The sequence below is a fragment of the Mycobacterium sp. NGS27 genome, assembly GCF_059813005.1.
In genome coordinates this window covers 57672-115342 of the sequence record NZ_JCALDT010000009.1, presented here as the reverse complement: position 1 = coordinate 115342, position 57671 = coordinate 57672, and the positions used below count along the sequence as shown (strand labels likewise).

The window sequence follows — 57671 nt, the reverse complement described above, 5'->3', positions numbered from 1 at the left end:
CGGTACGACGGCGAGCGCGGCTTCGCAGATGCCGAGTTCGACGGCCGCCGCCGCACGCCAGATCATTCCGGCGGCGGTGGCTCCGCCGAGGTCGACCCGCTCACCGAAATCCAATGCCAGACCCAGGTATTCGCACAGGGTGGCCGGCGCGAACATGGCCGACTCGGCGACGCCGTGGGTCAGCAGACCGTTGACGCGGCGGGGCTCGACCCCGGCGTCCTCGATGACCATCTTCGCGAGCACCGCGTACTGGTCGAGGGTGAACAGCGGAGCGCGGGTGGGACGGCGCTGCGCGGGCAACTCCCCGATGCCGACTATTGCCGCCTCGCCGCGCAGCCCGGTCACCGCCGGGCTCCCCGCATCGGCAGCTCGACGGTCGCCGTCCCCGGCATCAGGATCGTGTCCCCGCGGCGCCCGGCGATGACGAGGTCGACCAGCCCGGTTCCCGTGTCGGTCAGCCGTTTACCGGTGACCTCGCCGCCGAAGCTGAGCGACTCACCGGGATACGCGACCGCCCGGTTCTGCACCGAGAACGACACCAGCCGCCCGCGCCCGCCCATCCAGTCGCCGAGTGCGCGGGCCAGCAACGCCGCCTGCAGCGGGCCGTGAACCAGGACGTTGTCGTAGCCTTCGGTGTCGCGCGCCCACTCTTTGTCGTAGTGAATCCGGTGGCCGTTGTAGGTGGCGGCGGAAAAGAAGAACATCTGGGTTTCGTCGACGGTGACGGTCAGCGTCGGAGTGTGCTCGCCGACGACGATGTCGTCGTAGAAGACCTGTTTTTCGGCCAATGGAATTCCTAGGGTCGCGCGATCATCGACGTCGAGGCTTCGGCCAGCAGGTCGCGATGCTGGTTGTGGTACACCGTGTGCCAGGTGACGAGCACGAATGCGCCGGAGCGGCCCCGCTTTTCGACGATCGAGGAGATGGTTCGGACCATCTCGATATCGTCGCGGTGATACGCGGGCAGGTGGAACGTGAAGCTCTCCCCGCCGGCCATCCGCTTGGGGGCGCGCGGAAACGCCAAACTGCCGGAGACCGCGCCGGACGACCCATCGGGACGCAGCGAACCCAGCGGCGATACGCCGAGGATCGCGTACTGCAGGAACAGCGGGGGGCAGATGATGTCGCGATATCCATTGGCCCTGGCGTAATCCGGGTCGAAATACAGCGGGTTGTGGTCGCCGACCGCCGCCGCCCAGCGTTGCCAATCGCGCCGGTTCACCTCGCCGGTTGCCGACGCGGCGACGGTGCCGACGCGCGACGCCGATTCCGCGTCGATCAGACTGTCCTCGCTCAACGGCGCTCCCCTTCATCTGTCTCGTGGTGCAGGCTCTGTTCGAGCCAGCCGGCGGCGATGTCGGCTCCGCCGCCGAAAGTCGAAGCGAACCTTGCCCGCTCGCTCCACAGGTGCAGGTCGGTCTCGGTGACGTACCCCATGCCCCCGTGCAGCTGATGGGCATCCAAGGTGATCAGCCGCGCCGCGGTGGCGGCGTGCATGCGTGCGATGGCCGTCTGCCTGCTGGCGGCGCGGCCGCGTCCCAGCCAGAACACGGCCGCGTGCGCGGCCAATCGCGCGGCCGACACGGCGATGTGCATGTTGGCGATCAGATGCTGGGCGGCCTGGAACGACGCGATGGGCCGGCCGAATTGATGACGCAGCTTGGTGTAGTCGACGGTGCGGTCCAGCACCGCCTGGCCGACTCCGACCAGATCCAGCGATCCCAGCGCCACCGCGGTGTTCGCCAGCCGGCGCAGCGCCGGTGTGGTGACCTCGAACGCCACGTCGGCGGCGACGCCGTCGAAGCGCAGCGTGAAGGCGCGGAGGCCACCGGCCATGTCGAGCGGTTTCACGTCGGCACCGCGGATGTCGACGACGAAGGCCAGGGTGCGCCCGCCCGCCGCGGCCGACACCACGACAAGATCGGCGACGTCGGCATCGAGGACGTAGTCCGCGGTTCCGTCGAGCCGCCAGCCGTGTGCGGCCCGATCGGCGCGCAGCGCGGGGGCGACGAGCGCGGCGTCGCGCGCGTTCCAGAGCGCGGTGGTGGCCCGTGCGCTTCCGGACGCGAGCGACGGCAGCCAGCGGGCCTTGTCGTCCGGCGAGCCGAGCTGGTCGATGGCCAGCGCGGCCACAACGCTGCTGTGCACGGTCGTCGGGCACAGCGCGCGGCCGCCCTCGGTGTAGAAGACGGCGAGGTCGTCGAGGGAGCCGCCGGCCCCGCCGTACTCCTCGTCGATGGCCAGGCCGAAGACGCCCGCACCGGCCAGCGCCTTCCACAATGCCGGCGTGCGGCGGTCCGCCCCGGGTTCGTCGAGTGCGCGCACCAGCTCGATGGGGTTCTCGGCGGCAAGCACTGCGCGCAAGGCGGCCGCGAACTCGCGCTGTTCGGCGGTGGGGATCGTCTTCATCCGCGGCGTTCTGAATCAGCGCCCATAGGAGGGCATTCCGTGCCCGCGCTGGGCGATGATGTCGCGCAGCACCTCGTTGGTACCGCCGCCGAAGCGCATCAGCGGGGCGGCCCGGTAGAGCCGCTCGAATTTGCCCGCCAGCGGGGCCTGCTCGCCGCGGTGCGCCAGCAGGCCGTCGGGGCCGAGGAGGTCGAGCGCCAGGTCGGCGATGCGCTGGCGTAGCTCGCTGGTGAACACTTTTTCGACGCTGACCTCGACGGTGGGTATCACGCCCGAATCCAGGATCGACGCCGCCTCGTAGCCCATCAGAACGGCCACCGCGACGTCGGCCTCCGCCTGCGCCAGCCGCCGGCGAAGCGACGGATCGTCGGCGGGCACGGTCCCGTCGCGCCGCGGGCGGCGCGCCAGCTCGTGCAATTCCTCGACGGCGCGCCGGAGGTCTCCGGCGTTGGTCAGCGCCCCGCGTTCGAGATCGAGCGCGCCGGTGATGTAGGTCCAGCCGCGGTTGACGTCGCCGACCAGGTTGGTAACCGGCACCCGCACGTCATGGAATCGCACCTCGTTGGTGCGATAGCCCGACCATGCGTACAGCGGACGGATTTCGACGCCCGGGCTGTCGATCGGCACGATGATGACCGAGATGCCGCGATGCCGGGCGCCACTGGGATCGGTACGCACACAGAGCCATTCGTGCGTGGCGCGCTGGGCGCCGCTGTTCCAGATCTTGGTGCCGGTGATCACCCATTCTTCGCCGTCCCGGGTGGCGCTGGTCCGCAGGCTGGCCAGGTCGGTGCCCGCATCCGGCTCGGAATAGCCGACCGCGCAGATCATTTCGCCCTGCGCGATCAGGGGCAGCCAGTCGGTCTTGTTGCGCTCGGTGCCGTGCCGCATGATCATCGGCGCCACGGATGTCACCGTCAGGTCGGGACCGGGCACGCCCCAATACTCGAATTCGCTCATCAACAGATGCAGGTACGTGGCGCCGAGGCCCAGCCCGCCGTACTCGCGCGGCCAGTTCAGTCCGAACCAGCCCTTGGCCCCGATCTTGCGCCGAAACCGGGCCACCTCGCCGTCGGGGAATTCCAAGTCGTGCTCGGCGAGCTCGGCGCGCAACTCCGGGGTGACGTTGACTGCGAGAAATTCACGAACCTCGGTGAGCCAGGCGCGCTGCCCACTGTCGAGTTCGAAATCCATTCCGGCGCCTGTGCCTTTCCGCATGCTTTCACCGAGCGTCGTCAGCGTAACGCCACGGCGAGATGGTGCCGGCAATTTCGGGCCGCGTCATGCTCGAGCGCCGTTCGGACTGTAAACACGCTGTCAAACTCCCGTTAATACGCGTCGACCCTCTCGCGGTCATCCGGACCGGCTGCGAAGATTGACGGATCGGCCGGTCGACGGGGACCAGGCATCCTGCCGAGCCCCAGGAGAAGTCATGCCCACTGTTGAGATGCGTCTCCGCGAAGATCTGCGCAATTACGCCGTCGAATTGCGGCAGCTGGCGTACACGCTGCCGCTGGGCGTGGGCGAGCACGACCCGCTGCAACTGTCCGACCGGATGCGTGCCGCGGCCGAACAGATGGTCCGCAAGGGCGCCTGAACGGGCCTCAGCCGCCGCGCAGGCGGATCTTGAAGCGCACGAAGCCCAGGTAGACGGCGCTGATGACGAACAGCATCCCGACGTCGAACCACCACGTCGCCGCGGTGTGCTTCCAGTGCGAGTCCTTCGGGGTGAGCGGCCCGGGCACCAGCTTGGTCAGGTCGGCGGTCGAGGCCGACGCCGCGAATCCCCACCGCGCCGGGGTAGCCCAGGACATCTGGTCGAGCCCGACGCGCGCGGTGACCGGAATCATTCCACCGGAGAACACCAGCTGCGACATGACGGCGACCACCAGCAGCGGCATGATCTGCTCGTTGGACTTGGCGACGGCCGACAGCGCCAGCCCCAGCATGGCCGACGCCACGCACGTCAGCGCGACGTCGGCGAACAGCTCCAGAGCCGGCTTGCCCAGCGCCACGGCGCCCTGAGTCGGGGCGCCCTTGCCGAGCACCGCGATGACGCTCACGATCGCCGACTGCACGATCGCGAACACCGTGTACACGCAGACCTTGGCCAACAGGTAGGCCGACGTAGACAATCCGACCGCCTGTTCCCGCAGGAAGATCGCGCGCTCACCGATGAGGTCGCGGATGGTCAGGGCGGTCCCCATGAACACCGCGCCGACGTTGAGCAGCACCAGGATCTGCCCGGGCTCGTTGGGCGCGGCGCCGAGCGGGTTCGGAATCCCGAAGCCGACATCGCCGGGCACCGACATGGACAACGACCCCATGATGAACGGCAGCAGCGCGAGGAACAGGAAGTAGCCGCGGTCCGAAATGATCAGCCGCATCTGGCGTCTGGCGATCGTGGAGAACTGCCGGACCAGGCTGGTGTGCGCGGGATCGCCCAGCTCGGCCGGTTTCTCGGCGGGCGGCGGAGCGGGCGGCGGGCCCGTTCGGGCCAGGTAGCGCGCCCGGGACCCGTCGGGATCGCTGGCGACGGTGCTGAAGATGTCGGCCCAGTTGGTGGTGCCCATTGCGGGACCGATCTGGCCGGGCGGCCCACAGAACGCCGTCTTGCCGCCGGGGGCCAGCAGTAGCACCTGGTCGCAGACGTCCAGGTAGGTCAGCGAGTGGGTGACCACCAGCACCACCCGGCCGGCGTCGGCCAGCTGCCGCAGCATGGTCATCACCTGGCGGTCCAGCGCCGGATCCAGGCCTGAGGTCGGCTCGTCGAGGATCAGCAGCGACGGCCCGGTGAGCAGCTCGAGCGCCACCGACGCGCGCTTGCGCTGGCCGCCGGACAGCTTGTCCACCCGGGTGTGCAGGTGCTGGGTCATCTCGAGTTCTTCGAGCACCCGCGCCACCACCTGGGCGCGGTCATCTTTCGTGGTGTCCGGCGGCAACCGCAGCTCCGCGGCGTACATCAGCGCCTGCTGCACGGTCAACTGTCCGTGCACCACGTCGTCCTGCGGCACCATCCCGATCCGGCTGCGCAAGGAGGCGTACTCGGCATGGATGTTGTGGCCCTCGAACGACACGGTCCCCGTCGTCGGGTGCGTGTACCCGGCGACCAAACGGGCGAAGGTCGACTTGCCCGCGCCGGACGGCCCGATGACGGCCGTCAGCGTGCCGGGCAGGGCGGTCAACGAGATGTTGTCGAGCAGCGTTTTGTTGTTCTCGATCGTCCAGGTCACCCCCCGCACATCGAGGCCGCCGCTGCGCGTCGCGGTCGCGGTCTGGTCGCGGCGGGCCAGGTTGCCGCCGTGGAAGACCAGGTCGATGTTGCCGATGGTGACCACGTCGCCGTCGTGCAGCACGGCCGAATCGACCCGGACGCCGTTGACGAAGGTGCCGTTGATGCTGCGGTTGTCGTGGATCTCGGTGCCGGTGGGCGTCGGAATCAGGGTCGCGTGGTGCCGCGATGCGAGCACTTCGGGGATGACGATGTCGTTGTCGTTGGCGCGCCCGATCTTGATCGCGCCCGGCACATCCGGGCCGGCCTTGCCCGGCCGCAGAATCTTCATCATCGACGTCGCGATGACCGACGCGTCACCGCCGGCGCGTCCCGTCTGGGGCGCCGCCGGCGCCGCGCTGGTCGGCGGCGCCGCGTGCGCCGAGGGCGACCGGTAAATCTGGGGGGCGGGTTGGGGTCCGCTCGGTGGGGGGCTCGGCGGACCGCTGGTCGCGGGCCGCGGCGGCGGCTCGGACGAATAGCTCGGCGTGGCTGCGCCGGCCGGCTGACTCGGCTGCGCCGTGGTGGGCGGATGGACGGGGTGCCGGAACGAGGCGGACGCCGGCTGCTGCGGCTGGCCGGGGTGCTGCGTGGCCCCTGGCAGACTCTGGGGCGCCCGTGCCCGCGGTACGGCGGGGTCGCTGACGATCGGTATCGACGTCGTCAGCGGGGGCCGCCCGGCCGAGCCCTGGTGGCGGCCGACCTCGAAGGTGAGCGCCGGGCCGTCCGGATTGCCGACGTTGACCCGCAGCCCATCCTGGATGTCGACGGCCGGGACGCGGCGGCTGTGGACGTAGAGGCCGTTGAGGCTGCCATTGTCGACGGCGATCCATCGGCCCTGGTCATACCGCACGATCAGGTGGGTGCGGGAGATCAGCGGATGGGCGACTCGCAGGTCGGCGCGAAGGTCACGCCCGATCACCACATCGTTGCCCGGCGCGAAGGTGCGTTCGGATCCCTCGTAGCGCACGGTCAGCGCAGGCGGGGCTGGTGAAGTCATCAGGACCAACTGTAACGGCAGCGGCGCGGCTCATGCGCGGGGTTGTTCGTCGGGCACTGTTGCCCCCAACCGCATCGCCGCGGGAAGCGCCTGCGGTGCAGTTACTTTCGACGCCTTCAACCGGCCACCGCGGCATTGCGCAGGCTGCGCAAGCTGAGGGCCTTGGCGCGAGCGCCGGTGACGTCCTTGACGAAGTCCCCCAGGTATTTGATCGCCCGCCTGCCCTCGGGCAAGATGTCGGCCGCTATCGGGAAGTCGTGGATCTGGCCGTCCCACAGGTGCAGATCGCAGTGGATCCCGCTGGCTTCCAAGCGCTTCGCCATCAGCTCGGCATCGGCGAGCAGCAACTCGTCCGAGCTGGCGTGGATCATCACCGGCGGTAACGAGGACAGATCGGCGTCCACCGGGGAGGCAACCGTGGAGTCGCCCCGGCCTTCCACCACCTGTGCGCTATCGAGGAATTGGGCGAACCGCGAGAAGGCCCGGCGGGTGAACATCGAGCACTTTCGCGCGTTGCGGTGCTTGAGTTTTCGCACCGGATCGGTGTCGGTGAACGGCGAGACGGTCGCGACTCCGGCCGGTTCCACGATTCCCTCCTGGATCGCCAGGAGCGTGGTCATGAACGCCAGGTATCCGCCCGCGGAGTCGCCGCCCACGACTATCTGGTCGCCGTCGAAGCCGTGATCCAGCAGCCAGCGCAGGCCGCTGATGCCGTCGTCGATGGCGTCGGTGATGTGATGCGCGGGCAGCTTGCGGTAAGCGACGGTGAGCACGGCGGCGTCGGCCGCCTGCGACAAGCGGGTCACCATCGAGCGGTGGGTGTTGAGGCCGCAGGTCAAAAACGCGCCACCGTGTAGATACAGGATTGCCCGCTCCCCCGACACGCCGGGAGCGCGAACCCATTCGGCGGCGCAATGGTCCAACCGCACCCGCTCGATCCTCGCTTTTGACCCGAATTGTGGGACCAGACCCGCGACTCCGTCCACGTACTCGAACGGCCAGTGCAGGTTCGGCGTCATGGCCCACGCGCGGACGGTGTTCTTCACGATGAGCCGACTGGCCAGCCCAACGGCAACCGACTGCGGACTATGACGGTGATGGACGCGCCGCGTCATCGCCACACTCGGCAGAATATGTGTCGGTTCGGCCGTGCTCGCCATTGATGTCAACCTCCTAAGTGGGGGGCGGATACCCGCCATCGTTGGTGGTTAACTGCAAATTAACGCGCGAGAAATGTTGTGTAGATCACTGTTTGCTGGCTGCAGAGACGGGTATCACCCGTTCATCTCTCTCGGGGCTTCCGCGCGGGTCTGCGCGGACCGGATCGGCTGTTGTTGAGGTCCCCGAATGGCCTATATATGAGCGATGGCACACGCTAAACCCGCGGAACCGCTGCTGACCGACCGGGTGGCGGTCGTCACGGGCGGCGCTGGGGGCATCGGCGCGGCGACCGCGGAGTTGTTCGCCCAACATGGTGCCGATGTGGTGATCGCCGACGTCGACGCCGACCTCGCCCGCGCGACGGCCGCCTCGATCACCGAATCCGGCGGGTCGGCTTCAGCCGTGGTCACCGACGTCCGAGACCCCGGCCAGGTCGCCCGCTTGGCCCGCACCGTGCTCGACCGGTCTGGCCGGGTCGACGTACTGGTCAACAACGTGGGCCATTGGCTGCGCCATCCCGGAAATTTCGTCGACACCGACCCGCAGCTGTGGGACGAGCTGTACCGGATCAACCTGCACCACGTCTTCCTGCTGACGCATGCGTTTCTGCCGGCTATGGTCGAGCGGCGCACGGGTGCGATCGTGAACGTCTCGTCGGTCGAGGGGCTGCGGGGCTACCCGGAGGACCCGGTGTATGCCGCCTTCAAATCCGCCGTCAACGCGTTCACTCGCAGCCTCGCGGTTCAAGTGGGCAACGACGGCGTGCGGGTCAACGCCATCGCGCCCGACGTCACCGAATCCCTGCAAGTGCCGTATTCGCAATGGCTTTCGGCCGACGAACAGACGCAATGGCCGCAATGGGTCCCTGTCGGGCGGATGGGCCTGCCCGAGGATCAGGCCAGGGTCATCCTGTTCTTGGCTTCGGATCTCTCGGGCTTCGTCACCGGCCACGTCATCCCCACCGACGGCGGTACCGGGGCTGCCGGCGGATGGTTCCGGTCCACGCGCCGGCCGGACCGCCAGTGGACAAATCGGCCCATTGCCCCCTGATCGGGGGTCCACCGGCTCAGGTGGTCGGCGCCGGCCGGAATCGGGCTTGATCGTCGATGATCGTGACCGGGATGCCGTTGAGCACACCGTTGCCGGACGGCTCGTCGACGAACGTCGGCGGGGACAGCACATTGGTGTTCGCACCGGGCGAGTCGTTGGCGACCGAGATGCGGGTGCCCGGCTTTCCGTGCCCCCAGCCATGCGGCATCGACACCACACCGGGCTTGATGGAGTCGGTGATTTCGACCGGCACCTTGATCTCGCCTGCCTCGGATTTCACGGTCACGATCTCGTTGTCGGTGACGCCGCACCGGGCCGCGTCGTCGGGGTGAATCAGCAACGTGCACCGGTCTTTCCCCCTCATCAGCGCGGGCACGTTGTGCAGCCAGCTGTTGTTGGATCGCAGGTGCCGCCGGCTCACGAGGACGAGCGGCTCGGCGGGGCGATCCATGCGCGCGGCGAGCCGCGGCAGGTCGTCGAGCAGATACTGCGGGGCGAGCCGGATCTTCTTGTCGGGCGTGCCAAGCAGGTCGGGCAGTTGCGGCACCATCGGCCCGAAGTCGATGCCGTTCGGGTTGGCCTTGAGCAGGTCCAGGGTGAGCCCACCCGGGTTCTTGCCGTACTGGTCGCCGAAGGGCCCGGTGCGCAATGTGAGGTCGAGCATTCGTTCCGGGCCGCCGCGCTCGTACAGCTTGCGGATCTGTTCCCCGTCGAGCCCTCTGGTGAAGGCCAGATAATCGAAGAAGCCGTCGTCGATCGCGGCGACATCGACGTCTTCGGCGGGGGTTCCGGTGCACAGGCCCGTCAGCCGGATCAGGATCTCCCATTCGTGCGGGCGATCGCCCGGATCGAATACCGGCGCAGAATAATTCGCGATGCTGCGGATGGCGAAGAGCAGGATCAGGTCGTCGTGGTGCGGCTGCTCGAGCGGGGACAGGCCGGGCAGGATCACGTCGGCGTGCCGCGTCGTCTCGTTGAGCCAAAGGTCAACGGAGATCATCGCTTCCAGCATCGGCAGTACTTCGTCGAGCTTGTCCCCGGCGGGGGTGGACAGCACCGGATTTCCCGCGACCGTGATCAGTGCCTTGAGCTGCCCATCACCCGGTGTGGCGATCTCCTCGGCCATGCACGACACCGGGGCCTGGCCGAGCACCTCCTTGGCGCCGCGGACCCGAGTGTGCCAACGACCGAATTCCGGCGCACCGCCCTCGAGTCCGGGCAGCGGTTCGGTGGTGATCGACCATGCCGCCGGTTTGGGGAACATCGCCCCGCCGGGGGTGTCGAAATGCCCGATGAGGATGTTGACGACGTCGACCAGCCAGCTGGCCAGACTGCCGAACTCCTGGTTGCACAGGCCGATTCGGCCGTATACCACCGATTTCTCGGTGCCGGCCAGCTCGCGGGCCAGCCGGCGAATGCGGTCCTCGTCGATGCCCGTGACGGCGCTGACCCGTTCGGGTGGCCAGTCCGCGACGGCGCGCCGCATGGTGTCGACACCGTCGACGTGCGGGCCAGGGTTGACGAGGTCTTCGTCGAACAGGGTGTGTGCGACGGCCAGCAACAGGGCCGCGTCGGTTCCCGGCACGATGGGAAGCCACTCGTCGGCGCGCGCGGCGGTCAGGGTTCGCACCGGGTCGATCACGATCACCTTGCCGCGGTTGCGAATCCCGTCGATCAGGTTCATGACGTTGGGCGCGGCCAACAACGAACCTTGTGACGCGGCCGGGTTGGCGCCCATGATCACCAGCAGGTCGGTGCGTTCGATGTCGGGGACCGGGAAGTTCCACCACCGCCCGTACATCAGATGCGAGGACAGGTTCTTCGGCCATTGGTCGACCGTGCCCGGCGAATACGTGACCGGCATGCCGGACATGCCCATCAGCACGCCCGCGTAGCGGGCCAGCGAGAACGAATGCGCCAGCGGGTTTCCGGTGTAGGCGGTGACCGCCTTGATGCCGTATTTCTCGATCACCGGGGTCAACAGCTCGGTGCAGCGGCGAAACGCCGCGTCCCAGCTGACTTCCCGCCACTTGCCGTCGACCTTGATCATCGGCTGGCGGATGCGGTCCGGATCGTCGTGCAGCGCCGCAAGCGAGGTGCCTTTGGGGCATAGATGTCCGCGGCTCCACACGTCGTCGCGGTTGCCGCGAATGCTGGTGACTTTTCCGTTTTCGGGGCCACCCTCGACGTGAATTGCCAAGCCGCACATGGCTTCACACAACGGACACGTGCGCAGGTGCGTACCGTCTTCGCCCGGTCTCATCCACCCACTGTATTCCGCTACCGCTGGTAGCGGAAGTGTTGAACAGATTCTTGCTCAGCCGGCCAAGGGCCCGCCGCCGCCGGCCTCCGAGACAGATTTGAATTTGGCCAGTCGACTGTACATGCGTGCTGCGCCCGCCCTAACGTCAAAGCACCAGCACGTAACCCGGAAGGAATCGGCTAGTTGAGCACCGACCATCAGCAGCCCGCGGGCATCGAATACCTGCGTGGTGAGCTGCTCGATCGCGTTGACGCGCAGCCCTGGGAAGACTGGTCGCCGGCGTTGCTGCGTGCCCTGATTGCCGTCTTCGACCTGAACGGGGTCACGCCCACGGCCCGGTACGGTTTCCGGCCCCACATCGTCAGGTAACGCGACCGCGAAAGGCCAACTGCCGGCGCGATTCTCGAGAGCGGACGTCGGCAAGGCACTGGCGCTATTAGGCTCCGTCATACCCAGGCGAGGAGTCGTGACGGTGGAGATGTGGGAATTGATCGCCCGCGAGCGGATCCGGGACACCCTGGCGCGCTACAACTGGTCGGGTGACGCCGGACGACTCGACGGCCTGGCGGGCACTTTCTGTACGGACGGCATCCTCGAAATACGTGGTTTCGAACCGCTGCGCGGGCGTCGGGAGATCGCGGCTTTCTTGAGCGGCGTCACCGGAAAGATCGCCGTAGCAGCCGACGTGAACCCCCTTGTGCGGCATAACGTCACGAACGTGTTGTTTGTCGAGGTGGCGCCCGGGCGGGCCCGGGTCGATTCCTATTTCACCGTGGTCACCCACATCGGGCTCGACCACTACGGCCGTTACCGCGACATCCTGGTACCCGAGGATGAAGCCTGGCTGATCAAGCACCGCAAGGTTTCGACAGACTGGGCGGCACCGGACTCGGCGATGGCCCGCGGGAATCCCGGAACGAGGCGATGACGGCGAGCGCCCCGGCGCTCCGCGGCCGCGGGGCGGCGATCTTGGCGATGCACCGGCGGAATGTTTGCCGAAACGGCCCGAACGGCTACAGATAAGAGTCACACCAAAGATTGCGGTCGCCCTGATGGCGTGTCCCCGCGGCAGCTCCGGGGTGACCGCCGGTCACGTGACCAGCGGTCATGGCCGCGCAATAGAGACGAGCAATATGCAACGACTTAGTGGATTAGACGCGTTCTTCTTATATCTGGAATCGCCGACGCAACCTTTGAATGTTTGCTGCGTCCTGGAGATGGACCCGACTACGATGCCGGGGGGCTACACGTTCGAACGCTTCCAGAAGGCGCTGTCGGTGTGGCTGGACGCGGTGCCCGAATTCCGCCTCAAGCTGGCCGACAACCAATTGAACTTCGATCATCCGGTGTGGGTGGACGACGATCGTTTCGACCTGTCTCGCCACCTGCACCGCGTCGCCCTGCCCTCGCCCGGAGGGCCCAAAGAATTAGCGGACATCTGCGGCCACGTCGCCGGGCTTTCGCTTGATCGGGATCGTCCGCTGTGGGAGATGTGGGTGATAGAGGGCCTGCACGGTAGCGACGCGCTGGCCGTCGTCCTCAAGATCCACCACGCGGTGGTCGACGGCGTGGGTGGAGCCAACCTGCTGGCGCAGTTGTGCAGCGCCACGCCCGACGCCGCCCCACCGAAACCGGCCGAGCGCATGGGCGTGGCGAATCCGCTGCTGATCGCCGCCACCGGGCTGATCGGCGCGGCACTGCGGCCCTGGCGTCTGGCCAGAGTCGTGCCGTCGACGGCGCTGACCCTGGCGCAAACCGTGTTGCGTGCGCGCGGCGGTGGGCAGACGATGGCGGCACCGTTCGCCGCACCCCAGACGGCGTTCAACGGCACGTTCACCCGGCGCCGCAACATCGCCCTGACCAGCGTGGACCTCGAGGACGTGAAGACCGTCAAGCGCCGGTTCGGGGTGACGGTCAACGACGTCGTGACGGCGATGTGCGCGGGGGCGCTGCGGCAGTATCTGCAGGACCGCGACGCGCTGTCGGAGCTCCCCCTGGTCGCCAGCGTGCCCGTGTCCGTCCGCGACCAATCGACCCGGGCGGGCCGCAACCAGATGACCTGGATGCTCTGCCGGCTCGAAACCCACATCGAAGACCCCGTTGAACGGTTGGCGAGCATTGCCGCCGGGAACGCGGCGGCCAAGGACCACTCCGCGGCGCTGGGCCCGACCCTGCTGCACGACTGGACGCAAGTGGCCGGCCAGGCCATGTTCGGCGCGGCCAGGAAGCTGCTACCGCGCCTGCCTCTGCCCGACAAGCCGCCACACAGTCTGGTGCTGTCCAACGTCCCCGGCCCACAAGAACAGCTCTACTTCCTGGGGTGCCGGCTCGACGCGATGTATCCGCTCGGCCCGATCATTGCCGGCGCCGCGCTCAACATCACCGTGATGTCGCTCAACGGCCGGCTTGGCGTCGGCATCATCTCCTGCCCCGATCTCGTACCCGACCTGTGGGACCTCGCCGACGCTTTCCCCGCCGCACTCAAAGAGCTGTTGAATTGCGGCGAGCGCGCCCACGATCCGCGCTAGGCGGCCCAGTCAGCGGAACCCGGTCCGCCGTCGCGGCCGCGGCATGGCAGGGTGACATCCGTGGCAGACACTTCTGAATCGACGATGATCACGGCGCAGGATCTGCGTGAAATCAGTACGGAAAAGGGCGCTTTGCGCTACCACGACAGCGGCGGGCCGGCGTCCGCTCCGGTGCTGCTTTTCCTGCACGGATCCGGTCCCGGTGTCACGGGCTGGCGCAACTTCCGCGGCGTGCTGCCCGCCTTCGGCGCCCACTATCGATGCCTGATCCTGGAATTCCCCGGTTTCGGCGTGAGCGACGACTTCGGCGGCCATCCGATGGTCACCGCGTTCGGCACGGTGACGCCCTTCCTCGACGCGCTGGGCGTCGAGAAGGTGCATATCGTCGGCAACTCGATGGGCGGCGGCGTCGGGATCAACTTCGCGACCCATAATCCGGCGCGCGTCGATCGGTTGGTGACCATCGGCGGCATCGGCACCAACATCTTCAGTCCCAGTCCCAGCGAAGGCATTCGGCTGCTGCAGGAGTTCGTCGAGGACCCCACGCGGCAACGCCTGGTCGACTGGCTCAAGTCGATGGTCTACGACCAGGCCCTGGTCACCGAACAGCTGATCGAGGAACGCTGGCAGCTGGCCACCGATCCCGAAACCCTGGCCGCGGCGCGGCGCATGTACGGCAAGGCGGCGTTCGCCGGCATGAACGCCGCGATGAACGCCTCCGACCGGCCACTGCCGTGGGCCACCATGCACAAGCTCACCGCTCCCACCCTGCTGACGTGGGGCCGCGACGACAGGGTGAGTCCGCCGGACATGGCGCTGATCCCGATGCGCACCATCCCCAACGCGGAACTGCACGTCTTCCCCAACTCGGGGCACTGGGCGATGATCGAGGCCAAGGACGCGTTCGAAAGCACCGTGCTGGCGTTCCTATCGCGCAGCTAACCGGCGGCGATCGCGAGCGCGGCGCTCCTCTATCGCTGCGTGGCCCCGGCGTCGACGGGCAGGACGATCGCGGTGATGTAGCGCGCCTCGTCGGAGGCCAGGAACAGCGCCGCGTTGGCCACGTCCTCCGCGTCCACCCACGGCACCGCGAGCATGTTCATCGAGCGCGCGGCTTCGGCGAATTCCTCGCGCGTGGGCGGGCGGTCCAGGTCGGGCCGGAATGCGCTACTGACGAGGTCATTCTGGATCATCGGTGTGTCGACGTTGGTCGGGTTGACGCAGTTGACCCGAACGCCATGCGGTGCAAGCTCATTCGCCAGCGAGCGCATCAAGCCGATCACGCCGTGCTTGGCGGCGGTGTAATGCGCGACGCCGACCAGACCGCGCAGCCCCGCGATCGAACTCGTCAGGATCATCGACCCCGCCCCGCGCGCGATCAGGTGTGGGGCCGTGGCGCGGCAGGTATGCCACACGCCGGTGAGGTTGACGTCGAGCATGGTGCGCCAGGCGTTCTCGTCGAGGTCGACCGCCATGCCGCGCGACGTGATTCCCGCGGTCGCACAGACCACGTTCAGGCCGCCGAACCGCTGGACGCCGCGATCGGTGGCCGCCTGCAGACCGGAAAGGTCACGCACGTCGACGATTTCGGCGTGCACCCGCCCGCCCGCCTCGCTCACCAGCGACGCGGTGGTGTCGAGGTCGGCCGGGGTGCTGGGTGGGATGGTCACCGTGTCGACCGGGCCGCACACGTCGAGCGCGACAATGTCCGCGCCCTCCCGCGCGAACCGCACCGCTTGCGCGCGACCGATCCCGCGGGCCGCACCGGTGATCAGGGCGACCTTGTTGTGGAGCCGTCCGGTCATGTCGTCTTCTGCGTCAGACCGGCGTCGACGACGAGCTGGGTGCCGGTGATGTAGCGGGCCGCATCCGAGGCCAGAAACAGCACGGCATTGGCGATGTCGACGGGCTCGACCCAGGGAACCGGAAGCAGGTTCCGTGCCTGCAGGACCTCGGCCGCGTCGGCAGCTGTCGGGTTGTCCAGGTCCGGTCGCAGGCGCCGAAAAGTGGCCTCGTTCAGCACCATCGGGGTGGCGACCGCGCCGGGATGCACGGTGTTGACCCGGATGCCGCGCGGCCCTAGCTCGTTGGCCAGCGTGCGGGCCAAACCGACCACCGCGTGCTTGCTGGCGGTGTAGTGGGCGGTATTCGCCGTACCACGAATGCCGCTGGTGGAGCTGATGATGACAACGGAGCCACCGTCGGCACCCATGTGCGGCACGCTCGCCCGGATCGTATGCCAGACGCCGGTGAGGTTGATGTCGAGCGTTCGCTGCCAGACCTGTGGGTCGAGTTCCCAGGATGGCGCGCCGGGCAGGTGGACTCCGGCGTTCGCGACCACGATGTCGAGGCGGCCCAACTCGGCTACGCCGGTGTCGATGGCGGCGGTCACCGCCGCGAGGTCGCTGACGTCGGCCAAGCCGGTCACACACCGTCGACCGCGGTCCTCGACTCCCCTTGCGGTGTCGCGCAACTCGTCGGCAGCGGTGTCGGCGTCGAGAGCGATCACGTCGGCGCCTTCGTCGGCGAAGCGCTGACAGTGCACCCGCCCGGTGCCTTTGGCGGCGCCGGTGACCACGACGACCTTGTCGAGTGATCCCGTCATCGTTCGATCAAATCGAAGCCGCGGTAGCCTGCGCCGGCGACCTCGGCGCAGATGTCGTTGTAGGTGGCGAACCCCCCGACGAACAACATGAAGCCCCTTGGTTTTCCGGGCACGTTCGCCCCCATGTACCAGGAGTTCGCCTTGGTGAACAGCGTCGCCTCGGCCCGGCGGGCGCATTCGGCACCCCAGCCGTCCACGCTGTCGACGGTGGCTTCCAGCGCGGCGTAACCGTGTTGGTCGAGGTAGGCGATGGCTTCCGCGATCCAGTTCACCTGAGCCTCCGCGTGCAGCACCATGTTCGCCAGCACCGCGGGCGCTCCCGGGCCCGAGATCAAGAACAGGTTGGGAAAACCGTCGACGCCCAATCCCAGATAGGTGCGCGGTCCGTGCGCCCAGTCCTGGTGCAGCGTCGTGTCGCCGCGTCCCACGATGTCGATGCTGTCCAGCGCCCCGGTCATCGCATCGAAACCGGTTGCCAGCACGATCATGTCGAGGTCGTAGTGCGCCTCGTCTGTGTTGATGCCCGCGGCATCGATCGAGTCGATCGGTGTGTTGCGGACACTGATAAGCGACACGTTGGGCCGGTTGAACGTCTGAAAGTAGTTGCTGTCGGTGCAGATTCGCTTGGTTCCGATCGGATGGTCGGTGGGGATCAGCAGGTCGGCGACGGCCGGATCGTCGATGACGGCCCGGACCTTCTCCTCGTAGAACCTGCGGGCCTCGTCGTTGGCCTCCAGGTCGGTCATCTGGTCGGGGAACGTCTTGGAGAACAGCACACCGCCGAGCTGCCAACGCTTTTCGAACGCCGCGCGACGCTCGTCGGCGCTGAATTGCATCGTCGGCTTCGGGGCGGTGAGGTGCGGTGAACCCCCGCCGCTGCGCCACGACAACGCGCGCCGCTGCGCATAACCGGCCTTGATCTCGTCGAGCTCGTCGGCGGTCAAGGGCTTGTTGCCCGCCGGGACGCTGTAGTTGGGGGTGCGCTGGAAGACGTACAGGTGCGCCGCCTGCTCGGCGATGATCGGAATCGATTGAATGCCCGAGGATCCGGTGCCGACGACTGCGACCCGCTTGCCGGTGAAGTCGACGGGCTCGCGTGGCCAGTGCGCGGTGTGGTGGATCTCGCCCGCAAAAGTATCCAACCCGGGGAAATTCGGCGTTATAGCGGCGGACAGGGGCCCCGTAGCCATCAGACAGAATCGTGCCGAGAGCACAAGCCCGGTGTCGGTGGTGACCGTCCAGCGCAGTGTCGACTCGTCCAGCACGGCGGAGAGCACGCGGGTGTCGAATGCGATGTCGCGGCACAGGTCGAGTTTGTCGGCGACCCACTTCAAGTATTCGAGGATCTCGGATTGGGTCGCGTACTTCTCCGTCCAGCGCCACTCTTGCTGGAGTTCCTCGGAGAACGAGTAGCAGTAGTCGACGCTCTCGACGTCGCAGCGCGCGCCGGGATACCGGTTGTAGTACCAGGTGCCACCCAGCTCGGGCGCCGCCTCCAGCACCCGGACCGAGAGGCCTTGGCTGCGCATTTTGTGCAAGGCGTACAGGCCGGCGAACCCCGCGCCGACCACGACGACATCGAGGGACTGTTGCCCGGCATCGTTCACAAGCAGTCACCGTAGGGCCTGACGCGCGGCGGACCGTTGCCCTTCCCGGTCACCGGACGGTTCGCAGGAGATTTCCCGGCCACCGGCCGGCCGGAGCCTATGTTCACGTCGGATTCTTCAATGCCGGGTGTCCGCTCATCGGGATTTCCTTTGGGACGGCGCGGGACTGCGGTAGACCATTACTAGGCCCACACACGTTAGGGCCATGACACTTAAGGACAACGATATGAGCGACCGGGTACTCGATCAGGTTGTGGCCATGGCCGACCAGTTGCGCGACCAAGCCGCGGAAGCCGAGCGCATCGGCCGGCTCACCGACGACACCGTCAAGATGATGAAGGGCGCCGGCCTGATCCGGCTGCTGCAGACCAAGCAATACCAGGGCTTCGAGGTCCACCCGCGTGAGTTCGCCGAGACGACGATGGCCACCGCGGCACTGGATCCGGCGGCCGGCTGGATCGTCGGCGTCGTCGGCGTGCACCCTTACCAGTTGGCTTACGCCGACCCCAAGGTTGCCGCCGAAATCTGGGCCGACGACGTCGACACCTGGATGGCGTCGCCGTATGCGCCGCAGGGTGTGGCCAAACCCGTCGACGGCGGGTATCTGTTCAACGGCCGCTGGCAGTTCAGTTCGGGCACCGACCACTGCGACTGGATCATCCTGGGCGCCATGCTCGGCGACGAGAAGGGCATCCCGTTGATGCCGCCGCAGATGCTGCACATGATCCTGCCGCGCAAGGACTACGAGATCGTCGACGACTCGTGGAATGTGGTGGGGCTGCGTGGAACCGGCTCCAAGGACGTCATCGTCAAGGACGCGTTCGTGCCCAGCTACCGGACCATGGAAGCGACCAAGGTGATGGACGGCACCGCCCAGCGCGAGGCCGGCATGACCGAGCCGCTGTACCTGATGCCGTGGTCGACGATGTTCCCGCTGGGCATCTCCGCGGCGACCATCGGCATCGCCGAAGGGGCGCTGGCCGCGCATCTGGACTATCAGCGTGAGCGCGTCGGCGCCACCGGGACCGCGATCAAGGACGACCCCTACGTCATGCACGCGATCGGCGAGGCGGCCGCCGACATCAACGCGGCGCGCCAGGAGCTGCTGGCCAATGCCGACCGCATCTACGACATGGTCGCGGCCGGCAAGGAGGTGTCGTTCGCCGACCGGGCGGCCGGGCGCCGAACGCAGGTGCGCGCGGTGTGGCGTGCGGTGTCCGCGGTCGACGAGATCTTCGCCCGCTCGGGCGGTAATGCCGCGCGCATGGACAAACCGCTGCAACGCTATTGGCGTGATGTGCACGTCGGGCAGATGCATGCCATCCATGTCCCCGGCACCACGTATCACGCGTCGGCGCTGAGTTCGATCGGCATCGATCCGCCCGAGGGCCCGCTGCGGGCCCTGATCTGAGCAGGAGACCCATTCGTGAGTGACCTGAAAAGCCTGGGCTACATCACCATTTCGACCAACGACATCGACCGCTGGCGGCAGTTCGCCTTCGGGGTGCTCGGTTTCGCGGAGGGCAAGGGGCCCGATCCGTCGGCGCTGTATCTGCGGATGGACGAGCGGGCGGCCCGGCTCATCGTGGTGCCCGGTGAGACCGACCGGGTGCTGACCGTCGGCTGGGAAGTGCGCGACCACCCGGCGCTGCTGCGCGTGCAGGCAGCCCTCGACGGCGCCGGTGTGGCGTACAAACAGTTGTCCGCCGACGATGCCGAGGCGCGCCGCGTCGAAGAGGTGATCACCTTCGAGGACCCCGCCGGCACCACGCTGGAGGTGTTCCACGGCGCGGTGCTCGACCACAGCCCGGTCGTCACGCCGTTCGGCGCAAGATTCGTCACCGGCGACCAGGGCATGGGCCACGTGGTGGTGCCGGCCACCGACGCAGGCGGCCTGTTCGACTTCTACACCGAGGTCCTCGGGTTTCGCGCCCGTGGTGCGTTCCGGGTGCCGCTGCCCAAAGAGTTCGGCCCGGTGCGGGTCAGGTTCCTGGGCATCAACGAGCGCCACCACAGCCTGGCGATCGTCCCGGCCGCACACCAGCGCGACCCGCGCCTGGTCCACATCATGGTGGAGGTCGACACCCTGGACGCGGTGGGGCAGGCGCTCGACCGGGTCAACGCCGAGGGATTCCAGCTGTCGTCCACCCTCGGGCGCCACACCAACGACAAGATGGTGTCGTTCTACGTCCGTGCACCCGGTGACTGGGATATCGAATTCGGCACCGACGGCATGCGGGTCAACGAAACCTATTACACCGCAGAGGAAATCACCGCCGACAGCTACTGGGGCCACCAGTGGGTCGGCGAAATGCCGGCAGCGATGCGGATGTGACCGAATCGGACGTGACGCCGGTCCCCGCGTCATCGATCACCTCGTGGGATGACGAGGCCGACGTCGTCATCGCCGGGTACGGCATCGCCGGGGCGGCGGCGGCCGTCGAGGCGGCCCGGTCCGGCGCCGACGTCTTGGTGCTGGAGCGCACCGGCTCCTGGGGCGGCGCCGCATCGATGGCCGGCGGCTTCATCTATCTCGGCGGCGGCACACCGATCCAAAATGCCTGTGGCTTCACCGATTCCGTCGACAACATGGCGGCCTTCCTCAATGTCGCGATGGGCCCCGGCGCCGACGAGGACAGGATCGCCGACTACTGCGCCGGCAGCGTCGCCCACTTCGAATGGCTGGTCGGCTGCGGTGTGCCGTTCAAGGCGGAGTTCTTCTCCGAACCCGGCTGGGAGCCGATGGGCGACCAGGGGCTGATGTACAGCGGAGGCGAAAACTCCTTCCCGTTCAACACCATTGCCTCCCCCGCGCCGCGTGGGCACGTGCCGCAGATGCAGAACAAGAAGCAGGGCGAGGCCAGCGCCGGCTACATGCTGATGAAGCCCCTGGTGGAAACCGCCACCGCGGCCGGCGTGCGGGCGCGCTACGACGTGCGGGTGTCGCGGCTGATCACCGAATCCGACGGCCGGGTGGTCGGCATCCGCGCCCGCCGGTACGGCACCGAGATGAGCATCCGGGCGCGCACCGGGGTGGTGCTTGCGACCGGGAGCTTCGCCTACAACGACGCGATGGTCGCGCGCTACGCGCCGCGGATCGCCGGCCGGCCCGCCGCGTCGATCGAGCAGCACGACGGGCAGGCGATCCGGATGGCGCAGGCCCTAGGTGCCGACCTGGCCCACATGGACGCCACCGAGGTCGCGATCTTCATCGACCCACAGCAGCTGGTGCGCGGCATCCTGGTCAACGGCCGCGGTCAGCGCTACGTCGCCGAGGACACCTACCCGGGCCGGATCGGGCAGCTCACCCTCTACCAGCAGGACAACGTCGCCTATCTGATCATCGACGGCGACGCGCAGGAGGAGGCGATGGCCTCGTGGTCGCCGAAGTTCATGCTGCGCCCCGCGACCTGGGTGGCCGATACCGTTGCCGACCTGGAACGGGATATGGGGCTGCCGATCGGCTCGCTGCAGGCGACCGTCGCCGCCTACAACGAGGGCGCCGCGCGCGGCGAGGATCCGCTGCTGCACAAGAAGCCGGAGTGGATCAAGCCGATCGGCTCCCCCATCGGCGCCGTCGACCTGCGGGAGAACACCGGCGGATTCACCCTGGGCGGCCTGGCCACCACCCTGGACGCCGAGGTACTGCACGTCAGCGGCGCGCCCATTCCGGGACTCTTCGCCGCCGGGCGGTGCACCGCAGGCCTGGCCGCGTGGGGTTATGCCAGCGGCGTCTCGCTGGGTGACGGCAGCTTCTACGGCCGCCGCGCCGGCCGCTCCGCGGCCAAGGGCTGACTCGCCGACCCCGCGAGCAGACACAAAAGCACCCGTGCGCCTGGCGTGTCGGGTGCTTTTGTGTCTGCTGGGCAATATCGGTCTGCGCGCCATGTGACAGCGACCACAGCGGTGTGGTACAACAGATGTTCCTAATAGGAATATGCCAGCCAGATAGTTCTAGCCAGGAGGGCCGGATACCAGTGACCGCGGAATCAGCCACACCCACGGCGGTCATCGACCGCATCTCGCTCGTCCTGGATGCCTTCGAGGGCCCCGGCCGGCTGACCCTGGCCCAGATCGTCCGGCGCACCGGGTTGCCGCGCTCGTCGGCGCACCGGATGCTCGAGCGCCTGGTGCAGCTGCGCTGGCTGCGCCGCAGCGGCCGCGACTACGAGTTGGGCATGCGACTGGTCGAGCTGGGCTCGCTGGCGGTGCATCAGGACCGCCTGGTGCGCGCCGCCGGTCCCCTGCTGGGCGAATTGCACCGCGCCACAGGGCTCGTCGTGCACCTCGCGGTTCTGGACGGGCCCGACGTGGTCTACCTCGACAAGGTCGGCGACTCGCCGCTGGCGCCGATACCCACGCGGGTGGGCAGCCGTCAGCCCGCGCACTGCACCGCCGTCGGCAAGGCGATCCTGGCTTACCGTGACGAGGATGCCCCGGTGGATCTGCGGGTGCGCAGAACGAAGTATTCGATCGCCACCGGCTCGCAGCTGGCCGTCGAGTTGTCCCGGGTGCGCGCGCACGGCGTCGCCTTCGAACGCGAGGAATCGCTGCCCGGATTCGGTTGCATCGCAGCGCCGATCGGCAGTCCGGGCGAGGCAGTCGCCGCGGTCTCGGTGTGCGGCCCCATGAAGCGCATGATGTTCGATCAGCGGTTGGCCGCCCCCGTCCGGATGACGGCGATGGGCATCTGGCGCAATGTCGAAGACGGCCCGCGGCGGGTTGCGCCAACCCTGCAACCGTTGCGTCCTCTGCGTCCCGTGCCGCCGCGCGCCTTGCAGTACGCATGAAGCAGTACGCATGAACATCGTTCGTACACGGCGCCTCCCAATGGACGGGACTTACCGGTGTCCAACGCAAGACAGCGCCATACCCTTTGCATATGGCCAACGGTGAGATTTTCGTCATCGACCGTGTCGTCACGCGGCCCGGTTGTGCCAGGGAGTTCGTCGACACCTACCTCAACGAGTACGCGCCGGCCGCACGCGACCGCGGCATGACGCTGCGCAACATCTTGGTCAGCCCGCCGATCTGGTTCGACGATCAAACCAACACCGTGACGGTCACCTGGTCACTGCCCAGCCTGCAGGCCTGGTGGGAGATGACGTGGCAGGGCCGGCCGGACCCGACTCTGGGGCCATGGTGGGAAGGCATCGGCGATCTCGTCGAGACGCGGGGGCGCAGCGTGGCCGCGGCGGCCACAGACGTCGATCGACTTTGCGATGTATAGCGTGACCCGGCTGCTCGACGTCGTCGAGCACGATCGCGACCGGGTCCTGAGCGCCGTGCGCGCTGGTGCCGCAAACACCGGGGCGCAATGCCAACTCATCGAGCCGACGCTGCCGGGTACACGCAACGGCGGCGACGTCCTGGTGCATTTGCGCTTCGGCGCCGAAGGCCAATGGCATTCCGCCGAGTCCGATTTCGCAGCCCTGTTCGAGGATCCCGCGATCACCGCCATCAACGGCGCCTGCTATTCGGGTGCGGCTTCGTGCAGCGGCGCAACCGGCACCGTCTATCGCGCACTGCTGCTGTGTGTGCGTCCCGGCACCGCCGCCGACACCATCGCGCGCTTCGAAGACGAGCTGCGCTTAATGCCGCGGTATGTCAAGACGATCACCGCCTGGCAGCTGAGCCGTGTCGAGCAAGCGATCGGGATTCAGGAGTGGACCCACGTGTTCGAGCAGGAATTCACCGACGTCGAAGGGCTGATGGGCCCGTACCTGATGCATCCGATCCACTGGGCGGTCGTGGACCGCTGGTTCGATCCCGAGTGCCCCGAGGTCATCGTCCGGAACCCGGTGTGCCACAGCTTCTGCGCGATCACCGACCCGGTGCTGAGCTGAATCCGGCTAAACCCCCGCAGGCAGGATGTTCGGATTGGCCGTCGTCGGTGGCCGCAGCGCAGGTAGCTCACTTTTGCCGTCCAGAGTGCGAACTCGCAACCGCTGCGACCACGGATAGTGCAGGCTGAAGGCGACCAATCCGGTGCGCTCAGCCGCAGGAAGATGACACATCGCCAGCACGGTCTCGGCCAGGTATTCCACGGGTTCGGTAGGAAACGAGTCGGGAATCAACTGGGCCGCACCGGGTGTCCGCACCGCCGTCGATGGGCCCACACAATTGACCGCGATGTTGGCGTCGAGCAGTTCCGCCGCGACACCCTGCGTAAAGCGGTGCAACGCGGCCTTCACGGACCCGTAGACCACGTCGCCCGACGTCTTGTTGTAGTCGCGGTACGGCCTCACCGGCGCCACCCCGGTCACCGACCCGATGTTGACGATCCAGCCCGCGCCTTGCTTGCGCATATGGGGCACTGCGGCTTTCGTCAGGACGAAAGGCGTGCGCAGGTAGTGCTCCACGGTACGGTCGAATGTCTCCAGACCCATCTTTTCGATCACCGCGTAGTCGGCGAAGCCCGCGTTGTTGACCAGGATGTCGATACGGCCGGTGCGGTCGAGCACCCGGTCGATCAGACCGGCACGGGCGCCGTCGTCCTCGATGTCGACGTCCAGCCCGAACGCCGAGCCTCCGGCGTCCTCAATCAGGGCGATCGTCTCATCGATCGTTCCGGGCAGTACCGCAGCGAACCCCGCCCGGGTGGATTGCGAGGGTGTGTGGTTTCGCGCCGTCACCGCGACCGTGGCGCCCTCGGCGGCCAGTCGCTGCGCGATCGCCCGGCCGATCCCGCGGCTACTGCCGGTCACCAAAGCCGTTCTACCGGAGAGTAATTCGGTCATCGAAACTCGAAATGCTCTTCGATCGGCGCTCGGTGTTCATGCCAGAGGTCGACCAGCCGGTACGGAGTCGCCACCACGACGCGCCCCGAGCCGGACCGGTAATAGGTGTGCGCATTCGGGGTGTGGCACCACACCGTACCGGCCATGGCCTCGTCGATCGCGGCCACATAGTCGTCGTAGGCCTGTTGTGTGACCTCCATCGTCGTCGCGCCGCGCAGCGCCATCAGTTGCAGACATTCGATGATGTAGTGCGACAGCACTTCCATCGAGAAATTGGCGCCGGCTCCGTGACCGGGACTGTAGTTCGGGGCCGAGTTGATGAACAGGTTGGGAAAGCCGGGCACGGTGCCCCCGCGGTAGGCACGGGGGCTGTCACCCCACTCGTCGGTGAGCTTGCGCCCGCCGCGGCCGCGAATATCGATGGTGGACAAGAAATCAAGGTGATAACCGGTGGCATAGATGATCACGTCGAGATCGATCTGCCTACCGTCTTGCGTGACAATGCCTTTGGCGTTGACGGCGGCCGGCTCGCTGGCTTCCACATCGACATGCTCACGGGTCAGAGCCTGGTAGTAACCACCCGGGTCACGGATGATTCGCTTGCCGTAGGGGGCAAAATCCGGCGTCACCTTCTTCGCCAGCTCAGTTCCCGAACCAAAGGTTGCGTGGATGTAGTCCAGACACATACGCAAAAGCACGTCGTTCGCGGGCGAGATGGATAGATGCGCTTCCGCCCACTCCGGGTCACGTAGGATCACCGGATAGTTGTTGTCCGCCGTGCCCCAATAGGACTTCAGCCTGTGCCACTTGGCGTAATGCGGAAGGTGACGGCCGAGATAGCGGCGGTACTCGGGTACGTCGTCGGTCAGCCGCCTGCGCGGCGCCACCCAGTGCGGCTGGCGCTGAAACACGGTGAGGTGCCCGACTTCGTCCACACAGGCGTCAACGATCTGCACCGCCGTGCAGCCGGCACCGATGATCGCCACCCGCTTGCCCGTGAGGTCTAGCGATGTGTCCCACCGCGCGGAGTGAACGCTGGTGCCCGCGAACGCCTCCCGGCCCGGTAGGTCCGGCCACCGCGGCCTGTTGAGGTAGCCAGCGGCGGTGATGACCACCCGCGAGTGAGTGACGTCATGGTTACCGTCGCGGTCGACCGAGTGGACCTGCCAATGGGCGCGGTCCTCATCCCACCACAGGGCCGTCACCTCGGTGCCGAATCGTATGTGCTCACGCAGTCCGTGCTTGTCGGCCAACGCAACGAGATAGGCCTGGTACTCGGCTCCCTGCGGATAGTAGCTCGTCCATTCGGGATTCACCTCGCGCGACAACGAGTAGTACGCCGAGGGGGTGTCGACCCCGATGCCGGGGTAGGTCGTGGTCAACCATGTTCCCCCGACTTCGTCGTTGCGATCGATGATCTCGTAGTCGACCCCGGCTTCGGCGGCCGCCAGCGCAGCGATGATGCCGGCGATTCCCGCACCGATGATGACCACGTTCGTCGATTCAGGGATCGGTACTCGTTGCGGCAGCGTCGGCCGCGCGAGTCGAAAGCCGCCCTGCTCGAACAGCAGTGGAACGAACTCGTCGTCCACCTCCGAGCCCAACGCCAGCGGAAGCAAGCGCCTGAACAGTTCGGGATCATCCACGGGCGGTGCACTCGCTCGCCGACTTTCGGCCAGGGCGGCAACCAGCGCGCTCACCAATTCCTCCGTCGTGTCGTCGTCGGTGACGCCGGCCCGCTCCGGGGGATCCGGGACGTGGGAAATCTTCGGCCCGAACTTCTCGATCACCGAGGAGTCGCCGGTCAGCTGAGTCAGGACTGCGACCAGCACGCCAGGGTCGGCCTGGCCGAGGTTCGCCCGCAGCTCCTCTAGATCGAGCGTGGCCGAACCGGGCGGCGCCGTCGATTCAGTGGCGGAGGTCATGGCACTGAGTATCGGAGCGTGCGAGCGGGTTGGGCGGGCCGTGTTCCACTGACCGGGCAGTCCGGTGTCTGCATGGCCTCACCCGGAGTTGACTGATGCCATGAGCAACGACATCGCGCTGTCGGACCTGCAGGAGTTCATCGCCGGTTTTTGGTACCACTACGACGAGGCACACTACGACGAACTGGCAGCACGCTACGCCGAGAACGTGCGCTACGTGACCCGAAGCGATTCGGGCACAAGCCCATTCGAGGAACTGATGTCGCCCGAGTTGCACGGCCGCGGCGCCGTCATGGAATGGCTGTCGGAGCATCGCAACCAAAGTCCGTACCCGCTGCGCCACCACGCCACCAACGTGCACCGCACGGGTACCGAGGGTGACATCACCCACGCGCGGTTCTACATCTTCGTCAATCAGACCGCGAACTTCGTACCGTTTGCCGTGTCCAGCGGCGTGGCGAAGGTCGGCGTGCGCCGCGGCGCCGACGGGCTGGAGTTCACCGAGATGGACATTGTTCTCGACACCACCGATTCGGTCCCGCTGTCTGAGCACTCCGCCCGCAGTGCCGCCGTGTCGTAACCGGTGAACGCCCACGAAATGTTCTCCGGCGGCGTCGCGGTCATCACCGGTGCCGGCGCCGGCATCGGTGCCGGCCTGGCGCGACACGCCAGCAGGTTGGGGATGACGTTGGTGCTAGCGGACGTCGACGCCGATGCCGTTGCCGCGCTGCGCGACGAGCTGTGCGCCGCGGGGGGCTCGGCGCTCGACGTGGTGTGCGACGTTCGCGATCACGACGCGATGCAGGCGCTGGCAGAAATGACCTACCGTGACGTCGGCGCGGTGCGGTTACTGGTGAACAACGCTGGCGTCGAACAATTCGGCTATCTCTGGGACACGCCCCTCGCCAACTGGCAGCGCGTGATCGACATCAACATCAGCGGCGTCTTCCACGGTGTGCGGGCCTTCCTGCCCAGAATGATGGCCGCCGCCGAGCAGGCGTGGGTGTGGAACCTGTCGTCGGTGGGCGCGGTGGTGTCGATTCCGTTGCAGGCGCCGTACATCATGAGTAAGCACGCGGTGCTCGCGTTGACCGAATGCCTGCATCTTGAGGTTCAATCCGCCGGGCACGACCATCACATCCACGTCCAGGCCGTGCTGCCGGGCGCGGTGGTGTCCAACATCTTCGAGTCGGCGGGCGGGGTCGACGGCGACGACGCGAGCGGCCGCGCCGCGGCAGAGTCTCAGCGCTCGGCGATGCTCGACATCAAGGCCGATGCCATGGATCCATTCGCGGCCGCCGAAGTGGTGTTCGAGCAGGCCGCCGAAGGGCGGTTCTATCTGCTCACTCAACCCGAATTCGTGGGCAATGCGATGCTCGAACGAGCCAATGTGCTTGCGGCACAGCGGCCACCGACGCTGAGCACCGAACGCCGCTTTCATCCCACCCAAGAACTTCCATCCCGCACAAGAATGAGCGTGCCGCCCCTTGACCCCGACGCCGCTGCCAGGGTGGCGTCCCTAGGCCCCGTCGCGCCGATGCGGCAACGAGGCCTTGCGATGGTGCGCGATTCCCTCGAATCAATGCCACTGCCACCGATGCCCGACATGGCCGAGGTGACCGACCACGCGATCACCGCCCCTGATGGCGAGCTCGCACTGCGCGTCTACCGGCCGACCCGAGACCTCGATGCGCCGGCATTGGTCTATTTCCACGGCGGTGGCATGGTGCTGGGGTCCAACCATTCCTTCGAGCCGCTGGCCCGCAATCTCGCCCAGGCGTCCGGTGCAACCATCGTCGCCGTCGAATACCGCCTCGCCCCCGAAGCCCCACCGCCAGCACAATTCGACGACGCGTTCCACGCGACCGCCTGGGTCGCAGCGAACGCCACCGAATTGCGGCTGGACCCAACCCGAATCGGGGTGATCGGCGACAGCGCGGGTGGCGCGCTGGCCGCGGCCGTCGCCCTGGCTGCCCGTGATCGAGGCGGTCCGCCATTGTTCTGCCAGGTGTTGTTGTACCCGGGCCTGGATCGAGACATGACGGTGCCGTCGCTCGCGACGCTGGACTCGGCGCCCATGCTGAGCCTCGACGACATCCATTACATGCACGAACTCGCGGATGCGGGAACCGGTCCGCCCGATCATCCCTATCTCGTGCCGGCGTATGCCACCGACCTGTCCCACCTCCCAGCGGCGATCGTGGCGACCGCTTCCGTCGATCCGATCCGCGACTGGGGAGAACGGTACGCGGAGCGGTTGCGGGGTGCCGGCGTGCAGACCACCGTCACTCGTTATCCCGGTGTGTATCACGGCTTTCTGATGCGTTCGGAAACTGTGGCGCGGGCCGGCCTCGCGCTGGCCGAGATCGGCGCGCTGCTCAGGGCGAAATTCGCGCATCCGCTCCCCTTTTGACGTTTGGTTTGCAACTTCCTCCCGATCACCGGACATGGGTGACCCGTCGCCGTGCCAATCCGACCAAGATCGACAGCAACCCGATCGAGCGCCACGCCGAAGGAGACCTCGATGCTGACCGACGAGCGGCGGACAGAGTTGTCCGACATCCTGCGCCCCGCCGCACCGCCCCGAGAAATCGCGGACGTCTACACCGACGATCAGCGGGAACGACTCCTTGACGTCGTGCGCACCGAGGGGCCATGGAAGCTGATCATCGCGCAACACTTCGCGTCCGCCGACGAACTGATCGCCACCATGAGCGGCGCCTTCCCCGAGGGGTTCACGCCGTCGCTGGACCTCTTCCTGACCCCGACGTTCCGCGGCTACCTGGCCAATCACGGCGCGGTGCTCTACCCTCAGCTGCACGACTGCTTCTACAACGCGCGATTCCTGGAGCTGGCCAAAGACTATTGGAACGCCGAGTACGCCAAACCACAGCTGATGCTGTTCAACATCAACGGACCGTGCGCCAATCGCGATCCGGGACACCTGGATTCGCCGAGCTTCCGCGGCGTGCGGCACGAGAACGCGCCGACCTGGCTCACCAGCGTCATGGGCAAATCCGGCCTCTTCACGGACTACCTGATCAAGATGGCCCAGGTCATCACCTGGTTTTCGCTGGATGGCAGTAGTGGCTTCACGTACTGGCCCGAAGGGCCGCTCAGGGCTCCCAAGCGAGTCCTGCCGCCGATCTACAACCGCGGCGTCGTCGTGCAGAACGAGATGATGGTGCACCGCGGCGAAGCGAACGGCCCGCTACAGCAACAGATTCCGCCCGGATTGGCGTTCGACACCGTGTTCACCGGCGACCCTGACGACCGCGATGACTGGCTGCTGAAGAACGGTGAGCACGTCATCGCGCGCCACCACACCGACGAGCTGCGCTTCCTGGTGCACTGGTCGGCCGAGGTGTTCGCCGACTTCGACGAGCTGAAGAAGAACATGGAGGGTTCCGACGACCTGACCGTCGAGCGGGCCATCGACATGATGGTCGACGACCTCAAAACCAGAGGGATCAGGCTCGACATTCCCAGTGAACCGCTGCACGACGCGGCCTTCATCGGCGCGCTCAACGCCGCTTACGACCTGGGCGGACCCGCCGTTTACCCCCAGGAGGCGCCGATCAGCGCCTTCGCGCTCGCATGATCGGTATCCGCGAACAGCTCACGCAGTCGGTGCGACGACTGATCGATGTCACGATTCGCAGCGAGGCCGACGACGCCGTCGTGGCGCGTGCTCTGGCTCTGGTCGACCAAACCGTCGATTTGCTCAGCACGCGACTGATGCCTGGGTCGTTTGGTGTGCGCACGAATTCCGAAGGTGCAAATATCGTTTGGGGCAATGTTGCCGTCGGGTTGCGTAACGCGATCGCCCCGCCCCTAATCATCGAGCACGACGAGGTGGGCGGCGTGCGTGCCGACGTTCACCTCGGCGCCGGCTACGAGGGACCGCCCGGTCATGTGCACGGTGGAATGTGTGCCCTGATCCTGGATCATGTGTTAGGTGCGACGGCTCATCGGCCGGGTAAGCCGGCCTACACCGGCACCATCACCGTGCGCTATCTGCGTCCCACCCGATTGGGCGCGCTGCGAGCCGAGGCCCGGGTGGAGCGGATCGACGGTAGCAAGACGTATGCGACCGGCCACCTCAGAAACGCCGACGGCGTCACGGTTGAAGCCGAGGGCGTATTCATCACACCGCGGTACCGATGACCTTTCGTCACTGCGATAGGCGTTGTGCCCGCCTGCTTCTCACCGCGGGGGCCACATCCGTCGCCCTGTTGGCGGCGGCGCCGGTCGCCCATGCCGACACCACCGACCAGAGATTTCTGGCGGCCCTGGAGGAACAGGGCATCATCGACCAATCTTCGGCCGGACACGCGATCGAAGCCGCTCAATACGTCTGCGCCCGGCTCGACGCCGGCGATACGCCCCTGCAGGTGATGCACGAAGTGCTGGCCAGCAGCGGCTTGCCCGAGTTTCACACCGGTTTCTTCGTCGCCCAGAGCATCTACTCGTACTGCCCCCGTCACACGGATGAGATCCCGCGGGGATAGGCGATCCGAAATTATCCTGGTGCGCAATCCGTTTCGTCGACCACAGCCAAATCTCCGCGGCGCACCGCGTCCACGATCGACGCGCTCAGCGCCGAACACACGATGAAGACGCCCCGGCCGCCCGGTGTCGCAATCTTGCGCGCGTCGGCGCGCTCGACACACCGTTGCGTCGCATCGGCGTTCCACTGCACGCTGGTCTGATTCCAGCTGCTCTTGCGGGCCAGCACCCGCGCACCACAATTAGTGCACACCACCGGCACCATCGGCATCTCTTCGAGCCGATTGTCCGCTCGCACCGGCGATCTCAGCGTCATCAGGCCCGGGCCGCGATGTTGGCCTCGACCTCTTTCATCCACGCCTCGTAGGGCCGGGTGGTGTCGAGCTCGAATTCGAAGCGGTCCACCATGTCCGGTTGCACGTCGGCAGCGTCGACGTAGAACTGCTGATACCAGCGCCGCAACTGGTAGACGGGGCCGTCTTCCTCGACCAGCAGCGGGTTGTCGATGCGTGCCTTGTGCCGCCAGATCTCGACGTCTTGCTCGAAACCGAGCTTGACGTAGTCGCCGAGTTTGACCGCCGTCTGCATCGCCTCGTCCGAAGGCATCGTCTCCGACTTCTTCACGATGATGCCGTATTGCAGCACAAAGGAATTCGCATCGATTGGATAGTGGCAATTGATGAGAATCGTCTTGGCGTCGCCGTGCTCGTAGTGATACGTCAGGTCGTCGATCATGAAGGACGGACCGTAGTAGGACGCCACCGACGTGTTGCCCAGCATCTGCGCGCCTTCGGTGCCGCCCATGTCCGGACGGCCCTCGCCGTTCATGTACTGCGTCGCGACGTGCCCCTCGAAGATGTTCTTGAAGTAGGTGGGCAACGCGCCGTGGATGTAGTAGAAGTGCGCCATATCCACCACGTTGTCGATGATTTCGCGGCAGTTGCTTCCCACGACGGTGGTGTACCAGTGCCAGTCGGTCCACTGGTCGCTGGTGGCGCCCTCGATGCGCGGGATCGTCACCTCCGGCGGTGGCGGTTTACCCTCCGGATCGTTCCACACGAACAACATGCCGTCCTGCTCCAGCGTGATCCACGCTCGGGTGCGGGCCAGTTTGGGCGCGCGCCGGCTGTACGGCACCTGCTTGCAGCGCCCGTCGCCGCCCCAGCGCCAGTCGTGGAACGGGCAGGCGATCTCGTTGCCCTTGACCTCGCCCTGGGACAGGTCGCCGCCCATGTGCCGGCAGTATCCGTCCAGCACGCTGATGTTCCCGTCCCCGCTGCGGAAGACGACGAGTTTCTGCCCGAAGGCGTTGATCGCGTGGGGCTTGCCGTCACCGAAATCCCTGGTCAGCCCCAGGCAGTGCCATCCGCGGGCGAACCGCGTCGGCGCGGCCTGCGCTTCGATGAACCGAATTTCGTCAGCCTCGATCTGCGACGTCATGAGCCCGATTTAACTCCCCCGGACCGCGCCGCGGGACCCCCTTGTTCCACTCATCAGGACGGAGCTTCCGGTGGCTTCCCTCCTCGGCCTACCGTTGCGGACGTGACGACGCACAGCGCGACGATTCCCGCCGGACTTTCCGTGGCCGACGCGTGCGTCGACCTGCTCGTCGTCGGCTCGGGCACCGGCATGGCCGCGGCGCTGGCGGCCCACGAATCGGGATTGTCGGTGCTGATCGTGGAGAAGTCGTCGTACGTGGGCGGCTCGACCGCCCGGTCCGGCGGCGCGCTGTGGCTGCCGGCCAGCCCGGTGCTGGCCGAAGCGCACGCCGGAGACACCGCCGAACGCGCCGGCGCCTACCTGGATGCGGTGGTCTGCGGTTCGGCGCCCGCGCAACGGTCGGCGGCGTTCGTGGCGAACGTGTCCGCGACGGTGGACATGCTGCGCCGCGCGACGCCGCTGCGGTTGTTCTGGGCCCGCGACTATTCCGACTACCACCCCGAGGAGCCGGGCGGCAGCCCCGCCGGGCGAACCTGTGAGTGCCGCCCGTTCGACACCTCCCTGCTGGGCGAGTACCGCACGAGGTTGGAGCCCGGCCTGATGGAGGTCACCGTCCCGATGCCGACGACGGGCGCCGATTACCGGTGGATGAATCTGGTGGCCCGCATGCCGCGCAAGGGAATTCCGGTCTACGGCAAGCGCCTGGCGCAGGGCTTGGCCGGCCGTATGGTGGGCCGGCGTTACGCCGCGGGCGGTCAGGGCCTGATGGCCGGGCTGTTCACCGGGGTGCTGCGCGCCGGCATCCCGGTGTGGACCGGCACAACGCTCGCGCGCCTCGCCGGCGATGGCGACCGCGTGACCGGCGCCGTCGTCGAGCACGACGGCCGCGAGGTGACGATCACCGCGCGGCGGGGCGTCGTGCTGGCGACCGGTGGTTTCGACCACCGCATGGACATGCGGTGGAAATTCCAGTCGGAATCGTTGGGCGCCAACCTCAGTCTCGGTGCCGCCGCCAACACCGGCGACGGGATCCGAGCGGGCCAGGAAATCGGCGCCGACATCGACCTGATGGATCAGGCGTGGTGGTTCCCCGCCGTCGCGCCGCTGCCCGGCAAGGCGCCGGCGGTGATGTTGGCCGAGCGGTCACTGCCGGGCTGTCTGATCGTGGATCAGAACGGCCGCCGATTCGCCAACGAAGCGGCGGATTACATGTCCTTCGGTCAGCGGTTGCTCGAGCTGGAGCGGGCCGGCAGCCCGGTCGAGGCGATGTGGATCGTCTTCGACCAGCAGTACCGCAACAGTTATGTCTTTGGTGCCGAACTGTTTCCGCGGATGCGCATCCCGCAGGCGTGGTATGACGCCGGGATCGCGGTGCGGGCCGACACTTTGACCGATCTGGGCGCACGGATCGGCGTTGGCGTCTCGGAGTTTTTTGCGACGATGACACGCTTCAATCAAAATGCCGCTGCCGGTGAGGATCCCGACTTCGGCCGGGGCCGCAGCGCCTACGATCGCTATTACGGTGACCCGACCATCAAGCCCAACCCCAACCTGCGCCCGTTGGTCAACGGCCCGTTCTACGCGGTGAAAATGGTGCTGTCCGATCTGGGCACCTGCGGCGGACTGAACACGGACGAGCGTGCGCGGGTGCTGCGCGAAGACGGCCGCGCGATCGGCGGGCTGTACGCGATCGGCAACACCGCCGCCAACGCGTTCGGGACGACGTATCCGGGCGCGGGAGCGACGATCGCGCAGGGGCTGGTGTACGGCTACATCGCGGGGCGGGATGCGGCGAGCGCGGCGGGTCGCCGCCATCAGCACTAGCCGTCTTCGTCGTCTCCGTCGCGCAGCAGCTTCTCGGGGTGATGAAAGGTGTTGGTGCGGGGTTGTCCGCGTTCGAGCTCGGGTGGTGGCTTCCACTCTGTATCGCCTTGGGCGTTTTTGCGGGTGGTCCAGCCGCCGGGGCGTAGCAGGCGGTGGTGGGGGCCGCAGGCGAAGGTGAGGTCGTTGACGTCGGTGGTGTGGCACTTGGCGTAGTCGGTGGCGTGATGGACTTCGCAGTAGTAGCCGGGCACGGTGCAGCCCGGGGAGCTGCACCCGCGGTCCTTGGCGTACAACACGATTCGCTGCCCAGGTGAGGCCAGGCGCTTGGTGTGATACAGCGCTAGCGCCTTGCCCTTGTCGAAGATCGCCAAATAGTGATGGGCGTGACGGGCCAGGCGGATCACGTCGCTCATCGGCAGGATGGCGCCCCCACCGGTCAACCCGCGCCCCGCGGCGGATTCCAGCTCGGCCAGCGTCGTGGTCACGACGATGGAGGCCGGTAACCCGTTGTGCTGCCCCAACTCTCCGGAGGCCAGCATGGCGCGCAGGGCAGCCAGCAGCCCGTCGTGGTTGCGCTGGGCCGCCGATCGCGCATCACGCTCGATGGCCTCTTGGGTGGGCGCGCCATCGACGCACGGCGTGTCGTCGAGGGGATTGCACATGCCCGGGGCGGCGAGTTTGGCCAAGACGGCTTCGAACGTGGCGCGCGCCTCGGGAGTGAGCCAGCCGCGCAACGCCGACATGCCGTCGGCTTGCTGCTTGCCCAGCGTCAGGCCGCGTTGGCGGGCCCGGTCCTCGTCGGTGAAGGTGCCATCTGGGTTGAGGCAATCGGCCAGGACATCGGCCAGCTTTCCGAGCTGCTCGGGCCGATACCGGGTTCCCTCCATGGCGAGTTTGGCCTCGGCCTGCTCGCGGGTCGCCGTGTCCACCCAGCCGGGCAGGGCGCGGTGAAACTTACGAATCACCGCGACCTGACCTGCGCCCAGCGTGCCTTCGCGTTGGGCGGCCGCGGTGGCGGCCAGCACTGGGTCCAGCGGTTCGCCGGTCAGGCCGTGTCGCGGGCCCAGATCGCGCGCCTCTTTGATGCGGCGGGAGGCTTCGGTGCGGCTGATCAGTGTCGCCTCGGCGAGGGCATGGACCACTGAGCCGCCCAGCTCCACCGACGGTGCTTGGCGGACAGGGGAATTGATCAGCGGATGCTCGACGGCCGGGATGCGTCGGCGCTGCTTTTCGCAGCGCCGCAACACCGCCAGCTGCTGCTGCGGGCTGAGCGCGTCGAGGTTCAGCGCGCAGGCTCGATCCCAGGCGGCATCGAGCGCGTCGAACACCGCATCGACATCCTGCTGATCGCTCGAACCCATACCCCGAAACTAGCCGTAGCCACCGACAAGAAGCGGCGGCCAGGGGCCACTGAAACACAAGTGATGCAAGGGATTTCGTGGCGGGACTAACCGGTCGCCACCGTCAGCACTAATCCACTTCGCGCTTGGCCTGAACTTGCTTTTCGACCTCACGCCAATACCCCGGCGTCGGGCGTGGCTTGCCCAAACCACCCTTCGCGGCCTTCTGCAGGACCGCGTCGGCCTCGTCGATCTCCTTGATCATCTCCAACGCGAATTCGCGTTCGGCGGCGTAGTACTTGGCCGCCCAGCGCAGCGCGAGGACCGAGTACGCCCACGCGGGCTCCGCCTCCGCTCCCTCGGCGTCCTCGACGGCCTTGCGGTGTCTGGATTCGGCGTACGCCACGTGCTCCTGCAGCAATTCCTTGAGCTTAGCCGGGTTACTCAGGTGGCCGAACGTAACCCGCAGCAGCACAGAGTGTTTGAGCACCGGGGGGTCGACGGGCGCGTCGTTGGTCCAGGCGGTGACGGCGTCCATGCCTGCCGGCGTGATCTTGTAGAGCCGGCGGCTGCGGGTACCCTCGTCGCGTTCGACACGCGATGTCACCAATCCCAGCGACTCCAGCTTCTTCAACTCGGTGTAGATCTGGCTGTACGAGGGACTCCAGTAATAGAGGTCGACGCTCCAGTCGATCCACTTCTTGAGGTCGTAGCCCGAGACTTCCTCTTCGTACGACATCATGCCCAGCAGCGCCCAACTGGTGGCGGCGAGGGTCGCGTTGGTCAGCTTTTGGCTGGCAGGGTCCGTTTCGGAGTCCATGTTGCCAGGTTAGCAACACCGCCCCCTAGATTGGAGGACATGGACCGCTGGCTGGGACGCCCGTGAAATTCGCCTTCCCCGTTCCGCACCTGCTGCGCCTCAAGGCGATTACGCAGCCCTGGGAGGCCGCCGTCAGCGGGCCAGAACAGCGCCGCATGATGCAATGCGCCGACCGGTGGGGCTACGACATGATCGCGGTGCCCGAGCATTTCGTCATTCCCACCGATCACGTCGAGTTGTCCGGGCCGCACTATCTACACTCGACGACCGCGCAGGCCTTCATCGCCGGTGCCACCGAGCGGGTGGCCATCAACTCGTGCGTCACCATCTTGCCTCTGCAGCACCCCATCGTGCTGGCCAAAGCGCTGGCCACCGCGGACTGGATGAGCGGGGGCCGGATGATGGTGACGTTCGGAGTCGGGTGGCTGGCCCGCGAGTTCGAACTGCTCTCGGTGCCCTTCGGGGAGCGGGGCCGCATCGCCGACGAATACCTGGCGGCCATCGTCGAATTGTGGACCAGCGACACGCCGCGATTCGAAGGTCGATACGTGTCGTTCGCCGACATCGCCTTCGAGCCGAAACCCGTTCAGAAGCCCCATCTTCCGATCTGGATCGGCGGTGACGCGGACGCCGCGCTGCGCCGGGCGGCCACTTTCGGCTCCGGGTGGTGGCCGTTTCTCACGCCACCCGAACAGATCGCTCAGAAGCTCGACTACATCAAGTCTCAAAGCGCGTACGACGGACGGCAATTCGAGGTGATGCACGGGCTGGGCACCAACCGGGTCGGCGAAGGACACGTCGCGCGCCGCGCGACCGACCGGCCGGGCATGAGCGCCGCACACATCGTTGACCGGTTGAACTGGCTCGCCGAGCAGGGCGTGACCGTGACCGCGGTTCCCGTCCCGGCCGTCGGAGGCGTGGACGAATACCTCGATTACGCGCAGTGGGTGATCGAAGAGATCAAACCCCAGGTGTCCTAGCGGATCTGCAACCCGCGCCTGCGCACCCAATACACCGCGGCGACGCTACCGGCGATCCACACGGTGACGGCGATGGCAAGGTGGACAAAGCTTTTCGTTTCGCGCCCGAATACCGGCCAGATCAGGGCGGGCGCCTGCTTCCACAACACGCGGTGCTCCACGCCGTTCATCGGATCGGCCACGTAGTACAGCGCATAGGGCAGTGTCAGGGCCAGCACCCAACTGAGGGTGCGGCGCAAATCGCCGCGTTGGCGCCAGCGCCGGATCAGCGGCTCGGTGCTGACCGGGTGCAGCACCGAGATGAGATTGCCGACACCTAGCCAGGACACGATGGGCACCGCGACGGTGGGGATCGTAATGCCCAGCCGCCCAGGCGTTTCCAACCACAGCGTCAACGCAACCGCGGCGGCCAGGGTGGGCAGCCCGACGATCGCGAGCAGGGCGAGGTTCTTGATCAGCAGAATCCTCCAGAACGGGACCCCGCCCGATAAACCCCGAATGATCCGGTAATGGTCGGCGCCCAAGAAATTGGTGGTGGTGACATCGGCCAGGACCCACGAGGAGAAGTAGGTGCCCACGAGGATCACCCAATCGTGGTGACGGCCGAGAGTCAGCGGCTGCACCAGCAACCAGCCGGCGGCGAAGATCACGTTGGCCACCACACCCATCAGCCAGGTGCGCGGCGCGGTGAACGACCACCGGATTTCGGCGATGACCGCCGAAATCAAGCCCTTGTCGAAGTCGGCGGCGGCGCGCCGGGCAGCGGCGGGCCGAGGCGCCGACGCACGCACCGCGGCGCGCAGCGCGCGGCCCAGCCGTGGGCGCGGAACAACCGGGGACTCCCCCAGACCGCCGACCATGCAGGGCAGGATAGCGGGGATGAACCGTAAGCGTGTCATCGTCGCCGGGCTCGGGGACGCGGGCGTCCTCGCGGCGATTCGGCTGTCCCGGCATGCCGACGTCGTCGGCATCTCGGCCAAACCCGCGCTGGTGAGCGGCCAGGAGCTCGGCGTCCGGCTCTCGCGCCCGCACGACTGGGCCCGCGATTACTGGATCCCGTTCGACCGGTTCCGCCGCCTCGACGGCGTTCGCACCGTGCAGGCCACGCTGACCGGACTGGACCTGGCCGCCCACACCGTCTTCGGCCGAACCGAGGACGGCGCGGCCCTCACCGAGGCGTACGACGCGCTGATCATCTCGACCGGAGTCAGCAACGGATTTTGGCGCCAGCCGACGTTGCAGTCGGCCGACGACATCGGCGCGGGACTGCGCTCCGCGCACGACCGGCTGGCCGCCGCCGCATCGGTGGTCGTGGTGGGTGGCGGGGCGGCGGCGGTCAGCAGCGCCCTCAACATGGCAACCACGTGGCCGGACAAGCGGATCGACCTGTACTTCCCCGGCGAGTCGGCTCTCGAGGGGCACCATCCACGGATATGGCAGCGCATCCGCGACCGGCTGACTCGGCTGGGCGTCGGCGTGCATCCCGGACACCGCGCGGTGGTGGCCGACGGGTTCGCCGGCGACGAACTCACCAGCGGGCCGGTCCACTGGAGCACCGGGCAACCCCCGGCCGACGCCGACGCGGTGCTGTGGGCGATCGGGCGGGTGCGGCCCAACACCGGCTGGCTGCCGGCGGAATTGCTCGATGAGCGTGGGTTCGTGCGCGTCACCCCGGAGCTGCGCGTCCCCGGCCACCGGGGTGTGTTCGCGGTCGGCGACGTCGCGGCGACCGATCCCTTGCGCAGCTCCGCCCGTAACCGCGGCGACGCCCTGGTGGCGCGCAATGTCCTCGCCGACTTCGCCGGCCGGCCGCTACGGGCCTTCCGGGCGCCGACACGGCGGTGGGGTTCGCTGGTGGGCATCCAACCCAACGGGCTGGAGGTCTTCCTGCCCACCGGCCACGCCTTCCGCTTCCCGTCCTGGTCGGTCGAGCGCGTGGTGATGCCGTGGATCGTGCGCTGGGGCATGTATCGCGGGGTGCGCCGGAACGACCCACTCGGGTGAGCACCCCTCCCGCCGGCGGCGAATTGCGCCGCAGCCTAGGGGTTTTCGATGCGGTGGCGATCGGCCTCGGCTCGATGATCGGCGCAGGGATTTTCGCGGCGCTGGGACCCGCGGCGCGTGCCGCAGGCTCGGGACTGCTGCTGGGCCTCGCGTTGGCCGCGGTGGTCGCCTACTGCAACGCCACCTCGTCGGCGCGGCTCGCGGCGCGCTACCCCGCGTCGGGCGGCACCTATGTCTATGGCCGAAAACGGTTGGGAGACTTTTGGGGATACCTGGCCGGGTGGGGCTTCGTCGTCGGCAAGACCGCGTCATGCGCGGCCATGGCCTTGACCGTCGGCCTCTACGTCTGGCCCGCGCAGGCGCACGCGGTGGCCGTCGCGGCGGTGATCGCACTGACCGCGGTGAACTACGCCGGCGTGCAGAAGTCGGCCTGGCTGACCCGCATCGTCGTCGCCGCGGTGCTCGCCGTGCTGGCGGCGGTGTGCGTCGCCGCGCTCGCCTCCCCGGCCGCCGACGCCGATCGACTCCGCCCGACCGGCACGACGACCGGTGGGGTTGTTCAGGCGGCGGGTCTACTGTTCTTCGCGTTCGCCGGCTATGCGCGCATCGCGACGCTGGGCGAGGAGGTGCGCGACCCGTCCCGCGTCATTCCACGGGCGATACCGCTGGCGCTCACCGTCACCCTGGCCGTTTACGCAGTCGTCGCCGTGGCCTCACTCTCGGCGCTGGGGCCGAACCGTCTCGCACAGAGCGCCGCCCCCCTGGTCGAAACGGCCCGGGCCGCGGGCGCGGCCTGGCTGGTCCCCCTCGTCCAGGTAGGCGCGGTGGTCGCGGCGGTGGGCTCCCTGCTCGCGCTGATTCTGGGCGTCTCGCGCACCACGCTGGCCATGGCCCGGGACCGCCACCTCCCCCACGCGCTGGCCGCCGTGCACCCACGGTTCCGGGTGCCCCACCGCGCGGAATTGCTGATCGGCGTCGTGGTCGCGATCCTGGCCGCTACCACCGACCTTCGCGACGCCATCGGATTTTCGTCGTTCGCCGTGCTGATCTACTACGCCGTCGCCAACGCCTCCGCGTTCACGCTCGGGCCCGATGAGGGCCGCCCGCACCGCGTCATTCCGGTGATCGGGTTGCTCGGCTGCACGGTGCTGGCTTTCGCGATGCCGCTGCCGTCCGTAATTTCCGGTGTGGCGGTTCTGGGCATCGGCGTCGCCGCCTATCTGATTCGCCGCTTCATCACCCACACGATTCCTCGGGGGTCCGCACGGGGAAGACTGAGCTGATGTCCGACCCCGCGACCGAAGCGTTCGACAAGTTGGTGGCGCTGCTGAACTATCCGATGTTCGTCGTCACCACGCAGGCCCACGACACCCCGGCCGGTTGCCTGGTGGGCTTCGCCAGCCAGACCAGCATTCACCCGCCCCGATTCCTGGTTGGGCTGTCCCGGCGCAACCACACCTTCCGCGTCGCCCGTGCCGCCTCCCACCTGGCGGTGCACGTTTTCGGCCACGAGAACCTGGACGTGGTGGAGCTCTTCGGCGGCCAGACCAGCGACAAGGTCGACAAGTTCGACCGGTGTTCCTGGCATCGCGGTCCCGAAGAGATGCCCATCCTCGACGACGCCGCCGCGTGGTTCGTCGGCGAGATCGTCGAACGATTCTCGCTGGGTGACCATGTCGGGCACCTGCTCGCACCGGTGGCCGGCAGCCCACCCCAGGAACTCGAGACCTGGGTGTCCTTCGGCGACGTGCACGAGCTGGAACCCGGCCACGAGGCCTAGCGCGTGAGCGAGTCGCCCCGGATCAGCGCCGTTCCCAGCATCATTGAACTCGCGCCCTTCTACGCCGATCCCCCGGACGGTGTGCGGGCCAACATGATCTTCAGCGCCGACGGCGCCGCCGCGTTCGGTGGTCGCGCGGGTCCGCTGTCGTGTCCCACCGATCAACGGCTATTGAGAATCCTGCGCGGCCTGGCCGACGTCGTGCTGGTCGGCGCAGGCACCGCCCGCGCCGAAAACTACGGCCCGGTGACCCTCAGCGACGCGGCGCGCGCCACGCGGCACCACGAAGGACGAACCGAACCGCCCCCGATCGCGGTGGTGAGCCGCAGCGGTGAACTTCCGGCCCGGCTGTTCAGCAACCCGGACCAGCCGCCGATCCTGGTGACCTGCGCGAGCACCGCCGCACGACAAGACCTCGACGAAGACCGGCGCCACATCGTGGTCGCCGGAGAGGAGTCGGTCGACGTCTCGCGAGCGGTCGCGATACTGCGCGAGCAGGGAATGCATCGCATCCTGTGCGAAGGCGGACCGACGCTGCTCGACGAGTTGGTGGAAGCCGACGCCGTCACCGAAATCTGCGTGACGCTCGCCCCCAAACTGGCTGCGAGCCAGCCGGTGGGCCACCGACTGCGCCCGGCACAACTGCCCGCCCCGCGCACCATGAGCCTCGAGCACGCGCTGTTCTGCGAGGGCTATCTGTATCTGAGATATTGCCGCTGACCCCCGGCCGCGCTCAACATGCAGCAGGCGACGCCTCTTCCTATGATGAAAATGCCCGCTTTGAAACCCGATCGCTGCGCGCGACCGTCCCCGCAATCAGAAGAGGATCACCGCCCCGGTGAGCAGTTCAGCCGACGACCACGATTACCGTAATTTGGCGGTGAATCGACTGCGCCCCAGTGAAATTCACTGGGCACTGAACCACGACTCGGTGCACGGAATCGCCTACGCGTTCAAGAATCCCGTCGCTGTCGCGGACTCCCTCGAGGATCCCGACGACGACCGCAAGACCTACCTGGTGCGGGTCAAGCGCGACGACCTGGCCAACGCGCTGGAAAAAATCAATGAATGGATCTTCGACCATCCCGGCCCGGCCGGGATGCAGGCGTACGGATTCGTCCGGGCGCTGTCCCGGGAGGGGCTCACCGAACGCGCCACCGGCGATGACGACAACCGCTGATCCCGCGCCGGTAGCAAAGCGGCCTAGTCGGTAGCCGGCTCCGAATCCTCTTGGCGTTCAGCGTCTTCCACGGTCAGCGGCAATGCGAGTTCCTCGAGCGGGCGCTGCTCGGCGGCGATGCCGAGCCACAGTTCGACCAGGCCGGCCGCGGCCATCACGACCGCCCCGATGAGGAAGGACCAGACAACCTCGCTGCGCATGCCCGAGTTGATCAGCTGACCGAACAGCAATGGGCCGGTGATACCGCCGATCGCCGTGCCCATCGCGTAGAAGAACGCGATCGCCAGCGCCCTGGTCTCCATCGGGAAGATCTCGCTGACCGTCAGGTACGCCGCGCTGGCACCCGCCGACGCCAGGAAGAACGCGACGATCAGCAGGCCGATGAAGGCCCAGACGCCGCCGGCCTGGGTGACAAAGACCAACGCCAGCGCCACCACCGCCACGCCGGAGCCGATGTAGGTCAGCGTGATCATCGGCTTGCGGCCGACGGTGTCGAACAGGTGCCCGAGCACCAGCGGTCCGGCGAAATTGCTGAGGGCCCACAGCACGAAGAACACCGGCACCATGCCCGACGGCACGTCGTAGAACTGGCTGAGCAGCGTGCCGAGGTTGAACGTGACGCCGTTGTAGAGGAACGCCTGCCCGATGAACAGCGCCAGTCCGAGGATCGCGCGGCGTGGGTACAGCTTGAACGCCACGGCGGCGATCTCCCGGAACGAAATCGCCGTGCGCTGCCGGATCCGCAGCGCCTTGCCCTGCGGTCCGGGCAGCGGTTCGCCCGTCTCGTGCGCGACCGCGGCTTCGATGTCGCCGACGATCTGCTCCGCCTCGTCGTCGCGGCCGTGGATGAACAGCCACCTGGGGCTCTCCGGGACGTTGCGCCGCACCAGCAGCACGAAGATGCCGAGGATGGCGCCGATGCCGAAGGCGAGCCGCCAGCCGATGTCGGGCGGGAAGTGCGACGTGTCCAGCAGGATCAGCGCGCCACCCGCGCCGGCGGCCGAACCCAGCCAATAGGTTCCGTTGATGATCAGGTCGACGCGACCGCGCACTCGCGCGGGAATCAGCTCGTCGATGGCCGAATTGATGGCGGCGTATTCGCCGCCGATGCCGGAGCCGGTGAAGAAACGGGTCAGGAAGAAATACCACGGGGCGAAGGCGAACGCGGTGGCGACCGTGGCCACCAAATAGATGGCCAGGGTGATGATGAAGAGGTTTCGCCGGCCGAACCGATCGGTCAGGTGGCCGAAGAACAGCGCCCCCGAGCACGCCCCGGCGATGTAGATCGCGGCCGCCATGCCGATCTGCGCGGCGTTCAGCGCGATGCCGCTGTTGTGTTCCATGAGCCGGGCCGACACGTTGCCGACCATGGTGACCTCGAGCCCGTCGAGCACCCACACCCCGCCCAGGCCCACGACGACGCGCCAGTGAAACCGCGACCACGGCAGCCGGTCCAGCCGCGCGGGCACCTGCGTCGAGATGGTTTTGGTTTGCGCGCTCGCACTCATGCGGTCTCCGTTCTGGTGTGACAGAGGATTTACCCACCCGAGCCCGTCGTTAGCCCTCGGCCGGGTACCGCACCTGCGCCGCCGCGGGCGTCAGCCACGCTCGGAGCGGGACTCCTCGGGAGTCCAGGCCTGCGGCTGGCCGGGGTGGCCGGGGAAGAGGAAGTCGATGAAGGCCGCGGCCGTCGGCTGGGGCTCGTGGTTGGCCAGCCCCGGGCGCTCGTTGGCCTCGATGAAGGCGTACTCGGCGCCTGTGACGTCGGGCACCAGTAAGTCGATGCCGGTCACCGGGATGCCGATCGCTTCGGCCGCCGTCACCGCGACTCGGCACAGCTCGCTGTTCACGTGCGCGGTCACGTCGTGGATGGTGCCGCCCTGATGCAGGTTGGCGGTGCGCCGAACCCGCAGCCGAGTCCCCTGCGGCAGCACGTCGTCGAGCTGCCAGCCGGCTTCGGCGATCGTCGACTCGGTGAGGTCGTCGAGCGGGATGCGGGACTCACCGCCGGTGGCCGCAGAGCGCCGCCGACTCTCGGCGGCGATCAAATCCCGAACGCTGTGCTCGCCCGTGCCGATGATCTCCGGGGGCATCCGCAGCGCGGCGGCGACGACGCGTCCGTCGATCACCACGAGGCGAAGGTCGTCGCCGGTGACCCGCTGCTCGATCAGCACGTCCGGGTAGTGCTGGCGGGCCCGCGCCAGCGCCGAGCTGAGGTCGTCGGGCCCGTTGTCCGGGACGACCCCGACCGTGATGCCCTTGCCCTGCTCGCCACGCGTCGGTTTGACGACGACCTCGCCGACCTCCTTGAGGAACGCGAAATCGCTCTCATCGAACGTGGCCAGTCGCGCGCGGGGCACGGTGATGCCCGCCTCGGCGACCAGGCGCCGCGTCAGCCGCTTGTCGTCGCAGCGGCACATGGCCACGGCGGAGGTGTACTCGGACAGGGATTCACGGGTGAGCACGCTGCGGCCGCCGTGGGTCAGGCGCATCTCGCCGGTCTCGGCGTCGAGCACCTCGACCCAGATCCCGCGGCGCAGCGCCTCGTCGGCGATGATGCGGGCGTACGGGTTGAGGTCGTCGATGGTCTCGGGCGGCGGACTGAACAGTGGCTCGTTGATCGCGTTCTTGCGCTTGATCGCCAGCACCGGGACGCGACGGAAACCCAGCTTCTCGTACAGGCCGATGGCGGCGGCATTGTCGTGCGCCACCGACAGATCCATGTAGGCCCGGCCCTCGCTGCGGAAGTGTTCGGCCAGCGCCTTGGTGAGGGCGCCACCCACCCCGGGCAGCCCCGCTGCCGGATCCACCGCCAGGGTCCACAGGCTCGATCCCTCTTCCGGGTCGTTGAACAGCAGCTCGTGGTCGACGCCGGTAACGGTGCCGACGACCGCGCCGTCCTCGTCGCGCACCGCCAGCAGGTACTTCACCGCGGGCAGGTGTTGATGGTTGTGCCAGATCACGTCGACCCCGGCCGGGACCATGCCGCAGCGCACGTAGACGCGATTCATGGCGTCGGCATCGATCGGGTCGTTGAGGGTGCGGACCGTGACGCCAAGCGGCGGTGGCGCAAGGTTTTTCGTCGTCGGGGTGAAGCGCAGCCGGTAGGTGTGGCTGGGGTCGATGAACAGCTCGGTGGGCGCCTCGGCGACCACGACGTGGGATTCGCGGGCGTAGATGCAGATGTCGCGGCGCCCGGGACCCTCGCGGCGCAGCGCTTCGACCAGTTCCTGCGAATTGGCGAAGGTCTGCCCGAAAATCAGCCGGCCCCAACCCAATTCGAGCTCGACGTCCTTGGCCATCGCGTCGACCAGCTCGGGTGGCGACGCGTCGTGCAGGCCGAGGGTGATCGCCTCGGTGTGGTCGTGGCCGCCGGACGGATCGGCCATGGTCATGCGACCGGGCCGGTGACACCGTGGCGCTGCAACCACAGCTCGAGCAGGGCGATCTGCCAGAGCTCGTTGCCGCGCAGCGGGGTCAGCTTGCCGTTGGGGTTGGCCAGTAACGCGTCGACCGCGTCGGTGTTGAACAGGCCGCGTTCCTTGGCGGTGGGTGCGTAGAGGGCGTCGCGGACCATGTCGAGGTAGGGCCCTTCGAGGTGGGTCAGCGCCGGGACCGGGAAGTAGCCCTTGGGGCGATCGATGACCTCGGACGGAATCACCCGTCGCGCAGCCTGTTTCAGGACGCCCTTGCCTTCGTGGGCGATCTTCAGTTCCGGCGGGCAGGTCGCTGCCAGCTCGACCAAATCGTGGTCGAGGAACGGCACCCGGCCTTCCAACCCCCACGCCATCGTCATGTTGTCGACCCGCTTCACCGGGTCATCGATCAGCATCACCGTGGTGTCGAGCCGCAGCGCGCGGTCGATACCGGTCTCGGCGCCGGCCTGGGCGAAATGCTCGGTGACGAATCGCAGGCTCGGGTCGTCGGGCGCGACGATGCCCGATCCGACCAGGGCTGAGACCCCGGCGGTGTCGCGGTCGAAGAAGGCGCCGCGATATTGCGCGACGGCACCGTCCAGGGTCGCCGCGGCGGGCTCGCCCATCGGCGGGTACCAGTGGTAGCCGGCGAACACCTCGTCGGCGCCCTGGCCGGACTGCACGACCTTGACGTGCCGCGCCACTTCCTGACTGAGCAGGTAGAAGGCGACGCAGTCGTGGCTGACCATCGGCTCGCTCATCGCGCCGATGGCACCGTCGAGCGCGGGCAGCATCCGGTCGGTCTCGATGCGGATCTGGTGGTGGTCGGTCTCGAAGCGCTTGGCCACGATGTCGGAGTACTGGAACTCGTCGCCCTTGACGCCGCCCGCCGACTCGAAACCGATGGAGAAGGTCGACAACCCGTGCTGGCCGGCCTCGGCGAGCAGACCCACGATCAGGCTGGAGTCCACGCCGCCGGACAGCAGGCAACCGACCGGCACGTCGGCGACCAGGCGGCGCTTGACCGCCAGCCGCAGCGTGGACAGCACGGCGTCTTCCCAGTCGCGCTCCGACCAGCCGGCGCGGTCGGCGTGGCGGGTGAAGTCGGGCGCCCAGTAGGTGGTGACGGTGCGCTTGCCGTCGGGCTCGATGGCGACCAGCGATGCCGGCGGCACCTTGCGGACGCCGCGCAGGATGGTGTTCGGCGCGGGCACCACCGAGTGGAAGCTCATGTAGTGGTGCAGGGCGACCGGATCGATGCGGGTGTCCACGCCGCCGCCGGCCAACAGGGCGGGCAGCGTGGACGCGAACCGGACCCGATGGCCGTCCTCGGTCAGGTACAGCGGCTTGATGCCGAGCCGGTCACGGCCCAGCAGCACCCGCCCGCTGTCGCGTTCGACGATGGCGAAGGCGAACATGCCGAACAGGTGGCTCACGAAATCGTCGCCCCACCGGTGGTAGGCCTTGATCAGAACTTCGGTGTCGCTGTGCGAGAAGAAGCGGTAGCCGTACCCGCTGAGTTCTTGCCGCAACTCCTTGTAGTTGTAGATGCAGCCGTTCCAGGCCAGGGACAGCCCCAGCTCCGAGTCGACCATCGGCTGGGCGCCGGCTTCGGTCAGGTCGATGATTTTGAGGCGACGGTGGCCGAGCGCCACCCGGCCCTGCGACCAGGCGCCGCCTGTATCCGGGCCCCGTGGCGTCAGCACGGCGGCCATCGCTGAGACCGCCGCTACGTCGGGCGCTTGCCCGTCGAGCCGTACCTCCCCGGTGACTCCGCACACGCCTTCGACCCTACCGTTGCCCGAATGGAATCGCCCAGACGGCCGCTGTGACATGCGTCGGCTCGCCGGTTGCCGGCCAACGGGTAATCGGTGATTCCTGGCCGTCACCAGGTCGCGAGCTGATCGCTGCGGGCACCCCGCCTTGCGGTTTTCGCCGGTGAACCTCAGGCGGCGCCGTCGGGCGAACATAAACCGCCGTGGCGCAACAGGTTTCAACCGGAACGGTTCGCCACGACCGCTGGGCCCGCCCCGGCGATGCCCGCCAAGCCCTTTCGACCGGCGCCGGCTCGTTTGTCAGCCGCTCGAACACGTTGCACGCGAACGGGGTTCGCGACGCGACACCGACTCGGTGTTTGACCTCTGCAGGATTGGGTACAGTCGTGGCGATGTGGGGGTCGGTCCTGAGTTTGGGTGTTCTGGCTGCGCTCAATCCGGTGCGCCTGGGCCTGGCCCTTCTGATGATCTCCCGCCCGCGGCCCGCGCCGAATTTGCTCGCCTACTGGATCGGCGGGCTCACCGTATGCATACCCGAACTGGTTGTGCCGCTGGTCCTGCTCAACTTCACGTCGCTGTTCGGCTCGTTTGGGCACGCTTCGGCGACCCCGGCGGCCAGCTCCGCCCTCCCGCGAATTCAAATCGGCCTAGGTGTGCTGGGTTTGACGATCGCCGCGGTGCTGGCCGTGCGGTTTTCGACGCGCCAGCGCGCCGAGGCGCGAGCAATGAGCCGTGGGGACTCGGCGCTCGGGCCGGCCCCGGATACGCCGATCGCCGTTCCACGATTCCTCAGCCGCGCGCGGGATGTTTCTGCCGACGACCGTTCGCCGCTGCGGCGCCTGCTCCACCGCGGCCACTGCGCGTGGGAGGCAGGATCGCTGTGGATCGCGTGGGTGATCGGGTTGGCCTCGGTGCCGGTCGATGGCGTTTTCTTCATCCTCGCGATCATCGTGGCCTCGAGGGCCCCGATCGCGGCACAGGTCAGCGCCTCCATCGCCTTCTTCCTGTTGATGTATTCCGTAGTCGAGATGATCCTGGTGGGTTATGTGGCCGCGCCGGCCCGCACCGAGGCCCTCCTGCGACAGCTGCATGACTGGGTGCGCGCCTACCACCGGCAGATCCTGGTGACTGTGTTCACGGTGGTCGGGATCTCGCAGTTGGCCGAGGGCTTCAACATCCTCTGAATTCGACGGTCGAACGCGCTATGGGCGCCGACGCAGATATCGAAGTCGAAATCACCGCTGCCGCAACGCTAGAGCTTGCCATCGCGCCGCGAGAGATCCAGGTCGAGCAGGCGCTGGAGTTGCTTACCGTACATACCGGTCGATTCGGTGGTCAGCATCTCATTGTGCGTGCAGTCGACTTCGTACACGGCGATGTCGCCCGTAGCGTAGGGCCGCCAACTCTGCCGAAGATGGTTACCGCGATCGCTGTCGTCTCGCATAGCGGAAAAGACCGTCATATCGCCGTCCAGAATGCCGGGTTCGTGAGCCCGATAGAACGCGAGATTGGTGTTCAGGTTCTGAACGAGCAGATTCAGCAGATCTTTGTGCCGGGAGAGCTCAATGGCTTCTTGTTGGCGAATGAGATCTTCGATCTGCTCGTACGTCAACGACTCATTCGGTTCGGGCGTGGTTACGCCGTAGAACTCCAGGATTTCTTTCACGATCTGAGCTTCGTCCAGAGCGTAGTCGCGCAGGGCCATGCTGCTGTCGATGATCGGCTGAGCGTCCAGAAGGAACAGGTTTGCGACGCTTCCGCGTTGTCGAAGCTCGACCGCGAGCTGATGAGCGATCACACCCCCGTAAGACCAGCCGAGGAGGTGGTAAGGCCCGTCGGGATGAATGCTTTGGATCCGGTCGGCATAGGTTTTGGCCATATCCGAAATCGATTGAGGTTGAGGCTCTTCGGGCCGCCGAATCTGCTGAATTCCGATTATCGGGCAGTCCACGTGATTGCCGAGCGCCTGGTACGGCCAACTCACCCCCCCTGCCGGATGGACGCAGAACAGCGGGGTGCCGCTACCGCCCTTCAGATACTGAAGGGGAACCACTTCGTGAGTGGAAGCCGGGTGGGTCTGCAACCGGTGACTCAAAGCTTGCACCGTGGGCGCTTCAAACAGCGCGGGTACCGCAAGATCAACATCCAGGCCGTCGTTGACCGCGGCGATCACGCGCATCGCCGAAATGCTGTCGCCACCGAGATCGAAGAACGATTCGTCGACTCCGACTCGGTCGATGCCGAGGACGTCGGCGAAAATCCCGGCCAGGGTCTCCTCGATGGGGGTGCTCGGGGCGCGATACTGGCCCGCGGTGTGTCCGGGCGCCGGCAGGCTGCGGACGTCGACCTTGCCGTTGGGCGTCAACGGCAGCGCGTCGAGCGTCACCAGCGTCGGGACCATGTAGCCGGGGAGCCGTTCGGTCAGCGCGGCGCGCGCCGCCGCCAGATCGATTGTGCCGGTGACATACCCCACCAGACGCTTCTCACCCGGGCGGTCCGCACGGGCGACCACCACCGCCTGCGCCACTCCGTCAAGCGCGGACAACGCCTCCTGGATCTCAGTCAGTTCGATGCGGTAACCGCGGATCTTGACCTGCTCATCGGCCCGGCCCACATACTGCAGCTGCCCGTCGGCACGCCACCGCACCAAATCCCCGGTGCGATACATCCGGGTGCCCGGCGCTCCGAATGGGCAGGCCACGAAGCGCGAGGAGGTCAAGCCTGCCCTGCTCACATAACCGCACGCCACGCCCCAACCGGCCACATACAACTCGCCGACCACCCCGGCCGGTACCGACCGCAACCACCCGTCCAGCACAAACAACGCCGCACCCGAGACGGGCGACCCGATGGGCGGTGTCCCCGATCCGGCCACCAGTGGCGCAGTCATGGCCGCGTACACGGTGGTCTCTGTCGGACCATAGGCGTTGACCATCACCCGGCCCGGCGCCCACCGGTCAACCAGCTCGGCCGGGCTGGGCTCACCACCAACCAGCAACGCTGTCGACGCCAAGGCCTCGGGCGAGAGCGCCACCACCGCCGACGGCGTCTGGGTCAGCACGTTCACCCGCTGCGCCACCATCAAGGCCTGGAAGTCGTCAGGGGAGGCCGCGACCTCTTCGGGCACCACCACCAGGCGTTCTCCGTGCAGGAGAGCGCCCCAGATCTCCCAGACCGAGAAGTCGAACGCGTAGGAGTGACATTGCGTCCACACCTGTCCGGAAGGCAGGCCCGCGCCGAGCGAGTCGAGCAGTTGGGCCACGTTCTGGTGGGTGATCGCCACTCCCTTGGGCGCACCCGTCGTGCCCGAGGTGTAGATGATGTGCGCGATGTCGTCGGGGGCCGGCACCGGCGGTGCGGCGCTGGGCTGGCTGTCGACAACGGGGTCATCGACGTCGATGACCAGCACGTCATACCCGCCGAATCGGTCGGCCAGCCCCGCGGTGGTGACCGCGGCGATCGGCGCGGCGTCGGCCACCATGAACCCGATCCGCGCCACCGGCAACGCCGGGTCGATCGGCAGGTAGGCGGCCCCGCTCTTGAGCACGCCCAAGATCGCCACGATCGCCTCAGCCGACCTCCGGAACAACACCGCGACGCACTCGCCCGGGCCCGCGCCCCGCGCGACCAGCAGCTGCGCGAGTCGATTGGCGGACTGATCCAGCTCGCGGTAGGTCCACGTGCGCTCACCGCACACCAGCGCCACGGACTCCGGTGAACGCGCCACCTGCGCGGCGAACAGCGCCGGAATCGAGACCGGCTCGGGCGCGGACCGGGTCGACGCCGCCTGGTTACCCAGTTCCTTCAGGCGGGCATTGCCGTCGCTACCCAGCAAATCGATCGCCGAGAGCCGCCGGTGGGGTTCGGAGGCCATCGCCACCAGCACCCACTGCAACCGGTCGATCAGCGTTTCGATATCGGAGTGATCGAATACGCCGGTGTCGAATTCGACGCGAAGGCCGAGTTCGCTCCCGGGCAGGACTTGTACCGTCAACGGGTAGTGGGTGGATTCGTGCCGAGCGATATCGCCGATCGCCAGTTCCTCGTTGGCGGCCAGTGCGGCGGCGTCCACGGGGTAGTTCTCATAGGCGAACAGCGTGTCGAACAGCTGCTCGTGACCGGTGATGCGGTGGATATCGCTGAGCGCGAGGTGCTGGTGCTCGAGCGTGTGGTTGTTGGTGTCCCGCAGTTGCTCCAGCAGCTCGATCGCGGTGGTGGCGGGTGTCAGACGCGCCCGCACCGGCACCGTGTTGATCAGCAGGCCCACCATCGACTCGGCGCCGACGAGGTCGCCCGGCCTACCCGAAACGGTGGTACCGAATGCGACGTCCTGCTGGCCGGTCAGCCAGCACAGCAGCTGGGCATAGGCGGCCTGCAGCACCGTATTGACGGTGGTCTGACATGACCGGGCCAAGTCGCCGACGGCCCCCGTGATCTCGGCGGGCAGCCCGAAGGATGCCGCGCCCCGGGTGCCCGACAACCGGTGCCCCGAGCTGACCAGAGCGGGGGTGTCAAAGCCGTCCAGCGCCTCGCGCCAGGCCGCGTGGGCGGCATCCAGATCACGCTCGGCCAGCCAGGTCACAAACCGGCGGAACGAGCCGGCGGCGCCCAGCGGCTGGCCGTGATAGCTGGCGAAGATCTCGCCCATCAGGATCGGCAACGACCAGCCGTCGACCACGATGTGGTGATTGGTCAGCACAAAGCGGTGCCGGTTGGCGCTGATGCGCACCAACGCGACGCGGAAGGCCGGCTCGCCGTCGAGCTCGCAGACCGCGGCGCGTTCGGCAGCACAGACTTGCTCGATCTGCCGGTCGATCTCGCCCTCCCCCGACCCGGTGAGGTAGATATAGCGCCAGGGCGGCCCGGGATCAGCCGGAATGATCTGCACGTCGAATTGCGGACAGAACCGGGCTACGAGATGCGGGTGCCGCTTGACCACCGTGTGCACCGCATCGCGCAGCCGGTACGGGTCAAGTGCGCCGGTCACCGCGATGTTCAGCTGCACGGCGTACAGGTCGTCCGCGCTGCCGGGCGCGGTGCGGGCGTGGAAGAGCAGCCCCTGCTGCAGCGGGGTCAACGGCAGGATGTCGGCGACCGCGTGTCGCCGTTGCAGGTCGTCGATCTGCTGCTGGCTCAACCGGGCGGGCGCGATATCTGAGGGGGTCAGTCCACCCCCACCGCGCCGCACGTGCGCGCAGATGCCGGCCAGGGCGTCGAACCACAACCGGCTCAACCGGGCGATCTGCCCTTCGTCCAGCGCCGACGGCGCCCATGTCCAATTGGCTTGCAGGCGCAGCCCGGCCTCGGTGTCGATGGTGCCCGCATTGAGGTCCACGGTGTGCATCAGCGGCATCGGTATAGCCGTGGCCGCTTCGGTAACCCACAAGCCGTCCGGGCTGATCCCCCAGCCGTCACCCGATAGGTCCGCCGACCCGCCCATGCGCCCGAAATAGTTGAAACCGATGGACGGGTCGGAGCCCTCGAGGTCGACCTGAGCGTTCAGGTAGCGCAGCAAACCATAGGTGAGCCCGTCGGGGAGGGCACGAAGCTGCTCCTTGGCGTCCTTGATCACCGCCCCGAGCTCCGCGTCGCCCGCGATCACCTGCGTCCAGGACAGGCTGCCGACGGTCAATGCCACGGGGTATTTGGTGGTGAACCAGCCCACCGTGCGCGACAGGTCCACACCGGAGGCCAGCTCCTCGTGGCGCCCGTGGCCTTCGACGTCGATCGCGATCGGGCCGCCGCCGGCGCCCAAAAATTCCGCCGTCGCCAACGCGAACGCGATCAACAAGATCTCGTGTATGCCGGCGTGGAACGCGGCGGGCACCTCGCCGAGGAGCATCCGGGTCGTCTCGGCGTCGTCCAGCGACATCGACAAGCGCCCGGCGGTCTCATAGGTATCGTCGGGCTGCACCGCCGGCAGCGCCGCAGGGGTCGCCGCGACACGCTGCCACATCTGCGCCGTGTCAACGACTTTCGCGGTGTGGGCGTGCTCGTCGAGTAGCTGCGCCCAGCGGGCGAACGACGTGCCGGTCACCGGTAGCGCTATCGGTTGTCCGCCGCGATGCTGTGCCCAGGCGATGTTGAGGTCCTCCAACACGATTCGCCACGACACGCCATCGATTGCCAGGTGGTGAATCATCAACACCAGCTGGCCCGTCGAGGCGGCCCACAATGCGCTGAGCATCAGTCCGGCGACGGGGTTCAGCCGCGCGCGGGCCGCGACGAGCGCCTCGTCGGAGAGCACCTCCACCCGTTGCAGGCACGAAGCGGCGTCCACCGAACCGGCCTCGGGCACCCGCATCGACCAGGCCCGGGCACCATCGTCTTCGACGCGCAACCGCAGCACGGCGTGCCGATCCAGCAGCGCCTGCACCACCACCACCACGTCCGCCTCGGTCGCCCCTGCCGGAGCCTGCACCACCACCGTCTGATTGAACTGATCAACCGGACCAGCGACCTCGGCCAGCCAACGCATGATCGGCGTAGCCACCACCGGCCCGACGCCCTCATCAACCAAGCCCTCGGCCTGGGCCACCCCGGCGACGCGCGCCAACCGGGCCACCGTCTGCTCGACGAAAATGTCACGCGGCTTGCACACCAGCCCCGCCGCCCGCGCCCGCGCCACCACCTGCATCGACAAGATGCTGTCGCCACCGAGCTCGAAGAACGAATCATCAACCCCGACCCGCGCCAGCCCCAGCACCTCCGCATAAATGCCGGCCAGGACCTCCTCGACCGCGCCACCCGGCGCCCGATAATGCTCCTGATCGGCATAATCCGGCGCTGGCAACGCCCGAGCATCGAGCTTGCCGTTGACGGTCAATGGCAGCGCGTCGATCACCACCACCGCGGCCGGGACCATGTAGCCCGGTAGCCGGTCTGCCACCGCGGCGCGCGCGCTGGCCGGGTCGACCGTCCCGGTGACATAGCCGACCAGGCGCTTGTCGCCGGGGCGGTCCTCGCGCGCGATCACCGCCGCCTGGTCCACACCGTCCACACCCATCAACGCCGTCTGGATCTCGCCCAATTCGATGCGATACCCGCGGATCTTGACCTGCTCATCGGCACGACCCAGATAATCCAACTGCCCGTCGGCGCGCCACCGCACCAGATCCCCGGTCCGATACATCCGCACGCCAACACCACCGAACGGACACGCCACAAACCGCGACGCGGACAACCCGGGCCGGCGCAGATAACCCACCGCGACGCCATCGCCGGCGACATACAACTCACCCACCACACCGGCGGGCACCCGACGCAACCACCCATCGAGGACGAACAACGCCGCCCCCGGCACCGGCGACCCGATCGACGGCGCACCCGACCCCGCGACCAACGGAGCGCTGATCGCCGCATACACGGTGGCTTCGGTGGGACCGTAGGCGTTGATCATCACCCGGCCGGGCGCCCACCGATCCACGACCTCGGCGGAACACGCTTCACCGGCGACGACCAACGCCATCGAGTCCAGCCCCTGCGGCGACAACATCGCCACCGCGGACGGGGTCTGACTCAGCACGTCGACGTGCTCGGCCCGCAGCATGTCATGGAGGTCCTCCGGTGAGCGGGCCACCGTCTCGGGCACCACCACCAGGCGCCCACCATGCAACAACGCGCCGAAGATCTCCGAGACCGAGACGTCGAACACGTAGGAGTGCCACTGCGCCCATACCGCCCCGGACGGCAGGCCGGCATCCAACGGCTCCATCAGCTGGGCGACGTTGCGGTGGGTGACCGCGACTCCCTTGGGCACGCCGGTGGTCCCGGACGTAAAGATGAGGTACGCGATCTCGTCGGCCTCCGGCGCGGGCAGCGCCGTGCTGGGTCGGCCCTCGATGGTCGGGTCGCTCACATCGATGACCAGCACGCCATGGCCTTGTAGCTGTCCCGCGTGCTCGTCGGTGGTGATCGCGGCCGCCGGCGCGGCGTCGCCGAGCATGAACGCGATGCGCGCCGTCGGCAGCGTGGGATCGATCGGCAGATACGCCGCCCCGGTTTTGAGCACCGCCAAGATGGCCACGATCGCCTCGGCCGACCGGGAGAACAGCAGCGCCACACACCGACCCGGGCCGACACCGTTGCCGGCCAGCAGGTGCGCCAACCGGTTAGCGGCTTCGTCGAGTTCCCGGTAGGTCCACGACCGCTGACCGCAGCTGAGCGCCACAGCCTCCGGGGTGCGGGCCACCTGCGCGCCGAACAACGCCGGAATCGACACCGGCGCAGCCACCCGCCGGGTCAGCACCGCCCGGTTGCCCATGTCGTCGAGCCGCGCGTGCTCCGCGTCGTCGAGCAACTCGGCCGCCGACAGCCGCCGCGCCGGGTCGGCGGTCACGGCCATCAACACGCGGCGGAACCGCACGATCAGGGTGTGGATGCTGTCCGCGTCGAACACGTCGGTGCGGTATTCCACCGCGCCGTCGATCCCGGCGGGCGCCCCGTCCTCGCCGAAGCGCTCGGCCAACGAGAAGGTCAGATCCATGCGGGCGGCCCGGGTGTCCACCGGCAACGGCGTCACCTGCAGATCACCGAAGGCCAAATCGTCGGCGGCACTGCCGGATCCGGGCAGGTTCTGCCAAGCCAGCATGACCTGGACCAGCGGGTGATGGGCGAGGCTTCGGGTCGGGTTGAGCCGGTCCACCAACACCTCGAAGGGCACGTCCTGGTGCTCGTATGCGGCGAGGCTGCGCCGTCGCACCTGCCCGAGCAGCTCGGCGAAGCTGGGATCACCGGCCACGTCGACACGCAGCACCAACGTGTTGACGAAGAAGCCCACCAGTTCGTCGAGCGCGGCGTCGCGGCGTCCAGCGATCGGGAAACCGACCGCCACATCGGGGCTGGCGCTGATTTGGGAAAGCAACGCGGCAAGGGCGGCCTGAACGACCATGAAACTCGTGGCGTTGTGTTCCCTCGCCACGCGGGTGACCTGCCGCTGCAACTCGGCCGGCCACTCCACCGCCACCCGGGCGCCCCGCTGATCGGCAACCTGCGGATACGGCCGATCGGTAGGCAGCTGCAAGCGCTCCGGCATCCCGGCCAGCGCATCCTCCCAATAGGCCAGCTGGGCGGCGATGCGGCTGTGGCTGTCTTCCAGATCGCCGAGGATTTCGCGCTGCCACAGTGTGTAGTCGACATATTGCACCGGCAAGGCGGGCCAGTCGGGGGCCCGCCCCGCGCGCCGGCTGGCATAGGCCACGCCCAGATCACGTACCAGCGGCCGCAACGACCAGCCGTCGGCGGCGATGTGGTGCACCACCGCGACCAGCACGTGCTCATCGTCGCTGACGGCGAAAAGCCTTGCGCGCAATGGGATTTCGGAGGCCAGATCGAAGGTGTACTGCGCCACGGCGCCGATCGCCACGCCCAACTGCTCCTGCGACCATGCGCCGGCCTCGACGACCTGCCAGCCGATGTCCGCTTGCTCGGCGGATGCCACGACCTGCTGCGGTATCCCGTCGGGCGCCGAGAACAGTGTGCGCAGGCTTTCGTGGCGGGCAACCACATCGGACAGCGCCGCACCAAACGCCTCGGCATCCAGCCGTCCGCGCAGCCGCAAGGCCATCGCCATGTTGTAAACCGGTGACGGGCCCTGCAATTGGTCCAGGAACCACAACCGGTTCTGCGCAAACGACAACGGCACCACCGGGGGCCGCTCACCGGGCACCAGGGGCCGCAGGCCGCCGCTTTCGGTCCCGATGCGAGGGGCCAACTGGGCCACCGTGGGCGCCTCGAACAAGGCCCGCACCGGGAGATTCGCCTCGAGGCTGGTGTTGATCGCCGCGATCAGGCGCATGGCCGACAGCGAATCCCCACCCAGGTCGAAGAAGGAGTCGTCGACCCCGACGCGTTCAATACCGAGCACTTCGGCGTAAGCACCGGCAAGGATTTCTTCGGTCGGGTTGGCCGGGGCGCGATATCGATCCGTGTCCTGGTACTCCGGAGCCGGCAGGGCGCGAGTGTCGAGCTTGCCGTTGGGTGTCAACGGCAGCGCCTCGAGCGCCACCACCGCCGCGGGCACCATGTAGCCCGGGAGCCGTTCGG

47 protein-coding genes and 1 pseudogene (2 of these 48 cut by a window edge) are annotated in these 57671 nt (G+C 67.6%); 26 read left to right on the top strand and 22 right to left on the bottom strand.

Going from position 1 to position 57671, the window contains the following annotated elements; genetic code table 11:
- The 5 genes in view from AC5Y30_RS22205 to AC5Y30_RS22185 are tightly spaced (at most 15 nt apart) and all read right to left on the bottom strand, a layout consistent with a single transcriptional unit that may run on beyond the window.
- Window positions 1-345, bottom strand: the 5' portion of a protein-coding gene (locus AC5Y30_RS22205) for a thiolase family protein (RefSeq protein ID WP_499921028.1). 858 nt of this gene lie to the left of the window's left edge; only the first 345 of its 1203 coding nucleotides appear in the window; its start codon is at window positions 343-345; its stop codon lies off the left edge, out of view.
- On the bottom strand, window positions 342-788 hold the full coding sequence (locus AC5Y30_RS22200) for a MaoC/PaaZ C-terminal domain-containing protein (protein ID WP_499921026.1): 447 nt from the start codon (window positions 786-788) through the stop codon (window positions 342-344). Before AC5Y30_RS22200 ends, AC5Y30_RS22205 begins: the two co-directional genes overlap by 4 nt.
- 8 nt (window positions 789-796) lie before the next feature.
- On the bottom strand, window positions 797-1297 hold the full coding sequence (locus AC5Y30_RS22195; protein ID WP_499921024.1) for a MaoC family dehydratase: 501 nt from the start codon (window positions 1295-1297) through the stop codon (window positions 797-799).
- Window positions 1294-2409: an acyl-CoA dehydrogenase family protein gene (locus AC5Y30_RS22190; protein WP_499921022.1), complete on the bottom strand. Its 1116-nt coding sequence runs from the start codon at window positions 2407-2409 to the stop codon at window positions 1294-1296. Before AC5Y30_RS22190 ends, AC5Y30_RS22195 begins: the two co-directional genes overlap by 4 nt.
- Before the next feature lie 15 nt (window positions 2410-2424).
- Complete coding sequence (locus tag AC5Y30_RS22185) at window positions 2425-3603, bottom strand: acyl-CoA dehydrogenase family protein (protein ID WP_499921128.1); 1179 nt, start codon at window positions 3601-3603, stop codon at window positions 2425-2427.
- A gap of 238 nt (window positions 3604-3841) precedes the next feature.
- Here AC5Y30_RS22185 and AC5Y30_RS22180 point away from each other — a divergent pair, with 238 nt between their 5' ends.
- Window positions 3842-4006, top strand: a complete 165-nt coding sequence (locus AC5Y30_RS22180; protein WP_499921020.1) for a hypothetical protein — start codon at window positions 3842-3844, stop codon at window positions 4004-4006.
- A gap of 7 nt (window positions 4007-4013) precedes the next feature.
- Here AC5Y30_RS22180 and AC5Y30_RS22175 read toward each other — a convergent pair whose 3' ends face one another.
- A complete protein-coding gene (locus tag AC5Y30_RS22175; RefSeq protein WP_499921018.1) occupies window positions 4014-6680 on the bottom strand; it encodes an ATP-binding cassette domain-containing protein in 2667 nt (888 codons plus the stop codon).
- A gap of 116 nt (window positions 6681-6796) precedes the next feature.
- Window positions 6797-7840 carry an alpha/beta hydrolase gene (locus AC5Y30_RS22170; RefSeq protein ID WP_499921016.1) on the bottom strand — a complete coding sequence of 348 codons (1044 nt, stop codon included), beginning with the start codon at window positions 7838-7840 and terminating at the stop codon, window positions 6797-6799.
- Window positions 7841-8045: 205 nt separating this feature from the next.
- Here AC5Y30_RS22170 and AC5Y30_RS22165 point away from each other — a divergent pair, with 205 nt between their 5' ends.
- Window positions 8046-8891, top strand: a complete 846-nt coding sequence (locus tag AC5Y30_RS22165) for an SDR family NAD(P)-dependent oxidoreductase (RefSeq protein ID WP_499921014.1) — start codon at window positions 8046-8048, stop codon at window positions 8889-8891.
- A 16-nt stretch (window positions 8892-8907) separates the two neighbouring features.
- Here the strand turns inward: AC5Y30_RS22165 and AC5Y30_RS22160 are convergent, their stop codons facing one another.
- Window positions 8908-11154, bottom strand: a complete 2247-nt coding sequence (locus tag AC5Y30_RS22160; protein WP_499921012.1) for a molybdopterin-dependent oxidoreductase — start codon at window positions 11152-11154, stop codon at window positions 8908-8910.
- Between the two features lie 183 nt (window positions 11155-11337).
- Here AC5Y30_RS22160 and AC5Y30_RS22155 point away from each other — a divergent pair, with 183 nt between their 5' ends.
- The 4 genes from AC5Y30_RS22155 (at window position 11338) to AC5Y30_RS22140 (ending at window position 14624) form a co-directional block, all read left to right on the top strand.
- Entirely contained in the window at window positions 11338-11523 is a 186-nt protein-coding gene (locus tag AC5Y30_RS22155; RefSeq protein WP_499921010.1) for a hypothetical protein, read from the top strand.
- A 103-nt stretch (window positions 11524-11626) separates the two neighbouring features.
- Complete coding sequence (locus AC5Y30_RS22150; RefSeq protein WP_499921127.1) at window positions 11627-12082, top strand: nuclear transport factor 2 family protein; 456 nt, start codon at window positions 11627-11629, stop codon at window positions 12080-12082.
- Between the two features lie 205 nt (window positions 12083-12287).
- On the top strand, window positions 12288-13682 hold the full coding sequence (locus tag AC5Y30_RS22145) for a WS/DGAT/MGAT family O-acyltransferase (RefSeq protein ID WP_499921008.1): 1395 nt from the start codon (window positions 12288-12290) through the stop codon (window positions 13680-13682).
- A gap of 60 nt (window positions 13683-13742) precedes the next feature.
- The gene (locus AC5Y30_RS22140) at window positions 13743-14624 is read left to right on the top strand and encodes an alpha/beta fold hydrolase (RefSeq protein WP_499921006.1); all 882 of its coding nucleotides are present in this window, start codon (window positions 13743-13745) and stop codon (window positions 14622-14624) included.
- 29 nt (window positions 14625-14653) lie between these two features.
- On the opposite strand, the gene AC5Y30_RS22135 is transcribed toward AC5Y30_RS22140, so the two are convergent.
- Genes AC5Y30_RS22135 through AC5Y30_RS22125 form a run of 3 tightly spaced genes read right to left on the bottom strand, consistent with a single transcriptional unit; the run spans window position 14654 to window position 17894 of the window.
- Window positions 14654-15487: a mycofactocin-coupled SDR family oxidoreductase gene (locus AC5Y30_RS22135; RefSeq protein ID WP_499921004.1), complete on the bottom strand. Its 834-nt coding sequence runs from the start codon at window positions 15485-15487 to the stop codon at window positions 14654-14656.
- Window positions 15484-16287 carry a mycofactocin-coupled SDR family oxidoreductase gene (locus AC5Y30_RS22130; protein ID WP_499921002.1) on the bottom strand — a complete coding sequence of 268 codons (804 nt, stop codon included), beginning with the start codon at window positions 16285-16287 and terminating at the stop codon, window positions 15484-15486. Before AC5Y30_RS22130 ends, AC5Y30_RS22135 begins: the two co-directional genes overlap by 4 nt.
- Complete coding sequence (locus AC5Y30_RS22125; protein WP_499921000.1) at window positions 16284-17894, bottom strand: flavin-containing monooxygenase; 1611 nt, start codon at window positions 17892-17894, stop codon at window positions 16284-16286. The genes AC5Y30_RS22130 and AC5Y30_RS22125 overlap by 4 nt, the downstream gene beginning before the upstream one ends.
- A gap of 226 nt (window positions 17895-18120) precedes the next feature.
- Between AC5Y30_RS22125 and AC5Y30_RS22120 the strand changes: the two genes are divergently transcribed.
- The 6 genes from AC5Y30_RS22120 (at window position 18121) to AC5Y30_RS22095 (ending at window position 23740) form a co-directional block, all read left to right on the top strand.
- A complete protein-coding gene (locus tag AC5Y30_RS22120) occupies window positions 18121-19305 on the top strand; it encodes an acyl-CoA dehydrogenase family protein (protein ID WP_499920998.1) in 1185 nt (394 codons plus the stop codon).
- 15 nt (window positions 19306-19320) lie between these two features.
- Window positions 19321-20229 carry a biphenyl-2,3-diol 1,2-dioxygenase gene (gene bphC, locus AC5Y30_RS22115; protein WP_499920996.1) on the top strand — a complete coding sequence of 303 codons (909 nt, stop codon included), beginning with the start codon at window positions 19321-19323 and terminating at the stop codon, window positions 20227-20229.
- Window positions 20226-21689: an FAD-dependent oxidoreductase gene (locus AC5Y30_RS22110; protein WP_499920994.1), complete on the top strand. Its 1464-nt coding sequence runs from the start codon at window positions 20226-20228 to the stop codon at window positions 21687-21689. Before bphC ends, AC5Y30_RS22110 begins: the two co-directional genes overlap by 4 nt.
- A gap of 176 nt (window positions 21690-21865) precedes the next feature.
- On the top strand, window positions 21866-22684 hold the full coding sequence (locus AC5Y30_RS22105; RefSeq protein WP_499921126.1) for an IclR family transcriptional regulator: 819 nt from the start codon (window positions 21866-21868) through the stop codon (window positions 22682-22684).
- 92 nt (window positions 22685-22776) lie between these two features.
- Window positions 22777-23124 (top strand): hypothetical protein, encoded by a 348-nt coding sequence (locus AC5Y30_RS22100; protein WP_499920992.1) that lies wholly within the window; start codon window positions 22777-22779, stop codon window positions 23122-23124.
- Entirely contained in the window at window positions 23117-23740 is a 624-nt protein-coding gene (locus AC5Y30_RS22095; protein WP_499920990.1) for a Dabb family protein, read from the top strand. Before AC5Y30_RS22100 ends, AC5Y30_RS22095 begins: the two co-directional genes overlap by 8 nt.
- A gap of 6 nt (window positions 23741-23746) precedes the next feature.
- Here AC5Y30_RS22095 and AC5Y30_RS22090 read toward each other — a convergent pair whose 3' ends face one another.
- Together AC5Y30_RS22090 and AC5Y30_RS22085 are read right to left on the bottom strand one after the other, a co-directional pair.
- Window positions 23747-24634 carry an SDR family NAD(P)-dependent oxidoreductase gene (locus AC5Y30_RS22090; RefSeq protein WP_499920988.1) on the bottom strand — a complete coding sequence of 296 codons (888 nt, stop codon included), beginning with the start codon at window positions 24632-24634 and terminating at the stop codon, window positions 23747-23749.
- Complete coding sequence (locus AC5Y30_RS22085; RefSeq protein WP_499920987.1) at window positions 24631-26559, bottom strand: flavin-containing monooxygenase; 1929 nt, start codon at window positions 26557-26559, stop codon at window positions 24631-24633. Before AC5Y30_RS22085 ends, AC5Y30_RS22090 begins: the two co-directional genes overlap by 4 nt.
- A gap of 100 nt (window positions 26560-26659) precedes the next feature.
- On the opposite strand from AC5Y30_RS22085, the gene AC5Y30_RS22080 reads away from it, so the two are divergent.
- The 6 genes and pseudogenes from AC5Y30_RS22080 (at window position 26660) to AC5Y30_RS22055 (ending at window position 31070) form a co-directional block, all read left to right on the top strand.
- Window positions 26660-27139: a nuclear transport factor 2 family protein gene (locus tag AC5Y30_RS22080; protein ID WP_499920986.1), complete on the top strand. Its 480-nt coding sequence runs from the start codon at window positions 26660-26662 to the stop codon at window positions 27137-27139.
- A gap of 18 nt (window positions 27140-27157) precedes the next feature.
- A pseudogene (locus AC5Y30_RS22075) lies at window positions 27158-28009 on the top strand (SDR family NAD(P)-dependent oxidoreductase); the annotation flags it as partial.
- A 21-nt stretch (window positions 28010-28030) separates the two neighbouring features.
- Entirely contained in the window at window positions 28031-28972 is a 942-nt protein-coding gene (locus AC5Y30_RS22070) for an alpha/beta hydrolase (RefSeq protein WP_499921124.1), read from the top strand.
- Window positions 28973-29083: 111 nt separating this feature from the next.
- Entirely contained in the window at window positions 29084-30160 is a 1077-nt protein-coding gene (locus AC5Y30_RS22065; protein ID WP_499920985.1) for a hypothetical protein, read from the top strand.
- Window positions 30157-30726 carry a PaaI family thioesterase gene (locus AC5Y30_RS22060; RefSeq protein WP_499920984.1) on the top strand — a complete coding sequence of 190 codons (570 nt, stop codon included), beginning with the start codon at window positions 30157-30159 and terminating at the stop codon, window positions 30724-30726. The genes AC5Y30_RS22065 and AC5Y30_RS22060 overlap by 4 nt, the downstream gene beginning before the upstream one ends.
- On the top strand, window positions 30723-31070 hold the full coding sequence (locus tag AC5Y30_RS22055; protein WP_499920983.1) for a DUF732 domain-containing protein: 348 nt from the start codon (window positions 30723-30725) through the stop codon (window positions 31068-31070). Before AC5Y30_RS22060 ends, AC5Y30_RS22055 begins: the two co-directional genes overlap by 4 nt.
- Window positions 31071-31081: 11 nt before the next feature.
- Here AC5Y30_RS22055 and AC5Y30_RS22050 read toward each other — a convergent pair whose 3' ends face one another.
- Both AC5Y30_RS22050 and AC5Y30_RS22045 read right to left on the bottom strand, forming a co-directional pair.
- A complete protein-coding gene (locus AC5Y30_RS22050) occupies window positions 31082-31384 on the bottom strand; it encodes a ferredoxin (protein ID WP_499920982.1) in 303 nt (100 codons plus the stop codon).
- Window positions 31384-32508: a 3-ketosteroid-9-alpha-monooxygenase, oxygenase component gene (locus AC5Y30_RS22045; protein ID WP_499920980.1), complete on the bottom strand. Its 1125-nt coding sequence runs from the start codon at window positions 32506-32508 to the stop codon at window positions 31384-31386. The genes AC5Y30_RS22050 and AC5Y30_RS22045 overlap by 1 nt, the downstream gene beginning before the upstream one ends.
- 102 nt (window positions 32509-32610) lie before the next feature.
- Here AC5Y30_RS22045 and AC5Y30_RS22040 point away from each other — a divergent pair, with 102 nt between their 5' ends.
- Window positions 32611-34332, top strand: a complete 1722-nt coding sequence (locus tag AC5Y30_RS22040; RefSeq protein ID WP_499920978.1) for a 3-ketosteroid-delta-1-dehydrogenase — start codon at window positions 32611-32613, stop codon at window positions 34330-34332.
- On the opposite strand, the gene AC5Y30_RS22035 is transcribed toward AC5Y30_RS22040, so the two are convergent.
- Both AC5Y30_RS22035 and AC5Y30_RS22030 read right to left on the bottom strand, forming a co-directional pair.
- Entirely contained in the window at window positions 34329-35693 is a 1365-nt protein-coding gene (locus AC5Y30_RS22035) for an HNH endonuclease signature motif containing protein (protein WP_499920976.1), read from the bottom strand. The two genes, AC5Y30_RS22040 and AC5Y30_RS22035, sit on opposite strands and share 4 nt — an antisense overlap.
- Before the next feature lie 109 nt (window positions 35694-35802).
- Complete coding sequence (locus AC5Y30_RS22030) at window positions 35803-36492, bottom strand: PadR family transcriptional regulator (protein ID WP_499920974.1); 690 nt, start codon at window positions 36490-36492, stop codon at window positions 35803-35805.
- Between the two features lie 62 nt (window positions 36493-36554).
- Here AC5Y30_RS22030 and AC5Y30_RS22025 point away from each other — a divergent pair, with 62 nt between their 5' ends.
- Complete coding sequence (locus tag AC5Y30_RS22025; protein ID WP_499920972.1) at window positions 36555-37472, top strand: TIGR03619 family F420-dependent LLM class oxidoreductase; 918 nt, start codon at window positions 36555-36557, stop codon at window positions 37470-37472.
- On the opposite strand, the gene AC5Y30_RS22020 is transcribed toward AC5Y30_RS22025, so the two are convergent.
- Window positions 37469-38332: a hypothetical protein gene (locus AC5Y30_RS22020; protein ID WP_499920970.1), complete on the bottom strand. Its 864-nt coding sequence runs from the start codon at window positions 38330-38332 to the stop codon at window positions 37469-37471. The two genes, AC5Y30_RS22025 and AC5Y30_RS22020, sit on opposite strands and share 4 nt — an antisense overlap.
- A gap of 19 nt (window positions 38333-38351) precedes the next feature.
- On the opposite strand from AC5Y30_RS22020, the gene AC5Y30_RS22015 reads away from it, so the two are divergent.
- The 5 genes from AC5Y30_RS22015 to AC5Y30_RS21995 all read left to right on the top strand — a co-directional run bounded on the left by AC5Y30_RS22015 (window position 38352) and on the right by AC5Y30_RS21995 (window position 42436).
- A complete protein-coding gene (locus tag AC5Y30_RS22015; RefSeq protein WP_499920967.1) occupies window positions 38352-39476 on the top strand; it encodes an FAD-dependent oxidoreductase in 1125 nt (374 codons plus the stop codon).
- Window positions 39473-40759 (top strand): APC family permease, encoded by a 1287-nt coding sequence (locus AC5Y30_RS22010; protein WP_499920963.1) that lies wholly within the window; start codon window positions 39473-39475, stop codon window positions 40757-40759. Before AC5Y30_RS22015 ends, AC5Y30_RS22010 begins: the two co-directional genes overlap by 4 nt.
- A complete protein-coding gene (locus AC5Y30_RS22005) occupies window positions 40759-41256 on the top strand; it encodes a flavin reductase family protein (protein ID WP_499920962.1) in 498 nt (165 codons plus the stop codon). The genes AC5Y30_RS22010 and AC5Y30_RS22005 overlap by 1 nt, the downstream gene beginning before the upstream one ends.
- A 3-nt stretch (window positions 41257-41259) precedes the next feature.
- Window positions 41260-41976 carry a pyrimidine reductase family protein gene (locus tag AC5Y30_RS22000; protein ID WP_499920960.1) on the top strand — a complete coding sequence of 239 codons (717 nt, stop codon included), beginning with the start codon at window positions 41260-41262 and terminating at the stop codon, window positions 41974-41976.
- Between the two features lie 118 nt (window positions 41977-42094).
- Window positions 42095-42436, top strand: coding sequence for a hypothetical protein (locus AC5Y30_RS21995; protein ID WP_499920958.1), 342 nt, complete (start codon window positions 42095-42097; stop codon window positions 42434-42436).
- Between the two features lie 23 nt (window positions 42437-42459).
- Here AC5Y30_RS21995 and AC5Y30_RS21990 read toward each other — a convergent pair whose 3' ends face one another.
- The 3 genes from AC5Y30_RS21990 to AC5Y30_RS21980 form a co-directional block, all read right to left on the bottom strand.
- Window positions 42460-43944: an MFS transporter gene (locus tag AC5Y30_RS21990; protein ID WP_499920956.1), complete on the bottom strand. Its 1485-nt coding sequence runs from the start codon at window positions 43942-43944 to the stop codon at window positions 42460-42462.
- Window positions 43945-44034: 90 nt separating this feature from the next.
- Window positions 44035-45831 (bottom strand): N-acetylglutaminylglutamine synthetase, encoded by a 1797-nt coding sequence (ngg, locus tag AC5Y30_RS21985; protein WP_499920954.1) that lies wholly within the window; start codon window positions 45829-45831, stop codon window positions 44035-44037.
- Window positions 45828-47633, bottom strand: coding sequence for an N-acetylglutaminylglutamine amidotransferase (locus AC5Y30_RS21980; RefSeq protein ID WP_499920952.1), 1806 nt, complete (start codon window positions 47631-47633; stop codon window positions 45828-45830). The genes ngg and AC5Y30_RS21980 overlap by 4 nt, the downstream gene beginning before the upstream one ends.
- A 386-nt stretch (window positions 47634-48019) precedes the next feature.
- Here AC5Y30_RS21980 and AC5Y30_RS21975 point away from each other — a divergent pair, with 386 nt between their 5' ends.
- Window positions 48020-48811, top strand: coding sequence for a GAP family protein (locus AC5Y30_RS21975; protein WP_499920950.1), 792 nt, complete (start codon window positions 48020-48022; stop codon window positions 48809-48811).
- Window positions 48812-48879: 68 nt separating this feature from the next.
- Here AC5Y30_RS21975 and AC5Y30_RS21970 read toward each other — a convergent pair whose 3' ends face one another.
- Window positions 48880-57671 carry the end of a non-ribosomal peptide synthase/polyketide synthase gene (locus AC5Y30_RS21970; RefSeq protein WP_499920948.1) on the bottom strand. It continues 22402 nt past the right edge of the window, so only the last 8792 of its 31194 coding nucleotides appear in the window; its start codon lies beyond the right edge, outside the window; its stop codon occupies window positions 48880-48882.

What these genes read in the sequence shown, in the direction of transcription:
- AC5Y30_RS22005 (WP_499920962.1), top strand. Translation starts at nt 40,759, where the DNA reads ATGTCCGACCCCGCGACCGAAGCGTTCGACAAGTTGGTGGCGCTGCTG.
- AC5Y30_RS22080 (WP_499920986.1), top strand. Translation starts at nt 26,660, where the DNA reads ATGAGCAACGACATCGCGCTGTCGGACCTGCAGGAGTTCATCGCCGGT.
- AC5Y30_RS22095 (WP_499920990.1), top strand. Translation starts at nt 23,117, where the DNA reads ATGTATAGCGTGACCCGGCTGCTCGACGTCGTCGAGCACGATCGCGAC.
- AC5Y30_RS22015 (WP_499920967.1), top strand. Translation starts at nt 38,352, where the DNA reads ATGAACCGTAAGCGTGTCATCGTCGCCGGGCTCGGGGACGCGGGCGTC.
- AC5Y30_RS22035 (WP_499920976.1), bottom strand. Translation starts at nt 35,693, where the DNA reads ATGGGTTCGAGCGATCAGCAGGATGTCGATGCGGTGTTCGACGCGCTC.
- AC5Y30_RS22100 (WP_499920992.1), top strand. Translation starts at nt 22,777, where the DNA reads ATGGCCAACGGTGAGATTTTCGTCATCGACCGTGTCGTCACGCGGCCC.
- AC5Y30_RS21990 (WP_499920956.1), bottom strand. Translation starts at nt 43,944, where the DNA reads ATGAGTGCGAGCGCGCAAACCAAAACCATCTCGACGCAGGTGCCCGCG.
- AC5Y30_RS22175 (WP_499921018.1), bottom strand. Translation starts at nt 6,680, where the DNA reads ATGACTTCACCAGCCCCGCCTGCGCTGACCGTGCGCTACGAGGGATCC.
- AC5Y30_RS22060 (WP_499920984.1), top strand. Translation starts at nt 30,157, where the DNA reads ATGATCGGTATCCGCGAACAGCTCACGCAGTCGGTGCGACGACTGATC.
- AC5Y30_RS22045 (WP_499920980.1), bottom strand. Translation starts at nt 32,508, where the DNA reads ATGACGTCGCAGATCGAGGCTGACGAAATTCGGTTCATCGAAGCGCAG.
- AC5Y30_RS22190 (WP_499921022.1), bottom strand. Translation starts at nt 2,409, where the DNA reads ATGAAGACGATCCCCACCGCCGAACAGCGCGAGTTCGCGGCCGCCTTG.
- AC5Y30_RS22055 (WP_499920983.1), top strand. Translation starts at nt 30,723, where the DNA reads ATGACCTTTCGTCACTGCGATAGGCGTTGTGCCCGCCTGCTTCTCACC.
- AC5Y30_RS22170 (WP_499921016.1), bottom strand. Translation starts at nt 7,840, where the DNA reads ATGGCGAGCACGGCCGAACCGACACATATTCTGCCGAGTGTGGCGATG.
- AC5Y30_RS22050 (WP_499920982.1), bottom strand. Translation starts at nt 31,384, where the DNA reads ATGACGCTGAGATCGCCGGTGCGAGCGGACAATCGGCTCGAAGAGATG.
- AC5Y30_RS22160 (WP_499921012.1), bottom strand. Translation starts at nt 11,154, where the DNA reads ATGAGACCGGGCGAAGACGGTACGCACCTGCGCACGTGTCCGTTGTGT.
- AC5Y30_RS22145 (WP_499921008.1), top strand. Translation starts at nt 12,288, where the DNA reads ATGCAACGACTTAGTGGATTAGACGCGTTCTTCTTATATCTGGAATCG.
- AC5Y30_RS22120 (WP_499920998.1), top strand. Translation starts at nt 18,121, where the DNA reads ATGAGCGACCGGGTACTCGATCAGGTTGTGGCCATGGCCGACCAGTTG.
- AC5Y30_RS22020 (WP_499920970.1), bottom strand. Translation starts at nt 38,332, where the DNA reads ATGGTCGGCGGTCTGGGGGAGTCCCCGGTTGTTCCGCGCCCACGGCTG.
- AC5Y30_RS22130 (WP_499921002.1), bottom strand. Translation starts at nt 16,287, where the DNA reads ATGACGGGATCACTCGACAAGGTCGTCGTGGTCACCGGCGCCGCCAAA.
- AC5Y30_RS22180 (WP_499921020.1), top strand. Translation starts at nt 3,842, where the DNA reads ATGCCCACTGTTGAGATGCGTCTCCGCGAAGATCTGCGCAATTACGCC.
- AC5Y30_RS21975 (WP_499920950.1), top strand. Translation starts at nt 48,020, where the DNA reads ATGTGGGGGTCGGTCCTGAGTTTGGGTGTTCTGGCTGCGCTCAATCCG.
- AC5Y30_RS22065 (WP_499920985.1), top strand. Translation starts at nt 29,084, where the DNA reads ATGCTGACCGACGAGCGGCGGACAGAGTTGTCCGACATCCTGCGCCCC.
- AC5Y30_RS22070 (WP_499921124.1), top strand. Translation starts at nt 28,031, where the DNA reads ATGAGCGTGCCGCCCCTTGACCCCGACGCCGCTGCCAGGGTGGCGTCC.
- AC5Y30_RS22085 (WP_499920987.1), bottom strand. Translation starts at nt 26,559, where the DNA reads ATGACCTCCGCCACTGAATCGACGGCGCCGCCCGGTTCGGCCACGCTC.
- AC5Y30_RS22135 (WP_499921004.1), bottom strand. Translation starts at nt 15,487, where the DNA reads ATGACCGGACGGCTCCACAACAAGGTCGCCCTGATCACCGGTGCGGCC.
- AC5Y30_RS22165 (WP_499921014.1), top strand. Translation starts at nt 8,046, where the DNA reads ATGGCACACGCTAAACCCGCGGAACCGCTGCTGACCGACCGGGTGGCG.
- AC5Y30_RS22185 (WP_499921128.1), bottom strand. Translation starts at nt 3,603, where the DNA reads ATGGATTTCGAACTCGACAGTGGGCAGCGCGCCTGGCTCACCGAGGTT.
- ngg (WP_499920954.1), bottom strand. Translation starts at nt 45,831, where the DNA reads ATGACCATGGCCGATCCGTCCGGCGGCCACGACCACACCGAGGCGATC.
- AC5Y30_RS22030 (WP_499920974.1), bottom strand. Translation starts at nt 36,492, where the DNA reads ATGGACTCCGAAACGGACCCTGCCAGCCAAAAGCTGACCAACGCGACC.
- AC5Y30_RS22090 (WP_499920988.1), bottom strand. Translation starts at nt 24,634, where the DNA reads ATGACCGAATTACTCTCCGGTAGAACGGCTTTGGTGACCGGCAGTAGC.